Origin of the sequence: Natronorubrum halobium, assembly GCF_051351675.1 — an archaeon.
Lineage (GTDB): Archaea > Halobacteriota > Halobacteria > Halobacteriales > Natrialbaceae > Natronorubrum.
Window position 1 is genome coordinate 1 of the sequence record NZ_CP195595.1, and the last position, 56,473, is coordinate 56,473.

General features: G+C 64.8%; 51 protein-coding genes and 1 pseudogene (1 of these 52 cut by a window edge). 22 read left to right on the forward strand and 30 right to left on the reverse strand.

Going from position 1 to position 56,473, the window contains the following annotated elements; translation table 11 throughout:
• Positions 1–63: 63 nt before the first annotated feature.
• From pan2 to ACSFC7_RS00015, 3 genes are all read left to right on the forward strand, one after another.
• Positions 64–1,296 carry a proteasome-activating nucleotidase Pan2 gene (gene pan2, locus ACSFC7_RS00005; RefSeq protein ID WP_436345610.1) on the forward strand — a complete coding sequence of 411 codons (1,233 nt, stop codon included), beginning with the start codon at positions 64–66 and terminating at the stop codon, positions 1,294–1,296.
• A 352-nt stretch (positions 1,297–1,648) separates the two neighbouring features.
• Positions 1,649–2,128: a pyruvoyl-dependent arginine decarboxylase gene (locus ACSFC7_RS00010; RefSeq protein WP_436345611.1), complete on the forward strand. Its 480-nt coding sequence runs from the start codon at positions 1,649–1,651 to the stop codon at positions 2,126–2,128.
• 149 nt (positions 2,129–2,277) lie between these two features.
• Entirely contained in the window at positions 2,278–2,676 is a 399-nt protein-coding gene (locus ACSFC7_RS00015) for a DUF5811 family protein (RefSeq protein ID WP_436345612.1), read from the forward strand.
• Between the two features lie 462 nt (positions 2,677–3,138).
• On the opposite strand, the gene ACSFC7_RS00020 is transcribed toward ACSFC7_RS00015, so the two are convergent.
• From ACSFC7_RS00020 to ACSFC7_RS00030, 3 genes are all read right to left on the reverse strand, one after another.
• Positions 3,139–3,531 carry a DUF6276 family protein gene (locus ACSFC7_RS00020; protein WP_436345613.1) on the reverse strand — a complete coding sequence of 131 codons (393 nt, stop codon included), beginning with the start codon at positions 3,529–3,531 and terminating at the stop codon, positions 3,139–3,141.
• Between the two features lie 19 nt (positions 3,532–3,550).
• Positions 3,551–4,297 (reverse strand): V-type ATP synthase subunit D, encoded by a 747-nt coding sequence (locus ACSFC7_RS00025; protein ID WP_436345615.1) that lies wholly within the window; start codon positions 4,295–4,297, stop codon positions 3,551–3,553.
• Positions 4,298–4,383: 86 nt separating this feature from the next.
• Positions 4,384–4,587, reverse strand: a complete 204-nt coding sequence (locus tag ACSFC7_RS00030) for a zinc ribbon domain-containing protein (protein ID WP_436345616.1) — start codon at positions 4,585–4,587, stop codon at positions 4,384–4,386.
• A 62-nt stretch (positions 4,588–4,649) separates the two neighbouring features.
• Here ACSFC7_RS00030 and ACSFC7_RS00035 point away from each other — a divergent pair, with 62 nt between their 5' ends.
• On the forward strand, positions 4,650–4,910 hold the full coding sequence (locus ACSFC7_RS00035) for a hypothetical protein (RefSeq protein ID WP_436345618.1): 261 nt from the start codon (positions 4,650–4,652) through the stop codon (positions 4,908–4,910).
• Positions 4,911–5,013: 103 nt separating this feature from the next.
• Here ACSFC7_RS00035 and ACSFC7_RS00040 read toward each other — a convergent pair whose 3' ends face one another.
• From ACSFC7_RS00040 to ahaH, 10 genes are all read right to left on the reverse strand, one after another.
• A complete protein-coding gene (locus tag ACSFC7_RS00040; protein ID WP_436345620.1) occupies positions 5,014–6,627 on the reverse strand; it encodes a long-chain-fatty-acid--CoA ligase in 1,614 nt (537 codons plus the stop codon).
• Between the two features lie 124 nt (positions 6,628–6,751).
• Positions 6,752–7,681 carry a DUF7382 domain-containing protein gene (locus ACSFC7_RS00045; protein ID WP_436345622.1) on the reverse strand — a complete coding sequence of 310 codons (930 nt, stop codon included), beginning with the start codon at positions 7,679–7,681 and terminating at the stop codon, positions 6,752–6,754.
• 148 nt (positions 7,682–7,829) lie between these two features.
• Positions 7,830–9,251, reverse strand: coding sequence for an ATP synthase subunit B (locus tag ACSFC7_RS00050; RefSeq protein WP_436345623.1), 1,422 nt, complete (start codon positions 9,249–9,251; stop codon positions 7,830–7,832).
• 2 nt (positions 9,252–9,253) lie between these two features.
• On the reverse strand, positions 9,254–11,017 hold the full coding sequence (locus ACSFC7_RS00055; protein WP_436345625.1) for an ATP synthase subunit A: 1,764 nt from the start codon (positions 11,015–11,017) through the stop codon (positions 9,254–9,256).
• A gap of 6 nt (positions 11,018–11,023) precedes the next feature.
• A complete protein-coding gene (locus tag ACSFC7_RS00060; RefSeq protein WP_436345626.1) occupies positions 11,024–11,350 on the reverse strand; it encodes a V-type ATP synthase subunit F in 327 nt (108 codons plus the stop codon).
• Entirely contained in the window at positions 11,347–12,411 is a 1,065-nt protein-coding gene (locus ACSFC7_RS00065; protein WP_436345628.1) for a V-type ATP synthase subunit C, read from the reverse strand. Before ACSFC7_RS00065 ends, ACSFC7_RS00060 begins: the two co-directional genes overlap by 4 nt.
• Positions 12,408–12,989, reverse strand: coding sequence for a V-type ATP synthase subunit E (locus ACSFC7_RS00070; RefSeq protein WP_436345630.1), 582 nt, complete (start codon positions 12,987–12,989; stop codon positions 12,408–12,410). The genes ACSFC7_RS00065 and ACSFC7_RS00070 overlap by 4 nt, the downstream gene beginning before the upstream one ends.
• Before the next feature lie 24 nt (positions 12,990–13,013).
• Entirely contained in the window at positions 13,014–13,277 is a 264-nt protein-coding gene (locus ACSFC7_RS00075) for a hypothetical protein (RefSeq protein WP_436345632.1), read from the reverse strand.
• A 5-nt stretch (positions 13,278–13,282) separates the two neighbouring features.
• The gene (locus ACSFC7_RS00080; protein WP_436345634.1) at positions 13,283–15,487 is read right to left on the reverse strand and encodes a V-type ATP synthase subunit I; all 2,205 of its coding nucleotides are present in this window, start codon (positions 15,485–15,487) and stop codon (positions 13,283–13,285) included.
• A complete protein-coding gene (ahaH, locus tag ACSFC7_RS00085) occupies positions 15,474–15,806 on the reverse strand; it encodes an ATP synthase archaeal subunit H (protein WP_436345635.1) in 333 nt (110 codons plus the stop codon). Before ahaH ends, ACSFC7_RS00080 begins: the two co-directional genes overlap by 14 nt.
• Positions 15,807–15,964: 158 nt before the next feature.
• Between ahaH and ACSFC7_RS00090 the strand changes: the two genes are divergently transcribed.
• Complete coding sequence (locus ACSFC7_RS00090) at positions 15,965–16,588, forward strand: methyltransferase domain-containing protein (RefSeq protein ID WP_436345637.1); 624 nt, start codon at positions 15,965–15,967, stop codon at positions 16,586–16,588.
• Positions 16,589–16,674: 86 nt separating this feature from the next.
• Here ACSFC7_RS00090 and ACSFC7_RS00095 read toward each other — a convergent pair whose 3' ends face one another.
• Together ACSFC7_RS00095 and ACSFC7_RS00100 are read right to left on the reverse strand one after the other, a co-directional pair.
• On the reverse strand, positions 16,675–17,238 hold the full coding sequence (locus ACSFC7_RS00095; RefSeq protein WP_436345639.1) for a type IV pilin: 564 nt from the start codon (positions 17,236–17,238) through the stop codon (positions 16,675–16,677).
• A gap of 47 nt (positions 17,239–17,285) precedes the next feature.
• Positions 17,286–18,548, reverse strand: coding sequence for a DUF7096 domain-containing protein (locus ACSFC7_RS00100; RefSeq protein WP_436345641.1), 1,263 nt, complete (start codon positions 18,546–18,548; stop codon positions 17,286–17,288).
• A gap of 371 nt (positions 18,549–18,919) precedes the next feature.
• Here ACSFC7_RS00100 and ACSFC7_RS00105 point away from each other — a divergent pair, with 371 nt between their 5' ends.
• Complete coding sequence (locus tag ACSFC7_RS00105) at positions 18,920–20,092, forward strand: helix-turn-helix transcriptional regulator (RefSeq protein WP_436348032.1); 1,173 nt, start codon at positions 18,920–18,922, stop codon at positions 20,090–20,092.
• Positions 20,093–20,129: 37 nt separating this feature from the next.
• Here ACSFC7_RS00105 and ACSFC7_RS00110 read toward each other — a convergent pair whose 3' ends face one another.
• Both ACSFC7_RS00110 and ACSFC7_RS00115 read right to left on the reverse strand, forming a co-directional pair.
• Entirely contained in the window at positions 20,130–20,933 is an 804-nt protein-coding gene (locus tag ACSFC7_RS00110) for a hypothetical protein (RefSeq protein WP_436345643.1), read from the reverse strand.
• A gap of 266 nt (positions 20,934–21,199) precedes the next feature.
• Positions 21,200–22,195, reverse strand: coding sequence for a radical SAM protein (locus ACSFC7_RS00115; RefSeq protein WP_436345645.1), 996 nt, complete (start codon positions 22,193–22,195; stop codon positions 21,200–21,202).
• A gap of 176 nt (positions 22,196–22,371) precedes the next feature.
• Here ACSFC7_RS00115 and ACSFC7_RS00120 point away from each other — a divergent pair, with 176 nt between their 5' ends.
• From ACSFC7_RS00120 to ACSFC7_RS00130, 3 genes are all read left to right on the forward strand, one after another.
• Positions 22,372–23,700 (forward strand): PAS domain S-box protein, encoded by a 1,329-nt coding sequence (locus ACSFC7_RS00120; RefSeq protein WP_436345647.1) that lies wholly within the window; start codon positions 22,372–22,374, stop codon positions 23,698–23,700.
• A 21-nt stretch (positions 23,701–23,721) separates the two neighbouring features.
• The gene (locus ACSFC7_RS00125) at positions 23,722–24,366 is read left to right on the forward strand and encodes a sensor histidine kinase (RefSeq protein ID WP_436345649.1); all 645 of its coding nucleotides are present in this window, start codon (positions 23,722–23,724) and stop codon (positions 24,364–24,366) included.
• A 153-nt stretch (positions 24,367–24,519) separates the two neighbouring features.
• Complete coding sequence (locus tag ACSFC7_RS00130) at positions 24,520–25,650, forward strand: DUF373 family protein (protein ID WP_436348033.1); 1,131 nt, start codon at positions 24,520–24,522, stop codon at positions 25,648–25,650.
• 62 nt (positions 25,651–25,712) lie between these two features.
• Here ACSFC7_RS00130 and ACSFC7_RS00135 read toward each other — a convergent pair whose 3' ends face one another.
• From ACSFC7_RS00135 to ACSFC7_RS00155, 5 genes are all read right to left on the reverse strand, one after another.
• Positions 25,713–26,555 (reverse strand): polyprenyl synthetase family protein, encoded by an 843-nt coding sequence (locus ACSFC7_RS00135; RefSeq protein ID WP_436345651.1) that lies wholly within the window; start codon positions 26,553–26,555, stop codon positions 25,713–25,715.
• A 49-nt stretch (positions 26,556–26,604) separates the two neighbouring features.
• Entirely contained in the window at positions 26,605–29,091 is a 2,487-nt protein-coding gene (locus ACSFC7_RS00140) for a methyl-accepting chemotaxis protein (RefSeq protein ID WP_436345652.1), read from the reverse strand.
• Entirely contained in the window at positions 29,091–30,359 is a 1,269-nt protein-coding gene (locus ACSFC7_RS00145; RefSeq protein ID WP_436345654.1) for an ABC transporter substrate-binding protein, read from the reverse strand. The genes ACSFC7_RS00140 and ACSFC7_RS00145 overlap by 1 nt, the downstream gene beginning before the upstream one ends.
• Positions 30,360–30,740: 381 nt before the next feature.
• Positions 30,741–31,694, reverse strand: coding sequence for an electron transfer flavoprotein subunit alpha/FixB family protein (locus ACSFC7_RS00150; RefSeq protein WP_436345656.1), 954 nt, complete (start codon positions 31,692–31,694; stop codon positions 30,741–30,743).
• On the reverse strand, positions 31,691–32,482 hold the full coding sequence (locus tag ACSFC7_RS00155; RefSeq protein ID WP_436345657.1) for an electron transfer flavoprotein subunit beta/FixA family protein: 792 nt from the start codon (positions 32,480–32,482) through the stop codon (positions 31,691–31,693). The genes ACSFC7_RS00150 and ACSFC7_RS00155 overlap by 4 nt, the downstream gene beginning before the upstream one ends.
• Before the next feature lie 226 nt (positions 32,483–32,708).
• Here ACSFC7_RS00155 and ACSFC7_RS00160 point away from each other — a divergent pair, with 226 nt between their 5' ends.
• The 6 genes from ACSFC7_RS00160 (at position 32,709) to ACSFC7_RS00185 (ending at position 40,162) form a co-directional block, all read left to right on the forward strand.
• Positions 32,709–33,209 carry a TRAM domain-containing protein gene (locus ACSFC7_RS00160; protein ID WP_436345658.1) on the forward strand — a complete coding sequence of 167 codons (501 nt, stop codon included), beginning with the start codon at positions 32,709–32,711 and terminating at the stop codon, positions 33,207–33,209.
• 107 nt (positions 33,210–33,316) lie between these two features.
• Positions 33,317–35,062 (forward strand): hypothetical protein, encoded by a 1,746-nt coding sequence (locus ACSFC7_RS00165; RefSeq protein WP_436345660.1) that lies wholly within the window; start codon positions 33,317–33,319, stop codon positions 35,060–35,062.
• The gene (locus ACSFC7_RS00170; protein WP_436345661.1) at positions 35,055–35,792 is read left to right on the forward strand and encodes a DUF7269 family protein; all 738 of its coding nucleotides are present in this window, start codon (positions 35,055–35,057) and stop codon (positions 35,790–35,792) included. The genes ACSFC7_RS00165 and ACSFC7_RS00170 overlap by 8 nt, the downstream gene beginning before the upstream one ends.
• Entirely contained in the window at positions 35,789–37,321 is a 1,533-nt protein-coding gene (locus tag ACSFC7_RS00175) for a DUF58 domain-containing protein (RefSeq protein ID WP_436345663.1), read from the forward strand. Before ACSFC7_RS00170 ends, ACSFC7_RS00175 begins: the two co-directional genes overlap by 4 nt.
• A 128-nt stretch (positions 37,322–37,449) precedes the next feature.
• Positions 37,450–39,045 carry a DUF7519 family protein gene (locus tag ACSFC7_RS00180; RefSeq protein WP_436345664.1) on the forward strand — a complete coding sequence of 532 codons (1,596 nt, stop codon included), beginning with the start codon at positions 37,450–37,452 and terminating at the stop codon, positions 39,043–39,045.
• A 118-nt stretch (positions 39,046–39,163) separates the two neighbouring features.
• A complete protein-coding gene (locus ACSFC7_RS00185) occupies positions 39,164–40,162 on the forward strand; it encodes an MBL fold metallo-hydrolase (protein ID WP_436345666.1) in 999 nt (332 codons plus the stop codon).
• A gap of 364 nt (positions 40,163–40,526) precedes the next feature.
• On the opposite strand, the gene ACSFC7_RS00190 is transcribed toward ACSFC7_RS00185, so the two are convergent.
• Positions 40,527–41,480 (reverse strand): AAA family ATPase, encoded by a 954-nt coding sequence (locus ACSFC7_RS00190; protein ID WP_436345667.1) that lies wholly within the window; start codon positions 41,478–41,480, stop codon positions 40,527–40,529.
• A gap of 194 nt (positions 41,481–41,674) precedes the next feature.
• On the opposite strand from ACSFC7_RS00190, the gene ACSFC7_RS00195 reads away from it, so the two are divergent.
• The 3 genes from ACSFC7_RS00195 (at position 41,675) to ACSFC7_RS00205 (ending at position 45,091) form a co-directional block, all read left to right on the forward strand.
• Positions 41,675–42,133, forward strand: coding sequence for a Tfx family DNA-binding protein (locus ACSFC7_RS00195; RefSeq protein ID WP_436348034.1), 459 nt, complete (start codon positions 41,675–41,677; stop codon positions 42,131–42,133).
• 114 nt (positions 42,134–42,247) lie between these two features.
• Positions 42,248–42,907: a hypothetical protein gene (locus ACSFC7_RS00200; protein ID WP_436348035.1), complete on the forward strand. Its 660-nt coding sequence runs from the start codon at positions 42,248–42,250 to the stop codon at positions 42,905–42,907.
• 177 nt (positions 42,908–43,084) lie between these two features.
• Positions 43,085–45,091, forward strand: coding sequence for a bacterio-opsin activator domain-containing protein (locus ACSFC7_RS00205; protein ID WP_436345669.1), 2,007 nt, complete (start codon positions 43,085–43,087; stop codon positions 45,089–45,091).
• An 18-nt stretch (positions 45,092–45,109) separates the two neighbouring features.
• Here the strand turns inward: ACSFC7_RS00205 and ACSFC7_RS00210 are convergent, their stop codons facing one another.
• The 3 genes from ACSFC7_RS00210 to ACSFC7_RS00220 form a co-directional block, all read right to left on the reverse strand.
• On the reverse strand, positions 45,110–46,324 hold the full coding sequence (locus tag ACSFC7_RS00210; RefSeq protein ID WP_436345671.1) for a M20 family metallopeptidase: 1,215 nt from the start codon (positions 46,322–46,324) through the stop codon (positions 45,110–45,112).
• Positions 46,325–46,346: 22 nt separating this feature from the next.
• The gene (locus tag ACSFC7_RS00215; protein WP_436345672.1) at positions 46,347–47,774 is read right to left on the reverse strand and encodes an APC family permease; all 1,428 of its coding nucleotides are present in this window, start codon (positions 47,772–47,774) and stop codon (positions 46,347–46,349) included.
• 83 nt (positions 47,775–47,857) lie between these two features.
• Entirely contained in the window at positions 47,858–48,583 is a 726-nt protein-coding gene (locus tag ACSFC7_RS00220) for a helix-turn-helix domain-containing protein (protein WP_436345674.1), read from the reverse strand.
• Between the two features lie 51 nt (positions 48,584–48,634).
• Between ACSFC7_RS00220 and ACSFC7_RS00225 the strand changes: the two are divergent.
• Positions 48,635–48,946, forward strand: a pseudogene (locus tag ACSFC7_RS00225) (RNA-guided endonuclease InsQ/TnpB family protein); the annotation flags it as partial.
• A gap of 87 nt (positions 48,947–49,033) precedes the next feature.
• Entirely contained in the window at positions 49,034–49,975 is a 942-nt protein-coding gene (locus tag ACSFC7_RS00230; RefSeq protein WP_436345676.1) for an HFX_2341 family transcriptional regulator, read from the forward strand.
• A 28-nt stretch (positions 49,976–50,003) separates the two neighbouring features.
• Here ACSFC7_RS00230 and ACSFC7_RS00235 read toward each other — a convergent pair whose 3' ends face one another.
• The gene (locus ACSFC7_RS00235; RefSeq protein ID WP_436345678.1) at positions 50,004–51,740 is read right to left on the reverse strand and encodes an acyl-CoA synthetase; all 1,737 of its coding nucleotides are present in this window, start codon (positions 51,738–51,740) and stop codon (positions 50,004–50,006) included.
• A 351-nt stretch (positions 51,741–52,091) separates the two neighbouring features.
• On the opposite strand from ACSFC7_RS00235, the gene ACSFC7_RS00240 reads away from it, so the two are divergent.
• On the forward strand, positions 52,092–52,562 hold the full coding sequence (locus ACSFC7_RS00240; protein ID WP_436345679.1) for a hypothetical protein: 471 nt from the start codon (positions 52,092–52,094) through the stop codon (positions 52,560–52,562).
• A 238-nt stretch (positions 52,563–52,800) separates the two neighbouring features.
• Positions 52,801–53,562 (forward strand): LamB/YcsF family protein, encoded by a 762-nt coding sequence (locus ACSFC7_RS00245; protein ID WP_436348037.1) that lies wholly within the window; start codon positions 52,801–52,803, stop codon positions 53,560–53,562.
• Between the two features lie 30 nt (positions 53,563–53,592).
• On the opposite strand, the gene ACSFC7_RS00250 is transcribed toward ACSFC7_RS00245, so the two are convergent.
• The 3 genes in view from ACSFC7_RS00250 to ACSFC7_RS00260 are tightly spaced (at most 16 nt apart) and all read right to left on the reverse strand, a layout consistent with a single transcriptional unit that may run on beyond the window.
• Positions 53,593–54,945, reverse strand: a complete 1,353-nt coding sequence (locus ACSFC7_RS00250; protein ID WP_436345680.1) for an acetyl-CoA carboxylase biotin carboxylase subunit — start codon at positions 54,943–54,945, stop codon at positions 53,593–53,595.
• Positions 54,946–54,961: 16 nt separating this feature from the next.
• Entirely contained in the window at positions 54,962–55,927 is a 966-nt protein-coding gene (locus ACSFC7_RS00255) for a biotin-dependent carboxyltransferase family protein (protein WP_436345682.1), read from the reverse strand.
• Positions 55,927–56,473, reverse strand: partial view of a 5-oxoprolinase subunit B family protein gene (locus ACSFC7_RS00260; RefSeq protein WP_436345684.1) — the 3' portion only. Its footprint extends 356 nt past the window's final position; 547 of the gene's 903 nt are visible here — the last part of the coding sequence; its start codon lies beyond the right edge, outside the window; its stop codon occupies positions 55,927–55,929. Before ACSFC7_RS00260 ends, ACSFC7_RS00255 begins: the two co-directional genes overlap by 1 nt.

Sequence of the window (56,473 nt, forward strand, 5' to 3'; positions counted from 1 at the left end):
TTCGAAAACCGTCCGGGACCCAAAGGCACATTTATCGTCGGGGACTTACCAGCGTACGTCAGGATGTCTCGAAGCCCGTCTATCCCAGACCGACCTCACCGCGATATCGATCCCGATCTCCCCGACGACGAGCGGTTCGAGGCGCTCCGCGGGCACTTTACGGATCTCGCGGAGGTAAACGAACAGCTTTCCGAACAACTCGAGGAGGCCGAGGAGCGGCGCCAGGACCTCCACGACCGCGTCGACCGCGTCGAACGCGAAAACGAGACGCTCAAGAGCTCCTCGCTGTACATCGCCACCGTCGAGGACGTCCTCGAGAGCGACGAGGTCATCGTCAAACAGCACGGCAACAACCAGGAGGTGCTCACGGACGTCTCCCCGCGCATCGTCGAGGAAGTCGATCCCGGCGACCGCGTCGCGGTCAACGACTCCTTCGCGATTCAGACGGTGCTCAACGCCGAGACCGACGCGCGCGCGCAGTCGATGGAGATCACCGAGAAGCCGGAAGTCACCTACGACGACATCGGCGGGATCGACGAGCAGGTTCGCGAGGTCCGCGAGGCCGTCGAACAGCCGCTCGCCGAACCCGAACTGTTCCACGAGGTCGGCATCGAGCCGCCGAGCGGCGTCCTGCTCTACGGGCCGCCGGGGACCGGCAAGACGATGCTCGCCAAGGCCGTCGCCAACGAGACCGACGCCACCTTCATCAAGATGGCCGGCTCGGAACTCGTCCGCAAGTTCATCGGCGAGGGCTCCCGCCTCGTCCGGGACCTCTTCGAGATGGCCCGCGAACGCGAACCGGCAATAATCTTCATCGACGAGATCGACGCCATCGCCACGACGCGGACCGAATCGAAAACCTCCGGCGACGCCGAGGTCCAGCGGACGATGATGCAACTCCTCTCGGAGATGGACGGCTTCGAAGCCCGCGGTGAGATCCGCATCATCGCCGCGACCAACCGCTTCGATATGCTCGACCGCGCCATCCTCCGCCCCGGCCGGTTCGACCGCCTCATCGAAGTGCCCGAGGCCGACCGCGACGGCCGCGAGCAGATCCTCGAGATTCACACCCGGAACATGAACGTCTCCGACGAGGTCGACTTCGGCAACCTCGCCGACGACACCGACGGCTACTCCGGTGCCGAGATCGAGAGCCTCACCACCGAAGCCGGCATGTTCGCCATTCGTAACGACCGCGAGCAGGTCCACCACCAGGACTTCGTCGAGGCGCTGGAGAAGATCGAGAAAGACGACTCGAGCGACGTCATCTCCTCGGCCGGCTACTTCTATCAGTAGGGCTTCGGTTTCGTTCGTAGCGCCGTTACAGTGCCGTATTCTGAGGAGACCGTTCCGATCCGGATAGTGCCGACTCGTTACGTGAGACGATCGAGCCGCGTGCGGTGGCGCGCGCTGGCTGCGAGGCGCGACCGGCGGGAGCGCCTCGAAAGGCGAACGGCGCATGCCGTGAGCCAGTGAGCGAATCGGTTGGGGAGGACGTGGCACTCAGCGTTGCCAGCGCGAGCGGGACACGTGTCTTTGGTAGAGTCGAGTCTGTTCGAAAAACACTCCCGCTGTCTCGAACGAGTTCTCGATCACCTCGCTAGCACAGGATCGCAACGCCTTACGGCGTCCGTCCCCGAACGCGAGTATGAGCACGATTCGAGTCGTCTGGGGGGCCGCATCCGGCCCCACGGCGATGTCCTCCTACGACGCCGCGCTCGCGGACGCCGGCGTCGAGAACTACAACCTCGTCTCGGTCTCCTCCGTGATTCCGGCGGACGTGAACGTCGAAGCCGTCGGCACGGCCCCGGACCTCGGCCCGGCCGGCGAGCGACTGACCGTCGTCGAGGCTCGAGCCACCGTCGCCGGCCCGGGTCGCGCGAGCGCGGCGCTCGCGTGGTCCCAGTCGGTCGACGACGGACCGGGGCTGTTCTACGAGACGGCGGGCGAGACGGACCGCGCAGACGTCGAACGACGCGTTCGCGAGGGACTGAGCGCGGGTCAGGAGCTTCGGGACTGGGAGTTCACCGAGCCACGAGTCGCCGTCGAGAGCACGCAGGCCGAGTCAGGCACGCACACGACGGCGCTCGTCCTCGCCGTCTACGGCGAGAGCGAGCCGATCTGTTGAACGATGCCGATCGATCGCGGCCGAACGGGACCGAGCACTGCACCGTTCGCCGTGGACGGCCTCTCGATCGAGTGTACGCAACCCGCTCGGATTGTCCGAAGGCGAATCCTTTTGACCCGTCAGCGCATTGCTACCGGCACACACATCTTATGAACGGAAATACGCCGTACGCAGGGCTGCCGGGAGAAACGGGTGCTGGTCAGCGTGCCGCGGCGGACGTTCCGGACCTCTCGAGGGATCAGAAGCGACTACTCCACCGTGACGTCTCGCGAATCGCTGCCCGCACTCGCGAGTTCCTCCCCAGCGAGTACGTCGTCGACTCCGACATCTCGAGCGGGATGACCGGTCCCCAGGTCACCGTCGCCGTCCGTCCGCCGGTGGGCCACGCCGTCAGCGCCGGGTTTACGCCGGACCTCGAGGACGTCGCGGCCGGCGAGGAGGTTATCACCGCCGACGAGCGGAGCGAGGTCGCCCGCGGACTGGCCGCCAGCGCGGCGTTGCAGGTGAAACAGGCGGTCAACGACAACGTGACGCCGACCGGGAAGTAGTCGCGGTTCTGTTGGGTTTCGAGTACGTTCACGGCACGAGTGTACTTGCCGAATCTGCTTTCGCAGAGACTATCGTAGCCACTGAAAGTCAATGCACACCTGATCGCAGGACGGCGTTGCGATCAGTGTGTAAATCGTTTCAGTTGTTACGATAGTGGTGAGATTGAGCGAAGTGCTCATACTGGCGGCGATGATTTCCACGTCCTCCCCAGCCGATTCGCTCGCTCGCAGGCTCGCTCCCTCATCCACAGGAAGACGCTTCGCGTCTCCCACGCCTTCGTTCACGAGTTCACGAAGACCTCGCACGACTTCGAGCCGTGGTTCACTCGTCGCTCACCACGGCTCAGCGCACGCCACCGCACGTGGTTCGATCGGTCCGAAGTAGTTCGTCTCTCACCTGTACTGAACGGATACTCCGCGACCATCTTTCAGAGACGGATTCGACGACCGTGCTCAACGAGATTAGTACAACAACTGCTCGAGCTGATGCCGTCGCCGCTCGAGATCGATCGCCGGCTCGAGTTCGGGGTCGTCGACGAGCCGATCGAGCACCAGCAGCGGATCCGTTCCCGCGCGTTCGACCGCCTCGAGCAACTCCTCGATTGCGGCCCGGTTCGTCGCGAGCGAGGAACACAACTCCACCGTGAGCGCGAGCGGAATCGCCGCCTCGCCCGTCGGAAACGCGTTACTCACGCGTGTAAAGTCGGGCTCCTCGAGCACCTCGTCGTCCGCCGGCTCGACGGTGAGACAGCGCGTACAGCACGTCGCCGCCGGCGACTGCGCCGGTGCGTACTCGCGGTACTCTTCGGGGATAGAAAACGCGATCGCCGGTGCGCTACAGGCAAAACAGGCCATCTGAGAGAGTGAAAACCGATCAGTCGCCGCCCGGAACGCCACCCGCAGTCGACTGCTCCATGTCGGGTTCGGCCGTGCCCGTCTCTTCGTCGGCCGTTTCGGCCTCCGCCTCGGCCTCGGCCTCGCGCTCCGCTTTCTCCTCGGCTTCTTTCTTCTCCTTGATCTTCTTCAGGCGGAAGGTCTCCTCGCGTTCTTGCTCCTCGAGTTTCTGCTCGATGTACTCCTGGTTGTCGTAGAGGTCGGGGAGGAGTTTGAACTCGAGGGCATTGACGCGCCGTTTGGTGGTCTCGATCTCGCGGAGCATCTTCTTCATCGCCGTCTCGACCTCGGCGGCGAGGATGATGCTCTCCAGCAAGTCCTCGTAGGCCTCGGCGGCCTCGTCGATTCGGGCGGAGGTCCCCATGATCCCGTAGCCGCGCTGATCGAGGCTCTTCGAGACGCGAGAGGACTCGATCTGCGGGACGACGACGCCCATGATGTTCTTCGACTCGGTGGTGATCTCGGGGTGTTCCTGGAGTGCGGCGGCGGCCCCGCGGACCGCGACGTCGCCCTCCATGGCCCGAGCCATGTTGATCTTCTTCTGGGCGTCCTCGTAGTCCTGTGCGAGGTCACCGCGAACGTCCTGGGCCTTGTCCAGGATGTCCATGAACTCCATGATCAGCCCGTCCCGTTTCTTCTCGAGCGTCCCGTGCCCCCGCTCGGAGAGTTCGATCCGATCCTCGATCTCCATCAGGTTCTTGCGGGTGGGCTTGACGTCCTTGGCCATCTTGTGGGGGGATTACGCCCCCAGTCGGATAACTGTTTACAGTTTCCCTGACTGCTCTGGGCGACGGCTACCGCTCGAGCGCAAACTCACCCGAGGAAGAGATCGACCATGGTCCCCGACGACTGGCCCCGATACAGTTCGGAGTAGCCGCAGTTGGTGCAACTGATCACCATGAATTTCCGATTCTGGATGTCGAAAAACTTCGATAACCCGGTACCGGTCGTCGAAATCTCGTCGATTTCGGTTTCCGTGTGGTCACACTTGGGACAGCCGTGATTTTCGTCCTTCATACGTTCCGATTCCTGTCACCCAATAAATTCTTTGTGTCTGGGTCTCGAGCGACAACGTACCCATGTTCGGTCTCGTCTTTCTCCTCGTCCTCTTGTTCGCCCTCGTGATTCCACTCGTTCTATGGCTGGCAATCGACAATGAAACGTCGAACCCGACGGTCGTCGATCGTTCGGACGCGGAACAACTCGCGAAAGAACGTGGCGGACGGGGCGGATCGCGGTCGAGTTCGGGTGCGGACGCGGCGAGGACCGACCCTGACGAACAGGGAACAGAATCGGGATGGGGAACGCGTCCGGACGACGCCGACCGCTACGATCGGTAGCGGTACCTACCCTCGGCACCGAAGGCGCCCTGATCGTCGACGGCGCTGCGGGGCGTCTGCTCGAAGAGGGCGACCCGTGCTCCCGTTCACGACTTGACGGCTGTCATCCCTGCCCGACCATTCGCTCTTCGTCTTCCCACTCCTCTTGCCTGAGTTCGTACTTCTGGATCTTGCCGGTCGCGGTCGTCGGTAATTCGTCGACGAACTCGAACCGCCGGACTGCCTTGTAGCCCGCGAGGTTCTCGCGAGTGAACCCGAAGAGTTCCTCCTCGGTGACGCCCGGATCGTCGGGATCACCGTTCGCGGGGACGACGTACGCCTTCGGCGTCTCGCCCCACTCGTCGCTGGGGACCGGGATGACGGCGACGTCCGCGACCGCGTCGTGATCGAACAGCGTGTCCTCGAGTTCGATGCTCGAGATGTTCTCGCCGCCGGAGATGATGATGTCCTTCTTGCGGTCCTGGATCGCGATCATGCCGTTCTCGTCTATCGTCGCGAGATCGCCGGTGTGGTAGTAGCCCTCGACGCGGTCGGAGAAGGCCTCCGCGGTCGCCTCGGGCTTCTCCCAGTACTGTTCCATGATCTGGTTGCCCCGGACGACGATCTCGCCCAGCGTCTCGTCGTCGCGAGGGACGTCGGTTCCCTCTTCGTCGACGACGCGGATCTCGGTTCCAAGGAAGGCCAGACCCTGTCGTTTCTTGATTCGGAATCGATCGTCGCTGTCGTCGTCGAAGTGTCGGCGCGCGTCGGCGGTAGTGATCAGCGGCCCCGTCTCGGTCGCCCCGTAGACGTGTTTCATGTACCAGCCGAACTCCTCCTCGACGGTTCGGATCGTCGCCTCGGGCGGCGCGCTGCCGGCGGTCGCCAGCCGAACGTCCGCCTCACCGGTCGTCTCGGGTTCGTGATCCTCGTAGTGGCTAGTGAGCATGTTCAACACCGTCGGCGCGCCGCACATGTAGGAGACGTCCTCGCTCCGAACCGTCTCGAAGATCTCCCCGGCGTCGATACCGCGCGTGCAGACGTGTTTCGCGCCGATCCCGGTCACCGAGAAGATGTGTCCCCAGCCGTTCGCGTGGAACATCGGGAGCGTCCAGAGGTAGACGTCGTCGTCGGTTATCTGCTGGTGGGCCACCGTGAGGTAGGCGTGGATCGTCTCGCAGCGATGGGTGCGACAGACGCCCTTCGGATCGCCCGTCGTCCCCGAGGTGTAGTTGATCGTGATGATCTCGTCTTCGGCCATCTCGGGGCGGTCGTACTCCGTCCCGGCGTCCTCGAGCACGTCGTCGAACTCCTCCCATTGACCCTCCACCGCGTCCGAATCGTTCGTCACGAACGTCTCCGTCTGCACCTCGTCGCGGATCGCCTCGATGTTCTCGGCGTAGTCGTAGTCCGCGTAGATCGCGTCGACGCCGGCGTCCGACAGGATGTACTCGAAGTCGTCGGGTGTCAACCGATAGTTTAGCGGCGTGTGAACCGCGCCGAGTTGCATGATTCCGTAGGCGGCCTCGAGGTGGTAGTGCGTGTTCGGATCCAGGACGGCGACCCGATCGCCCTTCTCGATGCCGCGTTCCTGCAGCGCCGCCGAGAACCGATCGGCGCGCTCCCCGAGTTCGTCGTAGGTGAACCGCTCACCCGTGGTGGCGACCACCGCCTCGTCGTCGCCGTAGTGCGTCCGCGCCCGGTCGAGAAACTCCGTCGTGAGCAATGGTTTGTGCATACATACCACACCAACCGCTCCTTCATCGGGGATACGTACAGAAGTTTCGGTCGGAATAGGACGTCTTCTGGCTCGAACGGCAGTGACGGGCTCCGGATCGATAGAACCCCTGCAGAATCCGCCGTCAGTCTCTGACGACCCGAACTTCGGGGTTCGGCTGCTCGTCGAGATAGTTGCTGTCGGACGGCGGCAGGACGTCCAGTTCGATCGTGCCGATATCCTGGTCTTCACGAAGCGACTGGCGGCCGTCGAAGTTCAGCACCGCCTGATGATCCTCGAGGTCGTCGTAGGACCCCTCGAGGTCGTCGTCGACGACTCCCGCGTCTGCCCGCAGGGGACCGTCGAGTTCCGCAGACCCTTCGCTGGCGATCACCGTCGCATCTGGGACCGCATTTCCGTTCTCGTCGAGCACCGAGACGACGACCGCTGCAGCCTCGCCATCTGCGTCCGCGTCGATGATCTGACCGTCCTCCGCGATTTCGACCGTCACCTCCGCGTCCTGTACGGCGATATCGACGACCCCGGCGTACCACGTCCCGTCGATCTCGACGGCGAGTACGTCTATCATCTCCGATACCGTCTCCCCGTCGGTCTCGAGGTCGAGGTCGTAGGTGAGCCACTCGCCGTCCGTCACCTCGGCGTCCAGTTCGTCGTCGGCCTCCTCGATCACGTTGTGGTCGTCCGTCGACTCGGCACAGTCGGCAGCCGCGAGCTCGTAGCCGTCGACGGTCTCGGCGAACCGGTTCTCGAGGTAGTCGACGAAGTAGTCTCGGTCGTACGACTCGAGATACTCGTATGGGTAGTACTCACCGGCTTCCTCGAACTGCCCGTCGAACGTCGACTCGAGGAACGCGGTCCCGGCCTCGCAGGCGGATATCTCGCTCTCGTCGCCGTTCTCGTCGTCACCGCTTTCGGGTCCGCTTCCGGCGTCGGACGAGTCGTCACCGTCGTCCGATTCGCCGTCGAATTGGTCGAGACAGCCGGCAACGCCGATCGTCAGACCGCCAGCCGTCGCCGTGGAGAGCAGTCGTCGCCGTGAAATGCGATCGTCCATATCGAAACGTGTTGTTCAGTATGAAATAAATATTGTCATGTGCTTCGAACGGGCAATGCCCGGTTCACCGTGTGCCGTCCGAGACGGCCGATCGGCTATTCGGAGCGCGAATCGAGGGAAACGGAACAACAAAACGAAACCGCGGCGATCAGTCGGCCGAAACTTCGGCGGCTTCGGTCTCGTCTTCGCGGTAGTGCTCCTCGATGAGGTCCTCGCCGATCCGGTTGAGGGACTCCTTCGGGAGCTCCGACAGGAGGTCCCAGCCGAGTTCGATCGTGTCGTCGATCGAGCGGTTGGTGTCGTACCCCTGCTGGATGAACTCCTCCTCGAACCGATCGGCGAAGTCGAGGTACTTGTTGTCGAGTTCGGACAGTGCCTCGCGACCGACGATGTTCACGAGGTCGCGCAGGTCCTCACCCTCCGCGTACGCGGCGTACATCTGGTCGGAGACGTCGCCGTGATCGCCGCGGGTCAGCCCCTCACCGATCCCGTCGTCCATCAGCCGGGACAGGCTCGGCAGGACGTTGATCGGCGGCTCGATCCCCTGGCTGTTGAGGTCCCGATCCATCACGATCTGGCCTTCCGTAATGTAGCCGGTCAGGTCCGGAATCGGGTGGGTGTCGTCGTCGCCGGGCATCGTCAGGATCGGAATCTGCGTGACCGATCCGTCCTTGCCCTCGATTCGACCGGCGCGCTCGTAGAGCTGTGCCAGGTCGGTGTACATGTATCCGGGGTAGCCACGTCGGCCCGGAACCTCCTCACGTGCGGCACCGATCTCACGAAGCGCCTCACAGTAGTTCGTGATGTCGGTGAGGATGACGAGCACGTGGTAGTCCTTCTCGAAGGCGAGGTACTCCGCTGTCGTCAGCGCGAGTCGCGGCGTGACCGTCCGCTCGACTGCGGGGTCGTCCGCGAGGTTCATGAAGACGACCGAGCGCTCGAGCGCGCCGGTCCGCTCGAAGTCGTCCATGAACTCGTTCGCCTCTTCCTGGGTGATCCCCATCGCGCCGAAGATGACTGCGAACTCCGAGCCCTCGTCGTCGTCGCCCGCTTCCTCTTCTTCCGGCACGGTCGCCTGCCGGGCGATCTGGAGTGCGAGGTCGTTGTGTGGCAGTCCGGAGCCGGAGAAGATCGGCAGCTTCTGGCCGCGAACCAGCGTGTTCATGCCGTCGATACCGGAGACGCCGGTCTGAATGAACTCCTCGGGATACTCCCGGGAGTAGGGGTTGATCGCCTTGCCGACGATGTCGATGCGTTCGTCGGGGACGATCTCCGGGCCGCCGTCGATCGGGTTCCCGGACCCGTCGAGCACCCGTCCGAGGAGATCCTCGGTGACGGGCATCTTCATCGTCTCGCCCAGGAATCGAACGGACGCGTTGCGGTCGATACCGCCCGTCCCTTCGAACACCTGAATCGCGACGACGCCTTCGCTCGATTCCAGCACCTGTCCGCGAAGCGTTCGTCCGTCGTCGGTTTCGATCTCGACGATTTCGTCGTAACCGACGGGTTCGTCGACTTCGGCGAACACCAGCGGGCCGCTGATCTCCGTGATTGTTTGGTACTCTTTCATCGTTAGTACTGGCTTCTGATCTGCGATTCGATATCCGATTCGAGTTCGTCGATGAACTCGTTCCACTCCTCCGCCGTCGCCATCCGGTTCAGTCGCGGGAGGGCGTCGGCTTCCTGGATCTCCTCGACCGGGACGCCGGCCTCGAGCGCCTCGAAGGCCTCGTCGTTGAACGTCCGGATCGCCTGGAGCATCCGGTAGGTCTTCTTCGGGTCGCAGTAGGTGTCGACGTCGTGGAACGCGTTCTGCTGGAGCCAGGCTTCACGCAGGTAGCGTGCGACCTCGAGGGTCAGCTGCTGGTCCTCCGGCAGGGCGTCCTTGCCGACGAGCTGGACGATCTCCTGCAGTTCGGCCTCCTCGTCGAGGACGTCGATCGCCCACTGGCGAACCTCCGGCCAGTCCTCCGCGACGTTGTCGCGGAACCAGGGGTCGAGCTGCTGTCGATACAGCGAGTACGACTCGTTCCAGTTGATCGACGGGAAGTGCCGACGCTCCGCGAGGTCGGCGTCCAGCGCCCAGAACGTCTTGACGATACGCAGGGTGTTCTGCGTGACGGGTTCCGAGAAGTCACCGCCGGGCGGCGAGACGGCACCGATCGCCGTCACCGATCCCTCGTCACCGTTGAGCAGCTGGAACTTGCCGGCGCGCTCGTAGAACTCCGAGAGCGACGCCGCCAGATACGCGGGATACCCCTCTTCGCCGGGCATCTCCTCGAGTCGACTCGAGATTTCGCGCATGGCCTCCGCCCACCGGGAGGTGGAGTCGGCCATCAGCGCGACGTCGTAGCCCATGTCGCGGAAGTACTCCGCGATGGTGATCCCCGTGTAGATACAGGATTCGCGGGCTGCGACCGGCATGTTGGACGTGTTCGCGATGAGGCACGTCCGGGACATGAGCGGTTTGCCCGTCTGCGGGTCTTCCAGTTCCGGGAAGTCCTCGATGACCTCGGTCATCTCGTTGCCGCGCTCACCACAGCCGACGTAGACGACGATGTCCGCGTCGGCCCACTTGGCGAGCTGGTGCTGGGTGACCGTCTTCCCGGAGCCGAACGGACCGGGAATCGCGGCCGTCCCACCTTTCGCGATCGGGAAGAGACCGTCGAGAATTCGCTGTCCCGAGACGAGGGGGATCGTCGGCGTCTCCTTCGTGTCTGCGGGACGGGCCTCGCGAACCGGCCACTCCTGGTGCATCGTGATCGCTTCGTCGGAGTCGAGTTCGACGACGGTTTCGTCGACCGTGAACGAGCCGCTCTCGGTCGACGTCACCTCGCCGCCCTCGTAGTCCGGCGGGACCATCACGCGGTGCGTGATGCTCTCGGTCTCGGGTACTTCACCGACGACGTCGCCGGGTTCGACCGAGTCGCCGGCCTCGACGGTCGGGGTGAACTCCCACTCCGTCTCGAAGTCGATCCCGGGGGCGTCGACCCCCCGGTCGAGGAACGCCGTCCCCATCTTCTCCTCGAGCACGTCGAGCGGGCGCTGGACACCGTCGTAGATGGCATCCAGCACGCCCGGTCCGAGGTCGACGGAAAGCGGTTCGCCCGTGTTCTCGACGGGTTCGCCCGGGCCGACGCCGGAGGTTTCTTCGTAGACCTGAATCGTGGTCAGGTTCCCTTCGATCTCGATGACCTCGCCCATCAGCCCTTCGTCACCGACGTAGACGACGTCGTTCATCCGGGCGTCGAGGTCCGCGGCGGTCACGACTGGACCGCTCACGCTTTCGATTACACCGTCTTCGTCGACGGTCTGGGTGTCTTCTGCCTGGCTCATAGTTTGTTATTCGTCTTCGTCCATCAGGTCGATACCGATCGCACGCTTGATCTGGTCGCGCAGTCCGCCACCACCGGTTCCGCTGCCGATCGTGACGACGACCGGCTCAACGCTCGTTTCGACGTTCTGGCGGACGTTCCGCGAGAGGAACTCCATATCGTCGTCGTGCATGACGACGATCCCGACGCCGTCGTCGTCGAGGACGTCCGTGACGGCGTCGTCGAGTTCGGACGTCTTCTCGTCGTCCGGGACGTTCTCGAAGCGACGGACTCCCGCGAGGCGGAAACCGGTCGTGAACTCCGGACTGCCGATGACTGCGATTTCCTGACTCATAGGATCACCAGCTCCTCTTCGATCTCGCTTTCCTCGAGGCCGACCTCTCGACCGCGAGCGATCGCACGGATGTTCTCGACCTCGCGCTCCTTGGCGAGGATGTACGACAGCACGGCCGAGATCGAGGCCGGGTAGATGCTCGAGAGCGTATCCGCGTACTCGAGCAACGCAGCGTCTAGTGCGTGCTCGAACTGGATAAGGCTGTCAGCTTCGCGCAGCCGATCCAGGGCCCCGGACAGCCGGTCCCCGTACCGTTTGTTCTCTGCGATATGCTCGACGAGTTCGTCCTCGTTGCCGATGAGACGGCTCAGTTCCGCCTGGTCGAACAGGACGCCGCCCTCGATGTAGTAGGCCGCCGGGTCGAGGTTGGCGCCGCTCCGTGCGAGGCGCAACGCATTCCGGAGGTTTCGGAAATCGATTTCCGCCTGCAGGAACTCGATGTAGAGCGCTTCTGCCCCTTCCTCAGGCTCGCCGTACTGCTGGCTGACGTCCTCGAGCAGGTGCTCGTAGAACTCCCGGTCCAGGGCGTTTTCGATAGGGACGAGTGCGCCCGTCTCTTCAAACTCCTCGTGGGCCGCGGAGAGGGGCTCGTAGTAGATCGTCCGGTTGAGGACTTCGATCGCGTCCTCGATCGCATCGACCTCGAGCAGACGGTCGATCGTCGACTCGTCGAGTTCCCCGGCCATAATCAGGTCCGTCCGGATCTCCTCGGGATCGGATTCGGTGTAGATCCCGCGGATAATCGTCTTCAGGTTCCAGACGTCGAACTTCCGGAGGTACCGGGAGATGAGGTCGTAGAGTCGCCCCTCCGACCAGTCGAGTAAGTCCTGGAAGTGCTTTGCGAGATTCCGGTTCAGGGCGTACTCGATCAGGTCGACGCCCGAGAATCGGGCGCCGAGCGCGTTGATCTCGCGTTCGTACTCTGTCTCCTCCATGAACCGTGCGATCTCGCTCGGCCCCATCCGGATAAGCTTCCGATAGTCATCGTCCGCGAACAGCGAGGCTCGGCGTGACCGAACGCGAGCGTTCACGTATTCCGGATTCGAGGCGCCTACACTCATTGTTCGAAGAGTCTGTTGCTGATATCCCGGAGGTTGTCTTCCCAGACGTCCTCGAGTAGCGAGTCGAACGTGTTGTTGACCCGGACTCGAGACTGGCCGCTCTCGACGACGACGCCACCGAGACACTCGTACTCGCCGGTGTACTCGTAGCCGTTGTAATCGTCGAGGATCGACGTAATCAGTTCCTCGTCGCTGGCGCGGCCGTAGACGTTGACGTCGTCGCCCTCGTCGAACTCGTCGCTCGCTGCGTCGAGGAGGGTTCGCGTCAGTTCCTCGCGGGTCTCTCCCTCGAGGGCGGCGAGCTCGTCCTCGACCTGTTCGCGAACGTCGCCGAGGACGTCACGGCGGGCCTCCAGGCGCTTCTGTTTCGCCTCCAGTTTCGCACTGGAGAGTCGCTGTTCATGCAACTGTTCTATTTCACGCTCAACCTCTTGCTCTGCGCTCGCAACAATCTCCTCGGCCTCCTCCTCGGCGGCCGATTCAATCTCTTCGGCGCGCGCTTCGCCCTCAGCGCGGATGTCCTCCGCACGCGCGTGGGCCTCTTCTCGAATGTCTTCTACGACTGTGTCTAAACTCATTGGTGAGAGAAGGGGACGCGGTTGTTAGACGATGAAGACGACGACCAGTGCCAGAATCACGAGCGTCTCTGGTAGGACGGTCATGATCAGGCCTGGGACGAACATGTCGTCGTCCTCAGCGATCGCACCGACTGCGGCCGCTCCGATTCCGCGTTCGGCGTAACCGGCACCGAGCGCGGCGAGTCCGACGGCCAGGGCTGCGGCACCAGGGCCGGTGAGAGATGGCGATTCAGTTGCTTCTCCGTTCTGCAGTACGACATTTGCCAGTTCTGCGATTTCAAGTTCCATTGTATTCAATCCTCGCTGTGATTTCGATCGTGTCCGAACGGTTCGTAGTTCTTTCCACCGCCCTCATAAAACTTCCCAAAGAACTCGACGTACTCGAGTCTCACACCCTGTAATCCGGCACTTGTGATACCAAGCAGCAAGACTACGATGTGTCCGACTACTAACATGATGAGGCCGAAGACGAGCGCGATCGGACCCATGTGGATCAGGCCTTCGAACATCACTTCGCCGGATTCGTGGGTGTAGTCAGTCCATGGGGCGAGGAAGGGTCGCGTTCCCTCTTCGGTCTCGACGCCGCCGAACACCAGCAGGTTGACGACGAACGCCATCCCGCCCTTCGCGAGCAGGACTGCCGCCATTCGGGCGTAGGAGACGCCGTGTGCGAACGGAATCGCGAACTCCGCGAGTTCGACGGGATCACCAATTGCGAGTAGCACGATCCCGACGAGGATCATCACTACTGGAAGGGTGAGTTCGAATCCGCCGGCGATCGGCAGGTCGACCAGCGTCATCATCGGGAAGCTGCTGAACCCGAAGTTGAACGCCGCGCCGTCGAAGATTTCGAACAGGAAGTCGGGCTTCGCGCTCGCTCCCTGCGGCGTGAACACCCAGATCCAGAGCCCGTTGAGCATCAAGATCCACGAGCCGCTGTGGGTGATCGCCCCCCAGAGACCGTGGCCGTGCTGGATATTCTCGATGAAATCCAGGATGTACGCGATGTTCAGGTGGATCACGCCGAGCAGGACGCTCACGACGACCCACGTGAGAGCGAAGTTCTCAGTCGCGGGTGAGAGGCCCTTGTCTTCCATCGGCGGATGACCATCGAACAGGATGTAGCCCAGTTCGTGGAGGCCGAAGATCTCTCCGAACATGATGCCGAAGAAGATCGTGAACGCGCCCGCCCACATCGCGACGCCGCCGAGACTCGTGATCCCGGGGCTGTCGAAGCTCTGGTACATGTAGAAGCCGATCAACACGTACAGGAGCCCGTACCCGACGTCGGCGATCATGAAGCCGAAGAACAGCGGGAACGTCAGGAACAGGAAGATCGTGGGGTCGAGTTCATTGTATTTCGGTCGGTTAACCGCTTTCACCAGCGCTTCGAACGGCTTCGCTGCCGACGGATTGTCTTGAATCGTCGGCGGCTGATCGTTCATCGTCACCGCCGTGCCGCCGTCGGTGACGGCCTTTTGCTGGCCGTCCTCCGACGCCGCCTCTTCGTCGTCTTCTGCGGCCGGCGCACCCTGCTGGATATCCTCCGTGTGGGTCTTGCCGTGGCGGTCGTAGCTCGCACGCTCGAGCTCTTCGACCTCGACGCTGTCACCGACGGCGTCGTTCAGATCGGCGACGAATTCGTCGTACCTGTCGCTCGGGATCCATCCCTCCGCGATGAACGCGCGATCCGTCGTCGCGAACTGCAGCGGCGCCTCCGCCTGCTGGACCTCGATGGTCAGCTCTTCCTCCACGCGCAGGAGGAAGCCGGCTTCGTTCGTCTTGATCTGCTCGAGTTCCGCGTCGATATCTTCGACCTCGTACTCGAGTTCGCGTTTCCGTTCCTCGAGGTCGTCGACGTACGCACTCGGCGCCTGGTCGGTCTCCGGCACCGGGTGCCGGGTAAACTCGACGCCGACGAGCGCGTCGTCGGTCGGATTCGAACCGGCGTCTTCGGTGGGCGCAGCCACGATGGCCACGATGTCGCCACCGGTGAACGTCTCGTAGGCTCGAATCTCCTCGGACGCGGCGACGGCGTCTTCGACCTGGCCGAGCGGCCCTTCGCCGACGACGACGTCGACCGTCTCGTACCCCGACAGGAGGTCGAGGTCGATTCCGAGCTCCGCGAAGGGAGCGACGCGACCGATCTTTTCCTCGACCTGTCGGAGCTCCTCACGGATCTCGCTGCGCTGGTCGTCGAGTTCGTTGACCCGCGTTCGGATCTCCTCGACACGCTCCTCCCAGTTCTCCTCGAGGGTCCCCGGCTCGGCCTCGTCGGCCGACAGCTCCAGGGTACTCTCGAGGGCGCGGACGGTCACCAGTTTCTCGGAGGCGTCGTCGGCTCCTTCGATGGGGTTCCCGTTGTCGAACCCCTCCCAGGTGCCGTCGTAATCCGAGAGGTGAACCAGGTTCAGTCCGTGTACCGTCTCGATGACCGCGGGCATGACGCCCTTGGAACCGGCCACCGAGACCTTGCTCATCCGTTCAGGTCTGAGCATGGACGTCCTCCTGGAACAGTTCGACGACGTGGTCCGTCACTTCGTCGACCCGATCCTGGGCACGTTCGGCTAGCGCCGCACGCTCCTGTTCTCCTTCCTCGAGGACGCGTTCGCACTCCTCGTCGATCTCGTCGCGCGCCGTTTCGAGCCGGCGCTCCTTGAGATCCCGCGCTTCTTGTTCCGCTTCCGTGCGAATCTCCTCGGCACGTTTCCGGGCCTCGGCTATTCGCTCGTCGCGGTCGTTCTGTGCCAATGCGACGATCTCGTCGGCTTCCTCCTCCGCCGACTGTATTCGTTCGAGAACCTCTGGCCTCGGCATACTCTAAGCGGGTGGACGTTTACAAGGGCGCGTATATGGTAGTTGCGAAAGTCATCCGGAAATACCCTCCCCAACCGCGTCGGTCCGTATCGAGTAATCACGTTTCGTGACCGACGGGAACAGCAGACATATCCCGATCCGGATAAAATCCACCCCTAATGGGAATCCTCGAGAACAAGGCCCGAGCCCGACTGTTCTACAAGTACCTCTCGCAGGTCTACGATCAGGTCAATCCCTTCATCTGGAACGAGGAGATGCGAGCCGACGCCCTCGAACTGCTCGACTTCGAGGACGATACGACCGTTCTCGACGTCGGCTGTGGCACCGGCTTCGCGACCGAAGGACTGCTCGAGCACGTCGACGAGGTGTACGCCCTCGACCAGAGCGAACACCAGCTCGAGCAGGCCTACGCGAAGTTCGGCAAGCGAGCGCCGCCGGTCCACTTCCACCGCGGCGACGCCGAACGACTGCCGTTCGCGACCGACACCTTCGACGTCGTCTGGTCGTCGGGATCGATCGAGTACTGGCCGAACCCGATCCTCGCGCTCCGGGAGTTCCGCCGCGTCCTGAAACCCGGCGGCCAGGTGCTCGTCGTCGGTCCGAACTATCCCGACAACCTTCTCGCACAGAAGCTCGCCGACTCGATCATGCTCTTCTACGACGAGTACGAGGCCGATCGGATGTTCAAACGGGCCGGCTTCGAGGACGTCAAACACGCGTTCATGGGCCCCACCTACGAACCGGACGTCGCGATCACGACGATCGGTCGCGCACCGGAGTAATCACTGGTTACCGACTCGCCCTGTCGGTCTACCGGCGGAGCAGGCCGAGTGCCTCGGGGCTTGACCCCGAGGCGGTTCACACGTCGTTACGTCGCCGTCGTCTCGAGCGTCGCTACCCGAGATCCGTCGACGACGAGCGTGACGGCAACCGCATCGCCGGACTCGATCGTCGGATCGTTCGTGTCGGCGACGGTGACGCCCGCGCGTTCCCCAGTCCGCCACTCGGAATCGGACTTCGAATTGAACGGCCCCGTCGGTGAGCCGTCGAACCCCTCCGCGCCGACGAACGGCACCGGCGGTTGGTTCGCCAGTTCGCCGCCGTTTACCGTGATCCGCATCGACAGCTCCGTCACGTCGATCGCATCGCCCTCGAGGTGGTCGAGTACCACCCTCGCCTCCTCGCCGTCGACCGCGAGGTCGAACGCCGCAGTCGGCCCGCCGGACTCGAGTGACCACGTACTGGCACCGACTGCGACGATAGTTGCCAGCAAAACGGTCACCGCGAGTAGCGCGAGAACGCCGACGAGTCGGCTGACCGCCCGACCGCTGAAGCCGGATCTCGTCCAGTTACTACAATCCGTGCCGCGGCAGCCGCTTCTGTGATGGCAGTTTCGGTCGGAAATCGACGGCCCACTCGGGCGACGTGACACGCCCCATCGTGGCCGCTCGTTCCAATATAAAGGTGCGGCTCGGCCAACTACGGTCGGGTATTCGATGTCTCCGTGTCGACGCTTCCGGAGTCCGTTTCGACCGTCACGTGGTACTCGCCGAGTGGCGGCAAGAGCCACAGCGTGCCGTCGTCGTCGGTCTCGCCGAGTACTTCACCGTTCATCGAAACCGTCGCACTCTCGGGTTCGCCTGACACCATGTCGGTCACCCTCACTTCGACCGGCCCGTTGACGGGCGTCTCCGTGAGCGTGAGTTCGAGGCCGTCGTTGATCCACGATTCGCTGTCGTCTTCGGGCAGTGAGTCGAGTGCGAGTTCCTGGGATTCGCGGTAAACCTCGCCGGTCCCGCCGTCGAGGTAGACCTCGAGATGGTTCCGATCGTCTTCCATTTCGACGAAATAGAGGTGCTGCTCGCCGTAATCGTTGAAGCTCGACCAGCTCTGTTCACCGCCCGCCCACGGATAGTGCTCCGTTGCGGCCTCCATCGTCTCGGAGTTCGAGTACTCCTCGAACTGGTTCTCCGCGGATGTGTTTCGGTTGTCGAACCGAACCGTCTCGAGGACGTACATATCTCCCTCGATCATCGAGAGGCTGTAGCCGTTTTCTGACGTCTGGATTCGGGCGTCCGGCTGCTCGTCCCAGCCGGAGGATTGGCTCGCCTGATCGAGGGACGCTCGGAGTGAGGTCTGATGCAGGTCGAGCGCCGCTTTGTCGGCTCGGACCTGCTTGTTCGACAGCCCGTAGCCCGGAATCGCATCCGTTCTGTCGTTATCGAGTTCGTCCAGTGCGTCCCACAGCACCGCTGCCTCGTGGTAGTTGCGCAACAGCGTCTGTATGAGCTCGGTATCGGTGCTGTCACCGGCTGCGTGATCTTGAACGGCCTCACGCTCGCGCTCTGCGAGCGCCTCGGTTCGCTCGCTGATCCGGTTGTCGGCCTCTCTGACCATGTTCTTCCGTTCGTCCGCCGTTGCGTCGTCGAACTCGCTGTCGACGATGGTGTACTGTTCGTGATCCACCCTGAGGTGATCGTCTACACTGGCGAGTGCCAGCCCGAGATCGGTTCCGTAGGTGGTGCGTTCGTCCCTGATCTCACCGGAAAGCTGGAGACGGTTCGTCGTGTCCTCTGCTTCGACCGGCGACGAGGAGGCTTGCTGGAGGGTTAGCTGCTGGAACTGCGAGTCGGGGGCGTCGCGTGTCGCGTCGTCGGCTTCCGGCCCCACCGCGATGACGGGCATCGCGAGAAGCGAAGTGACGAGCAACATCGCGAGAACGACGGGTGTCGCACTGTTCATCGCCCCACCGTATGGTCTCCTGATACAAAAACTGGTCGCACCTGTGGAGGGAGCGCCTAACGGGCGTTTTCGGTGCTGATACCGGAGTTTCCACCCGATAGTAACGCGTTATTTTCCGATGGAAAGTGTTTTTTCCCCGGGGAAACCACCGGTTGGTACGCATGCGGTTATCCACCGCGATTACATTTGCCCTCACAGCCCTCCTCGTGATGTCCTCCGTGGGGGTGGTGGCCGCCGCGCCGTCGGCGTCCCCGCACGACCCCACACCGACGGGTACCGACGCTCCCGCGTCGACCCCGGACGCTTTCACTCCCTCGGTTTCGGCGTCGGACACCCCGCAGTCAGCCTCATCCGCGGATCTGTCTCCATCGCTGACTTTCGAGGATCCACCCGCGGCAGCCGGTGCGAAACAGGTGCTACGGATCGAGATTGACGACAACGGCGATGCCCACTGGTCGATCGAGAGCCGCTTCATCCTGCCTGACGACGAGTCCGTCGACGAGTTTCGCGACTACGCCGAGGCCCTTTCGGCGGGCGAACGCGACCCTAACGTCGATCCCCGGCAGTTCGAACACCGCGCGAGCGAGGCCGCGGATCGAACCGACCGTGAGATGACGATTCGAGACGCCGGCTGGGACGACTCCCGCGTCGAGTCCGTCGACGACGTCGACGATGTCGACGGGGAAGCGATCGATACCGAGGAGGGCGAAGAGGTTCGCGTCGGTACCATTACGTACTCGCTTACCTGGACCAACTTCGCGACGGTCGAGAACGACCGACTCTACGTCGGTGACGCCTTCCAGACCGACAGTGGCGTCTGGCTCTCGTTGAACGAGATGCAGCGCCTCGTCATCGAGTATCCGAACGACTACGCCCTCGAGACCCCCACACAGCTCGACTGGGACGGTTCTTACCAGTTCAGCGACCACGAACTAGAGATCGTCTTCGTCCGCAGCAGCGGCGGCAGCGGCGCCGGGCCCGCCGGCGGCATCTCGAACTGGCTGATCGGTGGCGTCGTCGGAATCGTGTTCGTCGTCGCCATCGGGAGTTATCTCCTCGCTCGTCGAAACCAGGGGATCGACGTCCCCTCCCCTCTCGAGCGCCTTCCGAATCGAATCACCGAACTCGGCCCCTTCGGATTCCTCACTCGCACACGTTCGCGGACCGTCGCTCGAGACGGGCCAGACGAACAGGGCGGTGCAGCAGACACTACCGGCGGTACCGTAGTTCAGTCGGGAGCCGATGGTCCGGGTGCGGTCGACGAGCCGATGGACGCCGCCGGAACGCGACTCGAGTACGAAGAGACGCCCGACGACGAGATCGATCCCGAACTGTTGAGCGACGAGGAACGCGTCCTTCGGATGCTCACGCAGAACGGCGGCCGGATGAAACAGGCCTCGATCGTCAAAGAGACCGGCTGGTCGAACGCCAAGGTCTCCCAACTCCTCTCGCAGATGGACGAGGACGGCGACATCGAGAAACTCCGGATCGGTCGGGAAAACCTCATCACGCTCCCCGAAGTCGATCCGACCGAACTCGATTGATCGGTTCGAACCGCCGGTTTCGATCGGCCGGGACCACTCAGCGCTCGTCCGTCTCGGAATCGGTATCGTCCTCGGTGTCGGGTTCCGTTTCTGAATCGTCAGCGTCGTCGGTATCGCTTTCCGTTTCCGAATCGTCAACGTCGTCAGCGTCGTCAGCGTCGCTTTCCGTTTCCGAATCGTTAGCGTCGTCGACATCGCTCTCCGTCTCCGGATTGAAGTGGATGTCCGTGCCCACGGAGGCATAGATGTCGTCCCAGTCTTTGTCCTCATCCATCAGGAAGACCTCGACGGTCAGCGACCCCTCGCCGAACTCTTCGATTCCGGCCGGCCGAACCTCGATATGGTACGTGCCGTTTTCGTCCATCTGGACCTCTCCCGTGCGTTCGACGAGCTTCTGCTCGTCTTCGTTGATCTTGACGAAGAAGTACGGCTCGCCGATCACGTCACCGTGTTCCGGCGGATCGACGTTCTCCATACTGGTGTTGGCGACCACCTCGAGGTTGAAGTTCGAGTAGCCCTCGCCGTCCTCGGCGGGCTCTTTGTCGACGAACTCGACGGACTTGATCCGATCCTCGCGCTCGTCTTCCAGCGGTCGGTTCGGTTCCTTCGGCGGATGCCACTCCGCGTCCGCGGTCTCGTCTTCGTCGTCCGTCGCCGGTTCATCCTCCGCGTCGGAGTCGCTCGTTTCGTTGTTGTCGCCGCGTTCGTCGGGGTCCGCGTCTTCGAGTTCGACGTCCGACTCGTTCGACGGCTCGTCGGGCTGTGTCCCCCCGATGGAACCACACCCCGAGAGGACCACGAGGAGGGCAACCGCAACGACTGCGAGTGTTCGGAATTGCATCGTAACCGATTCGTCCGGGGCAGTCCCCATTACTACACCCTCGATAAGTAGCTGGTCCCCCGTTTTCCGCTAGACCGCACTGTAGAGCCTCGATAATGGCGATCTTCCACTATTGAACGCAGCGAAACGGTCGTTATCGTCTGCCCAATCGATTCGAATCGCCGGCCGCAACCGGTTTGCTCATCGAGTTCCTGACTTCGCTCATCCTCCTCGAAAAATCTGACCTAAAAGCCGCTCGTTCACTCCGTTCGCTCGCGGTACGTTACTTACGCCAGCGGCGTCCGCTCGACGACCTGCCCGTCGTACGTCGGATACTGCTCGACGATCTCGCCGTCCTCGAGATCGCCCTCGTCGATCATCTCCTCCAAGAGCCACCAGGCGATCTCGACGTGGTCCGTCTTGACGGTGTAGAACTCCTCGGGGACGCCCAGCGCTTCGAAGCGCTCCGGATCGGCGCGGGTCTTCCCGTAGACGAGCGTGCCGTCGTCGGTGATGTCGTCGAACTCCCGACGAATGTTCCGCGCCATGCGCTTCAGGCGACGGCGGTGCTGGGCGGCGTCCTTGAACACGGAGGTACAGAAGTAGACCCGTTCGTGGTCGCCCATCACCTCGAGGATGTCCTCGCGGGAGCCTTCGACGGCGCTCATGTGATCTTCCTTGAGTTCGAAGCCTTCCTCCTGCATCCGGCGGTAGTTCCCGTCGCTCATCTCGAACTCGTTGACGTTACAGAAGTCGGCCGCGCCTTCGTCGAGGAACTCGAGGAACTCCGCTTCGGCGCGAATGCCGGGGATTTCGAACGCCGGGGTGAGCCCTTCTTCGCGGGCAATGTAGAGAATCTCCTCCCACTCGGTGCCGTGGAGATCGCCCCACTGCTCGAGCGGCGGGTGGAACCGAATCTCGTCGAGGCCGGCTTCGGAGAGGCGGCGCATGTTCTCGCGACCACCCGGAATACCCGTATAGAGGTGGGTGTGATGGTCTTCGCCGAACTCGTCTTTCAGCAGTTCGAGGTAGTGACAGGTCCGGTCGAGGGCCTCCTGCGGTTCGCCGCCGGTGATCGACGTGCCGAGCGCGTCCATCCGGTGGGCCTCCGTGAGAACGTCCTCGTCGCTCTCGACGAGTCGCTCGTTGGCGTAGACGTCGGTGACGTTCTTGCGGTTCTCGCCGAGCGGGCAGTAAAAGCAGTCACGCTGGTCGCAGTAACCGTAAACGAACAGCACCATCTTGCCGCCTTTCGCGCACTGCTCACAGCCCTTCGAGATCATTCGAGGAAACGTAGCGGGCGCGTCCACAAAAGCCGTGCGAAACGAGTGCGACGTGAGGTGGGCGGTCGTACCGGCGTCGAGCGGGGTTCGTCCGTCTCGAGGCCGTGACCCTCGTGTCTCGAGTACGTTCTCGGCCGTATACTATTATACGCTGGCGCCCAAACGGGGGCTAACTAATGTCTGCCGGGATCCGCGTCCTCTGTGTTGACGACGACCCGGACGTCCGGTCACTGACGGCGACCGCGCTCGAGCGAACGAGCGACGAACTGGACGTCGTGACCGCCGGCTGTAGCCGCGAGGCCCTCTCTCGAATGACGGAAGGCGACGATCTCGACTGTCTCGTCAGCGACTACGATATGCCCGGGATGGACGGTCTCGAGTTGCTCGAGGCGGTTCGTGCGGACCGTCCCGAGTTACCGTTCATCCTGTTTACCGGAACGGGGTCCGAGGAGATCGCCAGCGAGGCGATTTCGGCCGGCGTGACCGACTACCTGCAGAAGGGGCCCGGACTGGATCGGTACACCGTCCTCGCGAACCGCATCGAGAACGCCGTCGATCGGCGACGCACGGCCCGCGCACGCCGAGAGAGTGAACGTGAACTCGAGCGCTACCGGACCCTCGTGGAGTCGATCACCGACCCGATGTACGTCCTCGACGAGATGGGGCGGTGCACCGTCGCGAACGAGGCGTTTTGCGAGCTACACGACGTCGACCGAGAGCAGGTTCTCGGGGAACACATCACGGAGTTCATCAGCAGAGCGTCGCTCGAACGCGGCGTCAAGACGGTTCGACGACTGCACGAGAGCGGCCGCGAGTCCGCTCGGTTCGAAGTCCTCGTCGGGGCTGGCGACGAGCAGCGGATCGGCGAAGCGAACGTGACCGTTCTGACCGACGAGCGGGGCGAATTCGCCGGTTCTACCGCCGTGATCCGTGATATCTCCGACCGAAAGCGACGGGAGCGCGAACTCTCCCAGTACGAACGGATCGTCGAACTCGCGCCGATCGCCCTCTTCGTCCTCGATGCGGACGCGACGATCGTCTGGTGCAACGACGAGTTCGCCAACGCGTTCGCGGAGGATATCGACGAACTGCTCGGGACCCGGTTTCCGGACCTCGTCGAACGCGGCTACTACGACGAACGGGTGATCGACAAGTACACCGACGAGGTCCGGGCGCTTCTCTCCTCGTCGGTCGACCGCGAACGGGCGAAGTACCACGTGCAATTTCGGAATGCGGACGGTGAGGAACGTATCCACGACGTCCACACCAAACTCCTTCCGCTCGAGGACGGGGCGTTCACCGGAACGATCCACGCGATCCGCGACATCACCAGGCGACGTCGGTATCAGCGCGAACTCGAGCGCCAGAACGATCGACTGGAGGAGTTCGCGGGGGTCGTCAGCCACGATCTCAGGAACCCGCTGAACGTCGCCCAGGGCAGTCTCGAACTCCACGCGGAGGAGTGTCCGATCGAGAACGGCGCTGAAACGGGCTCGACCGAATAGATCCGCTGGTCGCTCGAACGGATGGACGAACTGATCGAGGATCTCCTCTCGCTCGCCCGTCACGGTCGGACCGTCGGCGATCCCGAACCCGTCGACCTCTCGCGACTCGTCCGAGAAGCCTGGGAGGCCGTCGATACCGCGGGTGCGACGCTCGAGTGTTCGGTCGACGTCACGATCACCGCAGACGAGGGCCGGGTACGGGCGCTGTTCGAGAACCTGTTTCGGAACAGCGTGGAACACGGTTCCACGAGCAGTCGGCCACAGGCCGACGACAGCGTGGAGCACGGCTCCACGAGCCCTGCGTCGCGCGCTCAACAGGATGCCGTCGAGCACGGCTCGACGAACCATTCAAAACCTGATGGTTCTGGAGATGCAGTGGAACACGGTGAAAGCAACGTGACCGTTACCGTGGGTTCTCTCGAGGACGACTCGACGGCCGGGTTCTACGTCGCGGACGACGGCTCCGGTCTCGAGACGGATACCGACGAGATATTCGAGTTCGGACACACGACGGCCGACGGCGGGACCGGTCTCGGGCTGGCGATCGTCGACGGCATCGCCGAGGCCCACGGCTGGACGGTTTCCGCGTGCGAGAGCGACCGCGGCGGTGCGCGCTTCGAAATTCGGGGGGTCTCCGTGCTCGAGAACGCGTCCGTCGGGGAGTAATCGCGACACCGCGCCCGCGGCGACTAGTTCGATGCCGTACTGATCGGCGTGCGACTCCGAGCAGCCCCGTCGAGCGGGTCGTCCTCGAGCCGTCGTGTAGAATTCTGTCGTCCCCAGAAGATGGAAATACCCCGCGCTCGAACGTTCGGACAGATGCTGCTGGTCCTCTGTGTCGACCTCGACGACGACCTCGGCCGGAAGACGGGCTTTTCGACGCCGGTCATCGGTCGCGACCCGGTCGAGGAGGCGGCCGTCGCCCTCGCGACTGCGGACCCGGAGGACTCCGACGTCAACGTCATCTTCCAGGGATTACACATCTACGACGATCTCGACGAGCGCGACGAGAGCGTCGAAGTCGCCGTCGTCACCGGGAACGACGAGGGCGACGTCAAGGCCAACCGGGAGGTCGGCGACGAGGTCGATACGGTCCTCGCGAGCCTCTCGACCGCGGAAGACGTGACCGCGCTCGTGGTCACCGACGGCGCACAGGACGAATCCGTCATCCCGATCATCCGGTCGCGCGTTCCGATCGACGGCGTCCGCCGCGTCGTCGTCCGGCAGGCCCAGAACCTGGAGTCGATGTACTACACGATCAAACAGGTGCTGAACGACCCCGAGACGCGAGGGACGGTGTTGATTCCGCTGGGAATCCTCTTGCTCATCTACCCGCTCGCGTTGATCGGGAGCGTGCTGGATATGCCGGGCATCGTGCTCGGGACGACCTCCGCGCTCCTCGGCCTCTACCTCATCTCTCGCGGCCTCGGCCTCGGCGATCGGCTCGACGACGCCGTCGAACGCGGCCGCCGGTCGCTGTACGCCGGTCGCACGACCCTGCTCGCCTACGTCGTCGCTGCGGCCCTGTTCGTGCTCGGGGGCGTCAGCGGAATGAATACCCTAGAGGAGGTCCAGCAGACCACCGCAAACGAGATCGGTGCCCCGGTCATGCTCGCCGCGTTCGTCTACGGCTCGATCCAGTGGGTCGCCGCCGCCGGCCTCACCACCAGTCTCGGGCAGATCACCGACGAGTACATCGCGGGGCGTCTCGAGTGGCGCTATCTCAACGCGCCCTTTTACGTCCTCTCGATCGCGATCGTCCTCCACGCGGTGAGCGCGTACTTCCTGAACGAAGTCGAGATCAACTATCTCGCGACTGCCCTGACCGTCGGGACGTTACTGGGTATCGTGAGCACGCTCACCTTCGCCGTTCTCGAGTCACGGTTTTCGGAGACGGCGGAGGGCGACCACGAGGCCGACGACGGGACGAGACAGACCGAGCGCGTGTAGTGACACCGCTCGCGGGAAAGGAGTGCGCGTAGATGCAAGGGGAAGGCGAGCCTCGCGTCGGGTTACCGCTCGCGTTCGACGACGAACTCCGCTAACTCGAGCAGGTAGTCTCTGGCCGCCGGGTCGGCGACCTCGACGCGGTCCAAGGCCTCGATCGCGCGGTCGGATTCGGCTCGAGCGCGGGCGTTGGCCTCCTCGGGGGTGAGGTCGGTCACCTGAACGACCGACGGGCGCTCCAGGGCGGCGTCGTGGCCGGTCGGTTTACCCAGTTCCTCGGGGTCGGCGACCGCGTCCAGCACGTCGTCTCTGATCTGGAAGGCGACCCCGACGCGTTCGGCGTACTCGCCCAGCGCTTCGACGGTCACGGGATCCGAGACGGCGGCGATGGCCCCGAGTTCGGCGGCGGCTCGAAAGAGCGCGCCCGTCTTTCGCCGCGCCAGCGTCATGTACTCCTCCTCCGTCTCCGGTCTGGCCGACAGCTCCGTGGCCTCGCCGATGCCGAGTTCGACCATCGCCTCGGCGACGACCTGCGTCGCCCTCGGATCCGCAGAGAAGAGGGCGAACGCCTCCCCGAGCAGGCCGTCGCTCGAGACGATCGCGGGCCCGTAGCCGAACTCGGCCCACGCGCTGGTCGTCCCGCGGCGCAGTTCGGAGCGGTCGATGATGTCGTCGATGACGAGCGACGCGCTGTGGACGAGTTCGATACCGACGCCGAAGTCCACCGCTTCCTCGGCCGACCCGCCGACGGTTTCACAGGCTAGCAGTGCGACCATCGGCCGGACGCGTTTGCCGCCCGAGAGCGCCGTGTGGCGGACTTCCTCCCTGAGCGAGTCCGGCTCGAGGCCGTCGATCACCTCGACGAGGCGCTCCTCGATCAGCGCCCGACGACGCTCCAGACGTTCCATTGCCAGCGCTTAGGACGGGGGTACAAAGTAGGTGACGGATCGGCCGAACCTAGGGCTCGTCGACCCGATCGAACGAGAACGGCTGGTCCGTCTGCGCTGACTCCGACGCGTCAGCGTCTGACCCGGTCGTGACGGGATCCGCGTCGTCCGTCTCGGTCCGGTCGTCTTCGCGAGACGGTTCGTCGCCCGTCTCGACCGATGCATTGCCGACTGTCTCAACTGGCCTATCGTCGCCTCCCTCGACCGCTGGCGTGCCCTCTTCGTAGCTTAGTTCGGTGTCGCCGTTCGCCGACCAGGCTCGCGCCCCTCGGTCGGTCTCGAAGCGGTCGAGCGCCTCGCTCAGTTGCGCCGCCTGTCCGGCCAGGGAGTTCGCGTTCTCCGACACCTCGGCGAGCGCCGACGTCTGTTCCTCCGCGGCGGCCGCGACGTGCTGGGCCTCCTGTACCGTCGTCTCGGAGATGTCGGTCGCCGCCGACGCCATCGCGACGACTTCCTGCGTCGAGGCGGCCTGCTCCTCGGACGCCGCGGAGATCTCCTGCACGCCGTCGTTCGTCTGACTCGCGTAGTTCGCGATCTCGTCGAGCGCCGACGCCGCGTTCTCGACGGAGTCGACGTGCGTCGAGATGCGATCGGCGGTCTTCTGGACTTCCGTCGCCGTGTGGTCGGTCCGCTCGTTGATCTGCTCCAGTCGCTGCTCGATGTCTTCGGCGGTCTCTCGCGTATCTTCGGCGAGTTCCTTGACCTGGGATGCGACGACGGCGAACCCGCTGCCGTCGTCGCCACCGGCGGTGCCGCGCGACGCCTCGATGTTGGCGTTCAGCGCGAGCATGTTCGTCTGGCGAGCCACCTCGGAGATGAACTCGACGAGTTCGTCGATCTGTTCCATCTCTTCCTCGAGCGCCTGAATCGCCTCGACGGCCTCGGCCGATTCCGACTCGATCTCGTGCATCCCGTCGATCGCCTCCTGTGCCGCTTTGCGGCCGTGCCGACCCGTTTCGGCCGTCCGCTCGGCGAGGTCGGCGACCTCGTTCGACGACGCCGCGATCTCTTCGGTCGTCGTCGAAAGACCGCTCATCTCGGTCGAGACCGCCTGCAAGTGCTGGTTCTGCTCGTCCGCGCCGTCGGAAATCTCCTGGACGGACACCGTCACCTGCTCGGACGCCGATCGAACCTCCTCGGCGCTCGTCGTCACCTCCTCGCTCGCCGTCGCGACCTCGGTGGCGAACGTCTTGACGTGGGCGGTCGTCTCCTCGAGTTCCTCGACCATCGAGTTGAACGAGCGGGCGATGTCGGCCATCGCTTCGCTCTCGCTTTCGGGATCGAGTCGCTTGGTCAGATCGCCGGCCGCACACTGGGCCATCACGTCGCGGTACTCGTCCGCTTTCGTCTCGAGATGGCGGTTGATCGTCTCGGTTTCGGTACGTGCCTGCTCCGCATCCTGCCGCGCTTCCTCGGCCTCCCGAATCTGATTTCGCAGCGAGGTTCGCATGCTGTCGAAGCCGTCGTACAGCCGGCCGATCTCGTCGGCCCGGGACGTCTCGAGATCGACGTCCAGGTTCCCCTCCTCCATCTCCTTCGTCCGATCGCGCAACTCGGCCAGCGGGACGACCGTCTGGCGACCCAGAACGACCCCGACGAGTCCGAGCGTGACCAGACTCACGAGCACCATCGCGATGACGTTGGTGCCGACGTCGGTCGCGACGCCGTAGGCCTGTTCGGTCGGGACGCTCGTGACGGCGACCCACTGCGTGTCGCCGACCGGCGTGTACGCCCGAACGAACTCGCCGTCGTCGACGCGCGTCAGTCGGCCACCGAGTGCGGCCTCGAGGGCCTCGTCGTCGACCGACGTTTGGTCGATCGACGCGTTCGCGGACTGCAGGACCGGCGTTCCCTCGGCGTCGACGATCGCCGTCGACGACGACGCACCCTCCTGCTGGAGTTGCTGAACGCGGTACTCGAGCGTGCCGATGACGACGACGACGCGGTCGTCTCGCTCTGAAACCGGACTGGCGAAGGCCATCACCTGATCGTCGAGCGACGGCGACGTGTAGGCCTGTTCGGAGTTCCAGACCGCGTCGTCGAACGCGAGTTCGCCCTGGAAGTCGGTCGTCGCCCACGGATCGTCGACGTCGGCGAGCGACTGGCCGCGGAGTTCCGAGTCCGTGCTCGTGACGACCTCGCCGGTCTCGGTGTCGACGTAGTGAATCGCCCGCACGTCGACCGACATCCGGGCCTGTGCCTCGACGATCTCACCCTGTACCTCCTGTGGATCGCCGTCCTGTAACTCCTGTGAGGCCGACGCCGTCCGCGTCTGCACGCGCATCGACTCGACCCACTCGCCGATCCCGTCCGCCTGCAACTCGGCGGTCGACTCGAGTTGCTCGTTCGAATCGGCCCTGACGGTGTCGTCGATGGCGGTGTAACTGACGGCGCCGACCGAGCCGATAACCAGGACGACCACCAGAATCGAGATCACGAACTTCGCGAGGTATCGCCGCCTGATGAACGACGGCACCAGCTTTGCGAGTCGAGACATTAGGTCGTCACCCTGTCGATTTCGGAGATACCGCCGTCCGCACTCTGATCGAACTCCCAGTACTCGAAGGTCGCGTCGATCGCGTCACCGTTCTCGTCGAACGACAGCGCGCTCGAGGCGCCCTGATACTCGACAGGCTCTCCCTGGGCTGCGAGTTCGAGGCCCTCGGCGAGCGTCTCCGGTTCGATCACCTCCCCGGGTTCGTTCGTCACCGTCTGCATCGCGTTTCTGATCGCCGTCCCGTCGTTCTGTCCGGCGTAGGCGTTGGCGAGCAAGAGTACGGCCGTCGAATCGTAGGCGTGGGCCGTGAAGATCCCCGGTTCGGCGTCGTACGCGGCTTGATACTGTTCGGCGAAGAACTCCTGGCCGGGACCGCCGACCAGCGGCGCCGTTCCGCGGATGCCGTCGAGCGAACGGTCGACCTCGTCCTGCAGGTCCCCGTCTCGGAGTCCGTCGGTGACGAGCACGTCGATCTCGTCGAGGTCGTCGCCCAGATCGGTGAACAGCTGCGTCCCCGTCTCGGGGTAGCCGATCACGACCAGTAGATCCGGATCGTCCGCCCTGGCCCGATCGATCGCGGCGGCGTAGGAGTCGCTCTCCTCGTTCAGCGGAACCTGGGCCGAGACCGTTCCGTCGTGCGTCGATCGAAACGCCTGCGTAAACGACTGACTCAGCTGCCAGCCGTAGTCGTTGTTCACGTACATCGTGGCCGCCGTCTCGTGACCGAGATCCGTCATCGCCTGCTCCGCGAGGACGACCGCCTGTAACGAGTCCGACAGCGCCGTCCGGAAGACGAGTCCGGCGTCGTTCAGGGCCGTGATCGTCGGCGTGGTCGCCGAGGGCGAACAGCTGACGACTCGGTGCGGAATGAGTACCTGCTGGGTCGCCTGCAGCGTCACGTCCGAGGCTGCCGGTCCGTTGACCATCGGGTAGCCCTCGCTGACGAGGCGAGCGGCTCCCTGAACGCCCGTCGGCGGAGACGTCTCCGTGTCCACGACCTCGTACTCGATCTCGAGATCGATCTCGTCTTCGACCTGACTGACCGGGAGTAACGAGGCGTCTCTGATCGGTTCTCCCACGGAGCCGAGATCACCGCTGAGCGGTTGCATTATCCCGAGTTTGAGTGTTCGGTCGGTCCCGCCACCGTCTCCGTCGTCGGCGTCACGAACGTCGAGCCCGGAAAAACTACTGAGACAACCGGCGAGGCCGCTGAGTCCAGCGACGCCCGCGGCCGACAGGAGCTTCCGGCGCTTCAGTCGGACTGACATAGGATTCGTATCTAATCACTAGTATATAGGTGTACTGGACAGTCACTAAACAATATATTAAATACGCGATGTATGCTGCGCGATTTTTGCGCGCTACAGGTAACTCACAAGACAAATGTGAGTATCGGTGGAGTGAACGCCACATGTGAATACTGGTGAACGGCTCGAAATCAGCTCCGAACGGCACTCTTCTCGTCTTCACTTCGCGAACGGATACGAAATCGCTGGTCGCAGACCGCTTTTCCAAATACGCTCGATCACAAATGGCCGCTCACACACTTCCTCACGGGCGCGTCGAGCCCGTTCGCCAATTCGTGGTTCTCACTCCGTTCGAACGACGCTGCTCGCGGTCCCGAGATCCGCGTGACACGCGGATCTCGCCTACTGGAACTCTTCGGTCAGCGCCGGCACCACGTCGAAGAGGTCGTCGTGGATCGCGTAGTCGGCGATGTCCATGATCGGCGCGTTGGGGTCCGTGTTGATCGCGACGATCGTATCCGAGCCCTTCATCCCGGCGACGTGCTGGACTGCACCCGAGATCCCGATCGCGATGTAGACGTCAGGCGTGACGACCTTTCCGGACTGGCCGACCTGACGGTTCTTTGGCAGCCAGCCGTTGTCGACGATCGGTCGCGACGACGACACCGTCGCGTCGAGCGCGTCGGCGAGTTCTTCGATGATCGGAATGTTCTCTTCCTCTTCGATGCCGCGACCGACGCTCACGAGCACGTCGGCTTCGCTGATGTCGACGTCGCCGCCGGCGACTTCCTCGAAGCCGGTGACGGTCGAACCGACGGCGTCCTCGTCGATTTCGGCGTCGAAGGCCTCGATCGAGGCGTCGCCGGTGCCCTCCGCGGCGGGCCACTCGGCACCCCGGATCGTCGCGACGGCTGGACCCTCGAGTTCGTTGGTGGTCTCGACTTTGCCACCGTACATTTCGCGGGTGGCGATCAGGGTCTCGCCGTCGGTCTCGAGGCCGATGGTGTCGGTGACGACGGGGAGATCGAGCGCGTTGGCGATGGCGGGCGCGTAGTCGAGGCCGTTGACGCTGTTGGGCGTCAGGACGTACTGCGGGGCGAGTTCGTCGTAGAGTTGGGTGATCGCCTGCGTGTAGACGTCGTGGTTGAACTCCTCACCGTGGTCGATGGTGTGGATAGCGTCGACGCCCTCGCGGTTGACCTTCTCCACGAACTCGTCGACGGTGCCGCTGATGACCGCCAGGTGCAGGTCGCCGCCGGTCTCGTTGGCCAGCGCGCGGCCCGCGGTGATCGCCTCGAGACTGACGTCGCGCAGGTCGCCGCGGCGGTGTTCCGTGATTGCGAGGACGTCCGTCATGGCGCCACCCCCTTGTCGCGGAGCATGTCACCTAACTCGGAAGCGGTTTCTTCGGGGCTGCCCTCCCAGATCGTCGCGTCGCTCTCGCTTTCGGGCTCGTACATGTCCGTCAGCGTGAGGTCGGCGTCGATCGCGCTCTCGTCGACGCCGATGTCGGCGAGGCGCTGGACGTCGAGTTCCTTGCGCTGGGCCTGCCGGATGCCGCGCAGGCTCGCGTAGCGCGGCTCGTTGATACCCGTCTGGATCGTCAACACCGCCGGGAGCTCGATCTCGGTGAGCTCCTCGACGCCGCCCTCGAGTTCGCGGCGGACGGAGGCGACGTCGTCCTCGAAGTCGTGCTCGAGGTGGTTGACGACGGCGCCCCACTCGTAGCCGAGGTTCTCGGCGACGGAGACGCCGGTCGCGGCGAAGCTGTCGTCGCCGGCCTGGACGCCCGTCAGCACGAGGTCGGGATCCTCCGCCTCGACGACGGCGCTGAGGATCTCCGTCTTCGCGCCGACGTCCAGCAGGTCGACGCCCTCGAGGGAGTCGTCCCAGACGCGGACGGCGCGGTCGGCACCCTTGGCGAGCGCCTGGCGGATGGTCTGTTCACACTCTTCGGACCCGATGGTGACCGTGACGACTTCGTCGGCGACGCCCTCCTCTTGGAGTTGGACGGCCTCTTCGATGGCGTAGTCGTCCCACTCGTTGAGGTCGGCGCCGAGGTACTGATCGGCGATCTCAGTCCCCTCGATCTCGAACTCGTCTTCGACGGTCGCGACTTCTTTGACCGTAACGAGGATTTTCATCATCAATCACTGCAACGTCCGTACCGTAAATCTTTTCGAAACGCGCTTTCAGATGGGTTTCGTTCATTTACCATCTTTCGCTAATACGTCCGGTGTGTATTACGATATCTGCCGGACGTTCGAAAAATCACTACCAGCGTTTTCTCTATGGCCGCTTCAGATCGGCGAAACGAACGCCCGTCTACGAGACGGAAACGGTTTAACGACGCCACTGGTAGGACACAGTATGGCAGACTGTCCACTTGCCGACGACTGTCCGAGCTTCTCCGAGCGGATCTCGGGAATGGGGTGTCAACACTACGGTGATCGGGGTGGCAAGGAGTGGTGCAACCACTACAGCCAGCCGATCCAGGACCTCAAGACCCAGCCGGTCAAGCCGGGCGAAGAGGTCGTCGTCGACGTCGTCGATATGCACGAAAGCGGGGCCGGCGTCGGTCGGACCGAGGACGGCTTCATCGTGATGGTCGATGGGGTCCTCCCCGAGGCTCGCGCTCGCGTCGAAATCACGCGCGTCCACAGCAATCACGCCCGTGCGGAGGAACTCGAACTCCTCCCGATGGACCCGGACGAGGAGGGCGAGGAAGCCGACGAGGGCGACGACTCCGACACTGATGCCGGCGGTGACGCTGACGGGGACGATTCCGAAGGTACGGACGACGGGAAGCGGGAATCTGCAGCCGACAAGCGTGAACGGCTCGGAAGTCGCGAGAACTTCTGGGGCTCGTAAGGGAGTTCGAGTCCCCGATGAGTGGACAGTCATCGAGCACTCGCCGTTTTCGCCGCGGTCGTGGCAACAAGACGTAAGTACCAGTTCGATCAACTGTAGCCCGATTAATGGGGAGCGGATCGGACAACGGACGACGACTACTCGCGATCAGTGCCGTTTGCTGTGCGATTTTCGGGTTACTGCTCGCCGCCAGTGCGATGCCGATGGTGGCGTCGGACTCGCCGGCGAGTGACTTCTTCGATGGCGACGACCGGGAACCGGGTCAGCCGTCGACACAAGCGGCACAACAGCTTCCGGGTGGTATCGACGCTGATGGCGAGAGTGACGACACCGATCGGACAGGTGGCGAAACGAGCGGTGGTTCCGCCGTCATGGACGCCGGCGGTACGCCCGCGGCGTCGCTTGCGAATCGTGCCGCCGACTTCGATAACCCGATCGCCGAGGGCGTACTCTACGGGCTCGCGTCACTGTTCGCGGCGTTCGACGGCGGCTCGAGTGTCGATCCGGCGGGAGTCGGCGGCTCCGAAGATGCGGACCCAACTGCCGGAACGGACGAGAGCGGTGACGGTGACTTCGCGGAGTCCGGCGTCGGCGGGGAGTTCGGTGACGCACTCACCGCGGACGATCTGGAGGACGAGTACGACGGTGACGATGGCATGGAAGCTGCCGACGAAGACGGTGCCGAACCCGAGAGAGAGGAAGTCGGTTCGAACGGCGGCGACCGGACGGTCGACGGTGACGCCGATGGGGACGGCGATCCCGAGGACGGTGGCGAACGGTGGGAGGGAGACGACACCGACTCCGGGGAGACGGACGAGACCGAGAGCGACGAGTGGGGGAGCGGTACTGCAGACGGCGACGGCAGTACCGGCGGTACGGATGGTACCGACGGAGAGAGCAACGAGCCGGTGGATGGAGAGGACGAGACAGGCGACGAAGACTCCGGAAGTGGCGACGGCAACGCTGAGACGGATTCGGGTGACGAAACGGGCGACGCTGAGACGGAGTCTGCCGACGACGACGCCGACTGGGGTGACGACGAGACGGCAGCCGAGACGGAGATGGACGACTCGAGCGGAGAACGCGCAGAGACGGCCGACTCGAGCGACGATACGGACGGCACGGACGACTCGAGCGACGACGCGGACGACGAAACTGCGGCCGGTGAAGACAGCGGTGGCGACGATTCGGGGCTCACGGATTCGGTTCCGGGCCTCTCCGATGGGGTCGTGACGACTGCGCTCGTCGCGGTCGCCGTACTGGTCGTCGCCTACGTATTTTACACGCGCGAGAACCCGATCGGCACGCTGCTCTCGATTCCCGGCCGGATCGTCTCGCTCGCACTGGCGGGCGTCGTCGCCTGTTCGCAGGCGCTCGAGCGAGCGGTTTCGGCGCTTCGCGGACTGCGTTCGATCGCGGAGCTACCGAGACTCGTCCTGACGACGCTCGAGGATGCGTTCCGGTCGGCGGGAACGCGCGTTCGAACCGTACGGAGGTCCCTGTTCGGTGGCGGCGACGGGGCGACCGGCGGGACGGACGCGGAGATTCGCGTCACCGCACGCGAGCGTATCCGACGAGCGTTCGAGAGCGTGATCGACGCCTCGCCGATGTACCGCGGACGCGTCGCGACGGTGACGCCGACGGAGGTCGCACGGAGCGCCAGGGACGCCGGCGCGCCGGCGGAACCGGTCGAGACGATCACCGACTCGTTCCGCGACGTCGAGTACGGCGAGCGCGACCCCGAATCCTACTTCGAGCGAACGACGACCGCACACGAGCGCCTCCGTGCCGAACTCGAGGCGGACGCGGAGACCGCGGACGAACCGGGCGGGAGCGGGGCGACCGATGAGTAGAACGCCGTCGACGACCGGGCTCGCACTCGTTACCCTCCTCGGCGCGATACTGGTCGCCGTCGGCGGGGTGCTCGCCTTTCGGCCGGCGCTCCTCCTCGAGCGGGTACCCGAACTCCGGCCCCTGCTCGAGCGGGTCGATCCCGGACTGCTCGTCCTCGCGCTCGTCGTGCTGTTCGTGCTGTTCGCACCGGCGATCGGTATCGGCGGCCGATTTCGCCCGTCGTCCACGACGCCGCTCGTCGGAGACGAATCTCCGGACCGAACGGAGTCGAGAGACGACGACCGGCCCGGGGGACGGCCCTCCCGTCAGTCGGTCGTCGGCGCGGCAGCGGACGAGCGGATCGGCCTCGCGACGGCCTACGACGACGAACCGCGCGACAGCCGCGAGGGGGCGCGCGAGGCGCTGCTCGAGTCGCTGCGACCGATCGCGGCGACCGCCTACGCGAACCGCGCGGGGATCGCCGACCACGACGCGATGGCCGCGATCGAAGCCGGGACGTGGACCGACGATCCGCGCGCCGCCGCGTTTCTCGCCGGCGCGGACGGGCCCTCGACCCCGCTGTGGCTCTGGTTGATCGACCTCGTGAGTGCCGCGGATCCGTTCGAGCGGAGCCTCGAGCGAACGCTCGACGAGATCGAGACGCTGCAGTCGGCGGCGACGGTTGCGGGGCCACCGGTACGGGAGACGGACTCGACGGAAGACGAACTGCCCGACGGGGTGACGGCGTGATCGAAACGAGCCGGCAGGCGCGCTGGCAGGCCGCCCTCGTGGTCGCACTCACGACGTGCCTGCTCGCGGTCACAGTCGGCATCCCGTCGCTGTTCTTCCTCGCGGTCGTCGCGCTGGGATTCGTCCTCGTCGGGCAGGCGAGTGCGACGCCCGATATCGGGAGTCTCGACGCCGACGCCGGTGGGGACGAAGACGGGAGTGACGGCGAGTCCGATGATGAGGGCAACGAGGACGCCGATACGTTCGACGATTCTGGCAGTTCCGAGGATTCCACCGTCGACGCCGACCTCGAGGCTGCCCTGGGGACAGATCCGAACTCCGGCTTGCGACTCGAGCGTTCGCTCGAGAAGAGCCGCGTTCGGCCGGGACAGTCGCTGACGGTGAGTATCTCGGTGACGAACGACGGATCGCGAGTCGTGCCGGACGTCCGTATCGTGGACGCTCCGCCGGGGGACGTCCCAGTGACGGCCGGATCGCCCGCGTTCGCGACGGCCGTGTCGCCGGGCGAGACCGCGAGCCACGAGTACGAACTGACGCCGCCGCGGGGGGAGTACGAGTTCGGCCCGACGACGGTTCGGGTGCGCTCGCTTCCGGCGACGGCCGTCGCGACCGCCGAGTGCGAACCGGACGGGGACAGCCGCTTCGCCTGCGAGACGCTGCTCGACGCGTTTCCGTTTCGGGACCGGACGATCCAGTTCGTCGGACAGGCGCCGACCGACGACGGCGGCAGCGGCATCGAGTTCTTCTCGACGCGGGAGTACCGCCGCGGCGATCCGATCAACCGGATCGACTGGTACCGCTTCGCCCGGACGGGCGACCTCGCGACCGTGGAGTACCGTCGGGAGCGGGCGGTCACCATCGTCTTCGTGATCGACGACCGTCGCGAGCACCACTGCGACGTTCCCGACGGCGGCCCGGGCTCGTTCGATCTCACGCTGTACGCCGCCTCGCGCGGCGTCGTCGCCTCGCTTGAGGACGGCAACCGGACCGGCCTGGCGACGCTTTCGGGCGACGGCTGGGTCGAGCCGGGTTCCGGGAGCGACGTTCGACGGCAGGTCGACGACGCGCTCGAGGACGCGCGGCCGTCCGGCTCCGAAACGGACACACCTTTCCGCGAGTCCCGTTCTCGTCGCCCCGTCGCCGACGGCGGTGAGCCGAGTGGACCGGAGCGAGCCCCCTCGAGCGGTCCGTCCGACAACGGGTCGCTCGTCGCCGACCTCGAGCGTCGACTCCCGACTCGCGCACAGGTCGCGTTCTGTACGCCGCTGCTCGACGACGAGGCGGTCGATATCGTCGAGTCGCTCCGAACCCGCGGCCGTGCGGTCACGGTCGTCTCGCCCGACGTGACGACCGGTGCCGGGACAGCGCCCTCTCCGGGTGCGCGGATCGCCGGCCTCGAGCGGGCCAATCGGACCGACGCGCTCCGCGGTCTCGGAGCGGCCGTCGTCGACTGGGACCGCGAGGAGCCGATTTCGGTCGCGCTGGCTCGAGGGTTTCGCGCTGCCGGCTCCGGAGGTGGATCGCGGTGAGCGACGCAGGGTCACCCGGTGGTTACGAGGGGACGGCGCAACGGGGTACGACGCGGCACGGGACGGCGAGTCGAAACGCGCCGGGAACGAGACGATCGGATCGCTCCCGCTCGAGGTCGACGCGAGAGGTGGCTCTCGAGACGGGAAAACACACACTCGAGGCGGTCAAGCGCGGACTCTGGCGTGCGCTCGCCCGTCCGACGGCGAGCGACGTGGTGACGATCGCGTGGACGCTCTCGATCGGCCTCCTCGTCGGCTCGCGGCTGCTCGGACTCGAACTGGCCGCCCTCGCGATGGGGGCGGGGCTCGCGGCGACGCTGGTTGCGGTGCTGCTCGCGAGCGAGCGCCCGCTCCTCCGCGGACTCGGGGGTGCCCTGGCGGTCCCCGTCGCGATACTCGTTTCCTCGCCGGCGCTGCTGGCCGGCGCGCTGGCGCTCACGTCCTCCGGCGTCGGCGCGTTCGCCGGTCTCTCCGTCTGGGCGCTCGTCGTCGCGTCGCTCGGGGCGGGGCTCGTCTCCTGGGAGCGACTCGGTTCGAGCGGCGTACGCCGCGGTGCGACGGGAACGATGCTCGCGACCGCCGGCGTCGTCGCCGTCGTCGTCCTCCGGGTGCTCCCCGAATCCGACGTTCGCGAGCGCGCCGGCACGGCCGCGATAGACGTGCTGGGTGTCGTCGGCGAGTTCGTCGTCGCCGGAACCGACCCGTGGGCCGTCGTCTCCGCCGCCGGCCTGCTGCTCGTCGCGGCGGTCGTCTCGAGCCGGACGCTCCGATACCTGCCCCTCGAGCGCCTCCTGCCGCCGGATCGTCGCGGATCGCTCGCGGACGGCGTCGGCCGGGCTCGCCGGGCGTGTCGACTCCTGTTCCGCGGCGCGCTCGCGGCGCTCGTCGCGGCGTTCGCCGCGGCCGCGGTGAGCGAGCGGTTCGAGACGAGGCCGGTCGAAGCCGGCGAACTTCGGACGGAGCTCCCTGCGCCCGGCGGGGAGTTCCTCGCGGCACTCGTCACGTCCTCGGGGCTGCGGCTCGTGCTCCTCTCGATTCTCGCGGTCGCGCTCTCGCTCGCGCTGCTCGAGTGGAGTCGTCGGCTGCTCGGCGGCGCCGTTGCTCGCGTCCTCGCGGGGCTGCTCGCGCCGGCCGTCGGCGGGGCGCTCGTCGCGCTCGTGGTGGCCCGATCGCTCTCGGAGACGGCACTGGAGGCGGACCTCGCGGGGCTGCTCGAGGGGAGCGCGCCGCCGTCGGTGGTCGAGTTGATCGGCGCGTTCCCGGCGTTCGCGCTGGCGGCGGTGATCCTCGTGCTCGCGTTGGTCACCCTCTCGTCGGTGTTCTGGTCGGTGACGCTGCTGCGTTCGGTCCGGGTGCTTCCGACGCGAGCGATCGGGGCCGCGCTCGCGGCGGGGTCGGTATTCCTGCTCGCGGTCGGTCTCACGATCGTCGGGCAGGTCGAGCCCGCGATTCTGACCGCGACGGGGGCGTTCGTGCTGTGGGATATCGGCGAGTACGCCGACGGCGTCCGGACGGAACTGGGCCGCGGGGCGGCGACGCTGCGGGCGGAACTCGTCCACGTCGGCGGCTCGCTGCTGACGGGGGCGGTCGTCGCCGGCGGGACGATCACGGTCTACCGGTGGGTCGCGACGGACGTCTCGATCACCGACCCGGGCCACGCCGCGGTTGCCGTCGGTACCGGGCTGGTCGCCGTCCTCCTCGTGACGTGGACGCTTCGCGGGTGACCCGGGTCGGTTGAAGGGTCGGTGTCGACCTGGGGATGGTGTTGACTCGAGGGCCGGTGTCGGTTCGAGGGTGACCGCGGTCACAACAGTTTTCTCATCACTCGTGCGATACTATTCCATGGATCGGATTCCGCTGTCGAATTCGGCGTTCGAGGGCGACAACAACGCCTACCTCTTCGCGGACGGGCAGGAGACGGTGCTGATCGATACCGGTGACTGGATGGAGACGACTCGCGAGCAACTCGAGGCCGCCTTCGACGAGCGCGGGCTCGCGTTCGCCGACGTCGATCGGATCTTCCTCACCCACTGGCACGGCGACCACACCGGGCTGGCGGGCGTGATTCAGGCCGAGAGCGGAGCCGAGGTGTACGCCCACGAAGCCGACGCGCCGCTGATCGAGGGCGACGAGGACGCCTGGGCGGCGATGCACGACCTGCAGAAGCGGTACTTCGACCAGTGGGGCATGCCCGAGGAGAAACAGGCGGTCCTCATCGAGCGGATGGCGTCGGCCGGCGGCACGAACGAGTCGCCGACCGTGACGACGTTCGAAGACGGCGAGCGATTCTCGCTCGACGGCTACGACCACGACCTCGAGGCCGTCCACACCTCCGGGCACGCGGCGGGACTCTCGATGTTCGAGACGACGCTCGACGGCCGCCGAGAGGTCGTCTCCGGCGACGCGCTGTTGCCCGTTTACACGCCGAACGTCGGCGGCGCGGACGTGCGCGTCGATAATCCGCTCGAGAAGTACCTTCGGGCGCTGCAGGGCATCGTCGAGGCCGACTACGACCGCGCGTGGCCGGGCCACCGCGACCCGATCGACGAGCCGGCCGCTCGCGCCCAGTACATCATCGACCACCACGAGGAACGCGCGTTTCGGGTACTCGACGCGCTGGATCGGAAGGGACCCTGCGATACGTGGACCGTCAGCGCGGACCTGTTCGGGGAACTCGAGAGCATCCACATTTTGCACGGACCGGGGGAGTCGTACGCCCACCTCGAGCACCTGGAACGGGCCGGGACCGTGGCTCGCGAGAGAGACGAGTATCGGCTGTCGGACGGCGTTAGCGAGGTGCTCGCCGCGAAGGACGACGAGCGGTGGACGCTCGAGTACTGATACCGAGGCTGTCTGACCCCATCTTTCGGCGATCCGTTGCCGCGGAAGAGTCACCCCTGTCCGATGGACCTGACCGATCGATCACTGTAAAAACACTCAGTCGGAGCGTCCCCCACCAAGGAACGCTCGCTACCGAGTGAGACACGGAAGGGACCGCGTGTCAGAGGCGCGTTTCCCACCGTGGCGCAGTCTCCGCGCACCGAACACTCGGAGGCACCGATTGATATAGCTATTGGCTGTCGGCGGTTCGACGGCCGTTCGGAACGCGGTGCGGTCAGTGATCCAGTTTCTGCTCTCGGCCGCACTCCGTACCGGATCGAGTTTCCGCTCTCGACCGCACTCCGCACCGATGTCGTCGCCCTTCTCAGCTGTCCATCGAGGGCACCGGGACGCTGTTGACCGCGCCCTCGACGATCGAGCGCGGATCGACGCCGCGGACGTCCGCCTCCGTCGTCAGGACGAGTCGGTGGTCCAGCACGGCGTTGACGACCGCGTGAACGTCCTCGGGAGCGACGTAGTCCCGGCCGGCGATCACGGCTCGAGCGCGACTCGCCTCGAACAGTCGCTGGAGACCGCGCGGAGAGATGCCCACGTCGACGCGCTCGTCGTCTCGCGTCGCCCGGCAGACGTCGACGAGATACGCTCGAATCGCGGGATCGACGGTGACCGTCTCGGGAACCCCCTGCAGGTCGAGCACCGACTCCCGGTCGACGACGCTCCCCACGGTGGGGGTCCGCGACTGTCGGTCGGCCCGCCGGTCGAGCAGTTCGAGGTCGCCCGCGCGGTCGGGATACCCCATCTCGGTCTTGACCATGAAGCGGTCGACCTGCGCCTCCGGCAGCGGGAACGTCCCCTCCTGCTCGACGGGGTTCTGGGTCGCGATGACGAAGAAGGGCTCCGGCAGATCGCGAGTCTCGCCGCCGATCGACACCTGGCGTTCGCCCATCGCCTCGAGCAGCGCGGCCTGCGTCTTCGGCGGCGCGCGGTTGATCTCGTCGGCTAACACGACGTTCGCGAAGATCGGTCCGGGCTCGAAGGAGAACTCCCCGGCGTGTTCGTCGTAGACGTGCGTCCCCGTGATATCGGCCGGCAACAGGTCCGGCGTGAACTGGATGCGGGTGAACTCGAGATCGAGTGCGGTCGCGAGCGTGTGGGCGGTCAGCGTCTTCCCCGTCCCGGGAACGTCCTCGACGAGGACGTGACCCTGGCCGACGACGGCGGTCAGGATCGTTTCGAACAGCGTTCGCTCGCCGATGACGGCGGTTCCGATCTCGGCGAGCACGTCTTCGCAGGTGTCGGCGGCCTCGGCAACGTTCATGACTGCTGTCAGTCACGCGACCGGCATATAGCGTTCGGCCGGTTCGGGCCCCGCGGGTGCGGTCACTCGCGGACGACTCGAGGGAGCGATCGGACCGTGGAAGCTTTGATCCCGCCACCGTCTTGTACGACTATGTGCGCACGCGAAACCGAACGGGAGGGGCCACGGTTGCTCGAGCGGAGGCGGTGGTCGCCGTGATCGACGAGGTCGAATCACTGCTCGAGGAGATCGGGTTCGACGCCGAGACGAGCGTCCTGACGCGCCGACAGGCGCAGGTGCTCGCCCTTCGCGAACGCGGCACCTCGCAGGCGGACATCGCCGACGCGCTCGGGACGTCGCGGGCGAACGTCTCTTCGATCGAGTCGAGCGGACGCGAAAACCTCGAGAAGGCTCGCGAGACGGTCGCCTTCGCGGAGGCGCTCCGTGCACCGGTTCGCGTCCGCGTCCCGGAGGGAACCGACCTCTACGACGTCCCGCAACTCGTCTACGAGGCCTGCGACGAGAAAGGGGTCAAGGTCGGTCACACCGCGCCGGATCTGATGAAGGTCGTCAGCGACGCCGCGGGCACTGCGGTGTCGGGCCGCGAGATATCGACGCCGCTGATCGTCGGCGTGACCGCCGACGGATCGGTTCGCGTTCGCCACCAGCAGTGACCGGACGGTGGTCGGAGGGTGAGTCGGGACTGCTCGAGTCCGTCTCGGCACGACGTCTCCCGCGACTCGTGACGACCGCCAGAGCGAAAGGCGATGGCCGCATACGTGGGAGCGATGACGATCGACCTGCCGGCGTCGCTGGCCGAGTCGTGGCGAGCACTGGGAACCAGGACTGGCGAATCGAGCGTGCTCCTCGCGTCGATTACCGCCGAGACGACGGTGTACGAACCGATCGACGCCGCCGACCGGCCGGCGGCGGTGGGCGCGAGCGAGATTCCGGTCCGCTCGCTGTTCACCGTCGACGTGAGCGTTTCCCCGTCGCTTTCGGATCTCGGGATGGCACCGGAATCGGCCTTCGAGAAGGCGGCGCCGAAAGCGAAGTCGCAGTTCGTTACCACCCTCGAGGACGAGGGCCTGACCGTCGACGGGACCCGAAACACCCTCGAGTTCGAGGCGACGAACGGGGCCGAGGGTGCCTGGTTCGTCCTCGACGTGGACTACCCCGTCGATCCCGACCTGACGACGGCCGACGGCGAACGGATCGACGCGGAGGCGCACATCGCCGTCTGGCCGACCGAGACGAGTTTCGGAATGGCGGGCGGGATTCTGCCGCTCGAGAACGGGATCGACGTCCTCGACGAAGACGGAACGACGGACGGGGATGGGGACGACCTGACGGCTGCGCTCGACGTGGATCCGGAGCGCGATCGGGAGACGGTTGCAGACCTGATCCGGACGATCGAGACCGACACCGACCGTACAACCGCGGAGTAACGAGCGGTTCCGGGACTGCTGGCTGACCGGCGACGACGACTGTAACCGCTCGTTTCCCCGTTCCCACGGGAGCGGTTCGGAGATCACGTCCAACCTATTAGAACTTCGAGGACTACCCTCCTTTCGAAAAGTAATATTACCCGCTACGCTTATTGAGCGGGGATCACAGGGGCGAATATGGGAGACGAGTGGCGAGCGATCGAGACCGAATCCGAGGCGATATCGGAAGAGCGTACCGAACTCGAGGACGCATTCGCCCGCGTCTCCGACGCCGTCTACACGTTGAATGCCGACCTGCAGTACGCGGTCGTCAACGAGCGAGCGAGGGCGCTCTTCGATCGCTCTGTGAACGATGCGGGCGACGAACCCGACGGACTGACTGGACCCGGCGAGACCGGAACGGAACCGCCGGAGGAGTCGGTAATCGACCGTCTCGAGTCGCTCTTCGCCGAGGTACACGACCGCGCGTTCGAACGCCAACGCCCGATCACCGTCGAAAAACGCGACGAGCCGACCGGCCGCTGGTTCGAGGCGCGGTGCTATCCGGACGAGACCGGGGTGACCGTTATCGTCGCCGACGTCACCGAGCGAAAGCAGCACGAACGTCGGCTGGAGGAGGGGAACAGACGGCTCCGGTCGATCTTCGAGGACGCACACGATGCGATTCTCGTCGGCAACGAGAACGAAATCATCGCCGCCAACCCGGCTGCGAGCGACCTGTTCGGACTCGACCGAGCGGAACTCGCCGGCCGCTCGCTCAAGGAGTTCGTCCACGACGACCACGACATCTGTTCGGCCTGGGACACGTTTCTCGAACAGGGGCGACTTCGCGGCTCGTTCTCGCTGGTTCGGCCCGACGGCTCGGAACGGGTCGTCGAGTACAACTCCGTCGCGAACGTGTTGCCCGGAACGCACCTCTCTATTCTCCGAGACGTAACCGACACCCGACGCCGCGAACAGCAACTCGAGAGCCAGCGCGAGCGGTTGGCGGCGCTCGACCACGTCAACGGCGTCGTTCGCGAGATCAACGACGCCATCGTCACCGGATCGACGCGGGCCCACCTCGAGCGCGTCACCTGCGAGTCGCTGGCCGACTCGCCGTCCTACGAGTTCGCGTTCATCGCGGACGTCGACGTCAGAACGAAATCGATCACCCACCGCGTCGAGGCGGGGGTCGACAACTACGTCGAGTCGATCCCGCTCTCGACGGATTCCGACGAGGCGGTCGGCCGTGGCCCCGCCGGGAAAGCGATTCGAACCGGGACGATTCAGGTGTCGAACGACGTCTTCGCGGACCCCGACTTCGAACCCTGGCGCGAGGACGCCCGAGAACACGGCTACGAATCGGCCGCCGCGATCCCGATCACGTACGACAGCGTGCTGTACGGCATCCTCGGTATCACGAGCGCGCGTCGAAACGCGTTCACCGACGAGGAACGGGACGTCGTCGCCCAGCTCGGCGAGATTCTGGGCCACGCCATCGCCGCCCTCGAGCGAAAACGGGTCTTGCTCGGCGACGAACTGATCGAACTCGAACTCGTCATCGACGACGCCGTCGCGATGTTCGACGGACCGGACATGACGGGCCACACGGTCTGGTTCGACCGGGTCGTCCGGATCGGCGACGAACGGTACCTCGAGTACGGAACGACGGATTCCGAGACGTTTCCGCTGTTCGAGGACCTCGTCGAGTGCGTTCCCCACTGGGACGAGGTGTCGGTGCTCCAGCGGTCGGCCGGCGACGTGAAATTCGAGTTGTCGATCACGTCGCCGCCGATGTTCGGCGTTATCGACGCCTACGGCGGCTACGTCGAGGCGGCTGCCATCCACGACGGCGACTACACCACGACGGCCCACTTTCCGACGGGGACGAACGTTCGAGCCATTATGGACGAACTGACGGACGTCTATTCCAGCATTCGGTCCGTCGCTCGACGGCAGGTCGCTCCCTCGAGCGAGTCGCTGGAGCAACTCCAGGAGCAACTGGCCGAGGCGTTGACCGACCGCCAGCGGACCGCACTCGAGATGGCCTACTACGGCGGCTACTTCGAGTGGCCCCGCAACAGTTCCGGCGAGGAAATCGCCGACTCGATGGACGTGACGGCTGCGACGTTCCACGAACACCTCCGGGCGGCCCAGCGAAAGCTCGTCGAGGCGGTCATCGACGAATCGCAACCGGCCTGACAGGTGTCGGCCAGCCGCCTATTCTGCGAACTCGGTCGCCGCGTCGACGAGCGTACGGGCCACGTCGACGACCTCGTCGGTGTAGACGAACTCGCCTGCGCCGTGGATGTTCTCGCCGTCGGGGCCGATGATCACCGTCGGGAGGCCGGCGCGGTGGCCGAAGTAGTTGAAGTCGCCGACGCTCGAAAAGTAGCCGATCGCGGGGGGCTGGCCCGTGACCGATTCGGCGGCCGCCCGCAGGGACCGGACCAGCGGGTGGTCCTCGTCGGTCACGTACGGGCCGTAGCGAACGTCCGTCGCGGGAGCCTCGCGGAATCCGACCTCGACCGTCGAGCCGAGATCGAGATCGGCGACGACGCGCTCGGCGTCGGTCAGTACGGAATCGGCGTCCTCGCCGATCACGACGTGGCGATCGACCAGCAGGCGACAGCGTTCGGGGACCGAGAGCGTCTCGCCCCCGCCCTCGATCGACAGCGGGCAGACCGATCCCTCGCCGAGTTGCGGATGTGAGCCGACGTCCATCTCCGCGAGCGCGCCGGCCAGGGCGCCGGCGTCGACCACCGCGTTCTGGCCGCTCTCGGGCTGTGAACCGTGGGCCGCGTGGCCCCGAACCGTAATGTCGTAGAGGAATCGGCCGCGAGCGCCGAGCAACAGCGCCGGATTCTCGATCGCCGACTGGGCGAGGATCGGACCCGGCTCCGTGACGATGGCCGCGTCGCACTCGTCCGCGATGCCGTCCCTGAGTAGCTGGTTCGCGCCCAGCCCGTAGGGACCCTCCTCGTCGACGACCGCCGCGAGAACGACGTCGCCCCGCAACTCGGCGTCCGCGAGCGCCCGGAACGCGACGAGTACCGCCGCGAGCCCGCCTTTCATGTCGCAGGCGCCCTGCCCGTAGCACTTCCCGTCCTCGAGTCGCCCGGAGAGCGGGTCCTCGTCCCACTCCTCGACCAGTTGGACCGTGTCGACGTGGGCGTTCAACAGCAGCGTCGGCGCGTCGGGGTCCGCGCCCTCGAGCCGTGCGAGGACGTTGTTGCCCTCGTAGCCGGTGATTTCGGGCTCGCTCACCGGCTGGTACTCCGGCTCGAGCCCCTCGTCGTCGAGCCAGTCGTAAACGAACTCGACGATCTCCGCCTCTTCGAAGTACGGGCTCCGTATCCGGACGAGATCCTGCAGCAGCGCGATCGTCTCGTCGTGGTCGATGCTCTCCGCCAGGGTGTGGGAATGGTCGCTCATGGGATGCGTGTTCGGTCGCTCCTCAATCGTCCGCGGGCGTTCCGTCGTCGGCCACCGTCGGTTCGTCGGCGATCGCGGGGCTGTACTCGTCGGTCGGGACGCCCGGCAGCGTATCGAGGATCGCGTCGACGTCCGTATCGGACCGTTGGCCTCTGTACCAGTAGGCGCCGAATACGACGAGCCCGATCGCGAGCCACGGGACGTAGACCGTCATCGATCCCTGGTAGGCCTGGGACAACAGGAGCACGCAGCCGCCGAGCCCGAGCAGCCCCGGGACGAGGATCCACCTACCGGGATCGAAGGCCGCTTCTTCGCGCATCGCCGGCCGCTCGAGGTAGAGATACATCGCGGTGAACGACGTCGCTCCGTAGGCGATCAGGTAGCTGAACGTCGCGATCGCGATAACCTGGTCCAGCCCGCCCGTCCAGAAGGTCAGGCCGACCGAGACCGCAAACAGGGTGAACAGCGACCAGTGGGGCGTCCGCCAGCGCTCGTTGACCTCCGAGAACCGCGTCGAGAACACCTCGTCCCAGGCCCAGCAGTACGGCAGTTTGATCCCCGCGGCCATCACGGCGTGGACGCTCGAGGCGGTCGCCAACAACCCCCCGATGCCGACGATGGCGGTCGCGTTCACCGGGAGGAACGTCTCCGCGGCGGTCGAGAGCGGACGGTCCGACTGGGCGAGCACGGTGTAATCCCCGACGACGCCGTAGATGACCGCGGCGGTCCACATGTAGAGGGCGATGAGGATGAGCGTCCCGCCGGCCATCGCGAGCGGCAGGTTTCTCGAGGGGTTCTTGACCTCGGCGCCGATTTCACCCGCGACGGCGATTCCGATGTAGGCGTAGAACAGCGGGACGGCGGCCGCGAGCGCGCCGTCGAACCCGCCGGTGAAGAACGGCGTGTAGTTGCCGGCCTCGACGGTGAACGTCCCGGGAACGACCAGCACCAGGATCGAGACGACCAGCAGGACGAAGATGACGTTCTGCGAGATGCTGTATCTGCGGGCGCCGAGCATGTTCACGGCGAACAGGACGGTGATCAGGGCGACGCCGGCCCACTGCGGATCGACGCCGGGATAGAACACCTGCAGGTAGCTGCCGAATCCGAGCGCGAGTACGGAGACGGCCGCCATGTACCCCAGCCAGAGCGACCACGTCGCGACGAACCCGGCGAGACGGTTGCGAAACACCCGAGTGACGTACGAGTACGTCGATCCGGCCGCGGGAAAGATCGTCGCGAGCCAGCTGTAATTGATCGCGATCGCCATCGCGATGATTCCCGACAGCGCGATGACCAGAATGACGCTGGGACCGGTCGTCGAACTGGCCGTCCCGAGGGTGACGAACAGCCCTGCCCCGAGGGTCCCGGCGACGACGGTGGCGATCGCACCGAGGGGACCGATGTCGCGGGCGAGGCTCCGATCCGACTTTGTAGCATCTGGAACCATGATAAGTGTCACCATGTGACGTTATCGATTCAACCCCCACCCTAGATAGACAGGGTCGACCATCGCAGTTTGCGCTGGGCCGTTCACCCCGCGCCGGGATCGAGGAGTTTCGATTCGGCTTTTCGGAGGTGCTCGAGCAGCGTCGCCTCCGAGAGATCGAGTTCCGCGGCGAGATCGGCCGCCGTCACTTCGCGCGGCCAGCGGTAGTACCCGCTGGTCCGGGCGAGTTCGAACACCTCGCGCTGTCGCTCCGACAGACGGTCGGTCCGGAACACGCCGTTCGTCAGCCCGTCGTGGAGCGATCGCAGCGTCTCGATCTCGACGGTCGCCGATTTCTCCTCCCGGATCTCGTCGAGCCGATCGGCGACCGTCGTCCGATCCTCGTGGATGACGACCGTCCAGTACTCGCGGCCATCGGTCATCCGAACGGGTTCGTCGGGAATGAACCCCCGCGAGACGAGCGCGTCGTTGATGCTGTTGGTGAGTTCGTACTGCACGACGAGCCCGGTGGTAGCGTTCTCGGGATCGGGCGTGCCGACGTCAGTGGCGTAGTGCTGATCGGCCTCCCAGACGGCGTCGGTCAACGGCGACGCCTCGACGGCCTCGACGAGCGCCTCCAGGTCGTCGACTGATCGCCCGTACGCGGTGAACCGCCCAGTGGCTTTGCCGTCGATCGCGTACACGCCGTGTCCGAGCAACCCGCCCGGCGCATCGTCGGTGACCTCCAGCGTCCAGCAGTCGGGGTGCCAGATCTCGAGTTGCAGTCGCGATCCCTCGATCTGCACGTCGGCGCTCGGAGAGCGGGTCACGATAGCTAGTAGCACGGAGGGCCGGGATAAAAAAGCACCAGCCCGTCGTTCGACGGAGCGGCTCGTCTCCACCGCGAACAACGCAAACTCTCGCGGAAAGAACACTGGTCGAACAATTACGAGAAACAGCGCGTCAAAGTCACCACGGTGAAACGGAAGATTCGGCGGAAGGTACTGGATTACCAGCACAAACTCACCACGTGGCTCGTTCGAGAGTACGACGCCGTGTTCGTGGAAGACCTCAACGTTGCTGGGATGCTTCAGGGAGACGAGAATGCTCGGAACAAGCAGGATGCGGCGTGGCGACAGTTCATCACGCTGCTCGAATATAAGGGCGACCTGTACGGCACCCACGTCGTCGAAACAGGAAGTCCCGCCCCTTGAGGGCGGGGTGATTCACTGCCCCTGTAGATCAACACCATTACGGCGTCTACCTCTCAAGGAAGACGTATGCAGACCCACATCGTCCCGGTCGGCTTCGACTACGACCGGCTGATCGCGCCGCTGGTGCGCGATCAGATCGACGTCGACAGCGTCATTCTCCTCGAGGGTGCCGTCGGCAGCGAGGCCAACGTCGAGTACTCCCGGCACCTCTCGGAGAAACTCGAGACCGACTTTCGGAACCTGCTGGGGGCGAGTACGGATCGGTTCGTGCTCGAGGACGTCTACGACTACGACGCGGCCTTCGAGCAGGCCTACGATCTGATCACCGCCGAACTCGACCGGGGGAACGAGGTCTGGGTGAACGTCGCCGCGATGCCCCGCACCGTGAGCTTCGCGTTCGCCAACGCCGCCCACTCGCTGATGGTCGAACGGCAGGAGGACCGCGAGGGCATCCACACTTACTACACGGCCCCCGAGAAGTACCTCGAGACGGAACTCGCCGAGGAGCTCCGCGAGCAGATCGCGCTGCTCGAAGACGTCGGCGCGGACGGCGCCGCGAACGAGCCTGAAGCGATCGACGACGACCGCCTCGAGGCGAGACTCGAGAGCGCTCGCGACCTCCTCTCGGAGTTCGACGAGCGCGGGACGACCATCGGGGCGAAAGAGATCGACGGCCGCCACATCGTCGAGCTACCGGTCGCCTCCTTCTCGAACGTCAAACCCTTCGAGGAACTCATTCTCTATAAACTCGGCGAGGACGGCGAGTTCGACTCGGTCTCGGAACTCGCAGAGGCGCTGGCCCGCGAACTCAACGAGGAGTACACCGACAGCTTCCGCTCGAAAGTCATCTACAACGTCGATCGGCTGGGTCCCGGCGGGAAGGGCTACATCGAGCGCGAGGAACACGGGAAGTCCTACCGAACGAGGCTCTCTCGAATCGGCGAGCTGTGGGTGCGGGCACACTCCGACTCCGAGGCAGCCGTCGAAACGGACGAGCAGCGAGACTGATTCCGGACTATAGAAATTGGCGTTCGAACTACTCGGTCTCGCCGCCAAGCGACGACTCGCGGAGTTCCGACCGTCGAATCGCCCCCGTCGTCGCTCGCGGTAACGAGTCGCGGAATTCGATCTCTTCAGGGACCTCTCTGTCGGAAAGCGATGCCTCCACATCGGTTCGGAGTTCGTCGACGAGGTCCTCGTCACCTTCGACCCCGTCAGCCGGTACGACGTACCCCTTGACGGCCTGCTCGAGTTCCGGATGGGATGTCGGAACGGCGGCCGATTCGCGAACGCGGTCGTCGTCGGCGAGCACGTCTTCGACGACACGCGGACCGATCCGCGTTCCGCCGCTGATGATCACGTCGTCCGCTCGACCTTGATACCAGAAATAGCCCTCCTCGTCGCGCTGGCCTAGATCCCCAGTCAGATACCACTTACCGCTGGACGTCTCGTCCGGCGAGGATCGCATCGCTTCGCTCTGCTCACCCCCGTCCGGGCCGTCGACGAACGCCTCTGCCGTCCCGGCAGGGTCCTCCCAATAGCCGAGGAAGAAACAGGGATACTCGCCCTTGACGGCAATCTCACCGGTTTCGTCGGGTCCGAGCCGCTCCCCGGTATCCGGATCGACGATAGCGGCCTCGACGCCCGGAAGGGGTTTGCCGATACTTCCGGACCGGGTCTCGATCGATGGATACACGTTGACGATCATGTTCCCTGTCTCGGCCTGGCCGTAGGTCTCGTGGATCGGGACACCCAGCACTTCCTCGCCCCACTCGACGAGTTCGGGATCGAGCGGTTCGCCGGTGCTGAGCGCCCGGTGAAGGGAAAGATCCGCGTCCGCGAGATACTCCGATTCATCTCGCAACTGTCGGTAAATCGTCGGGATACTCGAGAGTACCGTCACAGGGAACTCGTCGAGGATCGATGCCCACGTTTCCGCGTCGAAGTTGCCGTCGTACGCCAGCAGACTGTGGCCCCAGAACCACACCCCGAGCGCGTTGACCGGCGCGGTCAGCCAGCCGCGGTCACCCGTTCCCCAGTAGATATCGCTCCCGTGTTGCAGGAGATCGGCCGCGTACAGTTTAGCGGCGGCGACGCCGACGATCCATCGGTGACCGTGGACGATCCCCTTCGGGGAGCCGGTCGTTCCGCTCGTGTAGTACAGCAGTGCGGGATCCGACCCCGCGGTTTCGACGGTCTCGTACTCGAGCGAGGCGTTGTCCATCGCTTCGTAGTAGCTCACGTCGTTTCGTCGAATGCCCGTCCCGTCGTCGCTGACGACGATTACGTGGTCGACCGACGGGACGTTCTCGAGCGCTGTAGCCACGGTCGGCCGGTTCTCGGGTGTCGTGACGACCACCCGTGCACCGGCGTTCTCGAGCCGATAGGCGACGCGGTCCGCACCATACTGCGGGTCGATGCCGCCGAACACGCAGCCCGCTTTCAGCGTCCCGAGCATCGCCGCGTACTGTTCGGGAACTCGTGGCATGTAGGCGAACGCTCGGTCGCCGCGCTCGAGGCCCAGTTCCTCGAGGACGTTCGCGAACCGGTTCGATCGCTGTGAAAGTTCCCAGAAGGTAATCCGCTCACGATCGCCGTCCGATCCGACAAAAAAGAGCGCCACGGTGCCACGGTCTGCCGTGTGGCGATCGCAGACCTCGTGGGCCATGTTCACCTCGTCCGGAGCGTCCCAATCGGCGTCCGTGTAAATGTGCTCCCACTCGAACACCTCCGAGAGGGCCTCGTAGTCGGCAAGGTTCGGTGACGTGTCCATAGCAGTTCCGGCCACGAGGAGGCGTATAATTCATTGGTCGGAGCGGATACTCCTCGAGATTGGGTCGTTGACTGTCCGGATAATCGTCGGTCGTGGTATCGTAGCCACTGGAAGTCAGTGCACACTCGATCGCACGATGGCTGTTCGGTCGATGTGTGAACAGTTCCAGTTGGTAGGCTCTGTTGAAACCCTCAGTAATGGTAAGAGTAGCCTGCTGAATACAGAGAATGCGTTCAGCACGACCGCTTGGTTTGTTTCACGCGAAATCTATTGAACCAGGCGAATAGGAGAGGTTTGAGGTGACCACCGTCTGCAAAAAGGCCATTAGTGACAACCATAACTATTATTATGATGAACAATTTCGACCGCTTCTGGCCGCATGTTATCGGGGAGAGTCGGAGAGGAGGTCTTCTCCTGCTGGCAGTGATCGCTCTCTTGCTGCTCTTCTCTGGTGGATTTGTCGTAGAAGTGCTGGATGTTGGCTTTTCTCTTGGCTGGATCGGAGTGGCGGTCGGAATCGCTATTGCAGCAGGAGTAGTGAGGGCGGGTCTCGTACCGGCTATTGGTGCGCTGTGGCTTTTCGCCCTCTGGTGGTACGCTTTTCCCCCGCTCGTAGGCTATCTCACCGGTGACTGGGGAACAGCCTCTCGGTATTCGTACCCTCGGGTGTTGGGGTACGCGTATAGTTCTGCATATGCGGAATTAATCGGTGGGATCGAACGCGGCGTTAAATCTGGCTTCCTGTTTGCAATCTTCGTTGGAACGGTTGGGTACATCATTGGAACCATCGTTTGGTATTCAAGACGATCAAAAGCCAATTGACAATTCACTCGCCTGTACTGAACGATCACTACCTTCGCAAATAGAGCCAGATATCGTGCAACAGTCGCGCTGTGTATTCACCACGCCTGGTAAAAGATATTAAACGGGATTCAACAGAGCCAGTTGTTACTATATGTCCGTATTTGGCTCGAGCTTTTGGTGCAATATATTCTTGACAACCCACGGCCACGATACCTCAAGTATGAGGACGACGAACGAACAGTATCGCTTCCAAACGATGACCGCAATCGATATCAACTGCGACATGGGCGAGAGTTTCGGTAACTGGACGATGGGGCGCGACGCCGAGGTGATGCCCTACATCACCTCCGCGAACATCGCCGGCGGCTACCACGCGGGCGACCCGCACGTCATGCGCGAGACCGTCGAACTCGCCGCGGAACACGACGTCGGGATCGGCATCCATCCCGGCCTCCCGGACAAGATGGGGTTCGGCCGGCGGACGATGGACGCGACGCCCGAGGAGGTGCGCGACTACGTCGTCTACCAGCTAGGCGCGCTGATGGCCTTCGCAAACCGCCACGGGGCGACGGTCCAGCACGTCAAACCCCACGGCGCGATGTACTCGATGCTCTCCGAGAGCGAGACGCACTGTCGGGCCGTCATGGAGGGCATCCTCGAGGTCGATCCCGAACTCGTCTACCTGGCGACCGACATGAACATCTACGAGGTCGCCGAGGAGTACGACGAGCTAGACGCCGTTTTCGAGGGCTACGTCGACCTCGACTACAACCCCGACCGCACGCTGATCGTCGAGAAATCGGTCGGGCCGAAAGATCCGGATCTGGTCGCGGATCGCGTCGTCTCCATCGCGACGCGCGGCGAAGTCGAGGCCGTCGACGGCACGACGATCGATGTCCCCGCGTCGTCGATCTGTATCCACGGCGACGGGCCGAACTCGGTCGAGTTGCTCGAGACGATCCACGACCGCCTCGGTGCCGAAGGAATCGATCTGGCTCGCCTCGACGAACTGGTGTGAGCGACGGAGATCGGGCGACGTCCCGGTGGATCAGGCCACGTCCAGCCCCTCGAACTGCTCGTCGAGATACTTCGTCGTGTGCTCGCTCTCGACGAACACCTCGTCCTCGAGGACCGCGAGGTGGAACGGGATCGTCATCGAGATCCCCTCGATCTCCGTCTCCTCGAGGACCCGTTTACTTCGCTCGAGGACTTCCGTTCGATCCTGTGCGGTGACGATGACCTTCCCGACGAGCGAGTCGTAGAACGGACTGATCCGGTCGCCCTCGTTGACGCCGTCGTCGACGCGGACGCCCATCCCAGTGGGTGGTCGATATGTCTCGAGCGTTCCGGGCGTCGGGTCGAACTCCTCGTACGGGTTCTCCGCGTTGATTCGGAACTCCATCGCGACGCCTCGGGGCTCGACCGCGGACTGCTCGAACGACAGTTCCTCCCCCGCGGCGACGCGGAACTGTTCTTTGACGATATCGATCCCCGTCACCGCCTCGGTGATCGTGTGTTCGACCTGGATTCGGGCGTTCACCTCGAGGAAGTAGAACTCGCCGTCCTCGTAGAGGAACTCGACGGTGCCGGCGCTGCTGTAGCCGGCCTCGGCGACGCCCGAACGGGCGGCTTCACAGAGCTCTTCCCGCGTCTCCTCGTCGAGCACGGGGGAGGGCGTCTCCTCGATGAGTTTCTGCTGGCGGCGCTGCACCGAACAGTCGCGCTCGTAGAGATGGCGGACGTTCCCGTGACTGTCGCCGATAACCTGGACTTCGATGTGTCGCGGGTTCTCGAGGAAGCGTTCGACGTAGACGGCGTCGTTGTCGAAGTAGGCTTCACCCTCGCGTTTGGCATTTTTGAAGGCTTCGTTGGCCTCCTCGGGACCGCTGACGACTTTCAGCCCGCGACCGCCGCCGCCGCCGTCCGCCTTGATCGCGACCGGGTAGCCGTGTTCGTCGCCGAAGGCTTTCACCTCCTCCGGGTCGTCGACCGGTTCGTCGGTCCCGGGAACGATCGGGACGCCGGCCTCGTCCATGATGGCTCGCGCCTTCGTCTTCTCGCCGAAGTCGGCCATCGCATCGGACGGCGGCCCGACCCAGACGAACTCGGAGTCTTCGACGCGGCGGGCGAACGACTCGTTCTCCGCGAGGAAGCCGTAGCCCGGATGGATCGCGTCGGCGCCGGTCTCGGTCGCCGCGTCCAGGAGCGACTCCTGATCGAGATAGCTCTTGCCGGCGACGGAGGAGCCGACGTGATACGCCTCGTCGGCGCGGCGGACGTGTTTGGCCGTCTCGTCGGCGTCGCTGTAGACGGCCACGGTGTCGATCCCGAGTTCGGTCGCTGCCTGTACCACGCGGACCGCGATTTCGCCTCGATTCGCAACGAGTACTTTGTCGATCATGTATGGTGAATTCGCGCTACAGCGACTCCTGAACGGTCTCGAGGTGTTCGTCTCGCTCGCGACGGATCTCGAGCGCCTCCTCGACGTCGACGGCGTTGAAATCGACGGTGCTGTGCGTTCGACACTGGGCGAGCGCGTCGCGCTCGGGGCTCACGACGGTCCCGACGGTCACGTAGCCGCCGCCGGTCACGGCGTCTCGCATCAGAATGATCGGCTGCCCGGCCATCTGGATGGAGCCGACGGGGTAGCCGAGGTCCACGACGTTGGTGACGTCCGTTCCGGCACCGAAGGGCTGCTCGCGCTCCTCGAACATGTCGGTGATGTCGGGTCCTTCGAACCGGTAGCCGACCCGATCGGCCTCGTCGGAAACCTTCCAGTCGGCGTCGAGGAACCGCTGTCGCCCCTCGTCGGTGAGGCGATAGTCGCAGAGTCCCATCACCACGTTGATCTCGGTCGTCGAGTAATCCGGTCGGTCCGCCTCGTCGATCGAACTGCCGAGCATATCGTCGGCGTCGTCCGACGGCTCGCCGATCGGCAGTTCGTCGCCCGCCTCGAGCGACCGGCCCTCGTGGCCGCCGATACCGATCAGGGTGTACGTCGATCGACTGCCCATCACCGGTTCGATATCGATGCCGCCGGCGACGGCGAGGTACGACCGTGCGCCTTCCGTCGCGAACTCGAAACTGAGCGTGTCGCCGGCCTCGGCCCGGACGGCCGTCCACGTCGGGATCGGTTCGTCCTCGAGCGACGGCTCCATGTCCGCACCCGTGACGGCGAAGACGGCGTCCTCCTCGAACTCGACGTTCGCACCCATGTAGGTCATCTCGAGGGTCGCGTCGGATTCGTCGTTGCCGACGAGCCAGTTGCCGACCTTGTGGGCGAACTGGTCCATGGCGCCGGAGGGCGGCATGCCGATGTGATAGTGCCCGTGACGGCCGGTGTCCTGGACGGTCGTGACGAGTCCGCCGTCGAGAATACGCATTAGTCGAGCACCTCCAGGAGCTGGTCGTTGTAGCCGTGTGGATCCTCGAAGAACGCCTGGGGCTCGAACTGGACCCGGTCGTAGTTGTACTCGTAGCTGCCGTCTTCGACCTCCTCGCGGATCGCGTCGTACTCCTCGCGGTCGATCTGGCGGAAGTTGAGGATGTCCCCCGGGTTCGGGAGCACCATCGACTCCTCGAACGCCGACAGCTCCTGGTCGACGTCGAGTACCTCGACGGGCGTTCGACCGTACAGCTGGTAGCCGCCGGCACCGGGGACGGGATAGATGGCGGTGAACGCGCCGCCGAAGCCGATCGCCCGACTCGGCGTCGCCGTCCGCGGCTGTTCGTACTTCGGCACCTCGATCTGTTCGTCCCGGGGAACCATCTGGAAACAGAAGGGCAGTCCGGGGACGAAGCCGATCATGGTCACCATGTGCGGGGCGCCGGAGTGGTGGTCGACGAACGCCTCGACGGAGTCGAAGTCGTTGAGCTCAGCGGAGTACTCGAGGTCCGTCGAATCCGGATCCTGGTGGCGGTCCCGAAAG

What these genes read in the sequence shown, in the direction of transcription:
- pan2 (WP_436345610.1), top strand. Translation starts at nt 64, where the DNA reads ATGTCTCGAAGCCCGTCTATCCCAGACCGACCTCACCGCGATATCGAT.
- ACSFC7_RS00010 (WP_436345611.1), top strand. Translation starts at nt 1,649, where the DNA reads ATGAGCACGATTCGAGTCGTCTGGGGGGCCGCATCCGGCCCCACGGCG.
- ACSFC7_RS00015 (WP_436345612.1), top strand. Translation starts at nt 2,278, where the DNA reads ATGAACGGAAATACGCCGTACGCAGGGCTGCCGGGAGAAACGGGTGCT.
- ACSFC7_RS00020 (WP_436345613.1), bottom strand. Translation starts at nt 3,531, where the DNA reads ATGGCCTGTTTTGCCTGTAGCGCACCGGCGATCGCGTTTTCTATCCCC.
- ACSFC7_RS00025 (WP_436345615.1), bottom strand. Translation starts at nt 4,297, where the DNA reads ATGGCCAAGGACGTCAAGCCCACCCGCAAGAACCTGATGGAGATCGAG.
- ACSFC7_RS00030 (WP_436345616.1), bottom strand. Translation starts at nt 4,587, where the DNA reads ATGAAGGACGAAAATCACGGCTGTCCCAAGTGTGACCACACGGAAACC.
- ACSFC7_RS00035 (WP_436345618.1), top strand. Translation starts at nt 4,650, where the DNA reads ATGTTCGGTCTCGTCTTTCTCCTCGTCCTCTTGTTCGCCCTCGTGATT.
- ACSFC7_RS00040 (WP_436345620.1), bottom strand. Translation starts at nt 6,627, where the DNA reads ATGCACAAACCATTGCTCACGACGGAGTTTCTCGACCGGGCGCGGACG.
- ACSFC7_RS00045 (WP_436345622.1), bottom strand. Translation starts at nt 7,681, where the DNA reads ATGGACGATCGCATTTCACGGCGACGACTGCTCTCCACGGCGACGGCT.
- ACSFC7_RS00050 (WP_436345623.1), bottom strand. Translation starts at nt 9,251, where the DNA reads ATGAAAGAGTACCAAACAATCACGGAGATCAGCGGCCCGCTGGTGTTC.
- ACSFC7_RS00055 (WP_436345625.1), bottom strand. Translation starts at nt 11,017, where the DNA reads ATGAGCCAGGCAGAAGACACCCAGACCGTCGACGAAGACGGTGTAATC.
- ACSFC7_RS00060 (WP_436345626.1), bottom strand. Translation starts at nt 11,350, where the DNA reads ATGAGTCAGGAAATCGCAGTCATCGGCAGTCCGGAGTTCACGACCGGT.
- ACSFC7_RS00065 (WP_436345628.1), bottom strand. Translation starts at nt 12,411, where the DNA reads ATGAGTGTAGGCGCCTCGAATCCGGAATACGTGAACGCTCGCGTTCGG.
- ACSFC7_RS00070 (WP_436345630.1), bottom strand. Translation starts at nt 12,989, where the DNA reads ATGAGTTTAGACACAGTCGTAGAAGACATTCGAGAAGAGGCCCACGCG.
- ACSFC7_RS00075 (WP_436345632.1), bottom strand. Translation starts at nt 13,277, where the DNA reads ATGGAACTTGAAATCGCAGAACTGGCAAATGTCGTACTGCAGAACGGA.
- ACSFC7_RS00080 (WP_436345634.1), bottom strand. Translation starts at nt 15,487, where the DNA reads ATGCTCAGACCTGAACGGATGAGCAAGGTCTCGGTGGCCGGTTCCAAG.
- ahaH (WP_436345635.1), bottom strand. Translation starts at nt 15,806, where the DNA reads ATGCCGAGGCCAGAGGTTCTCGAACGAATACAGTCGGCGGAGGAGGAA.
- ACSFC7_RS00090 (WP_436345637.1), top strand. Translation starts at nt 15,965, where the DNA reads ATGGGAATCCTCGAGAACAAGGCCCGAGCCCGACTGTTCTACAAGTAC.
- ACSFC7_RS00100 (WP_436345641.1), bottom strand. Translation starts at nt 18,548, where the DNA reads ATGAACAGTGCGACACCCGTCGTTCTCGCGATGTTGCTCGTCACTTCG.
- ACSFC7_RS00110 (WP_436345643.1), bottom strand. Translation starts at nt 20,933, where the DNA reads ATGCAATTCCGAACACTCGCAGTCGTTGCGGTTGCCCTCCTCGTGGTC.
- ACSFC7_RS00115 (WP_436345645.1), bottom strand. Translation starts at nt 22,195, where the DNA reads ATGATCTCGAAGGGCTGTGAGCAGTGCGCGAAAGGCGGCAAGATGGTG.
- ACSFC7_RS00120 (WP_436345647.1), top strand. Translation starts at nt 22,372, where the DNA reads ATGTCTGCCGGGATCCGCGTCCTCTGTGTTGACGACGACCCGGACGTC.
- ACSFC7_RS00125 (WP_436345649.1), top strand. Translation starts at nt 23,722, where the DNA reads ATGGACGAACTGATCGAGGATCTCCTCTCGCTCGCCCGTCACGGTCGG.
- ACSFC7_RS00130 (WP_436348033.1), top strand. Translation starts at nt 24,520, where the DNA reads ATGCTGCTGGTCCTCTGTGTCGACCTCGACGACGACCTCGGCCGGAAG.
- ACSFC7_RS00135 (WP_436345651.1), bottom strand. Translation starts at nt 26,555, where the DNA reads ATGGAACGTCTGGAGCGTCGTCGGGCGCTGATCGAGGAGCGCCTCGTC.
- ACSFC7_RS00140 (WP_436345652.1), bottom strand. Translation starts at nt 29,091, where the DNA reads ATGTCTCGACTCGCAAAGCTGGTGCCGTCGTTCATCAGGCGGCGATAC.
- ACSFC7_RS00145 (WP_436345654.1), bottom strand. Translation starts at nt 30,359, where the DNA reads ATGTCAGTCCGACTGAAGCGCCGGAAGCTCCTGTCGGCCGCGGGCGTC.
- ACSFC7_RS00150 (WP_436345656.1), bottom strand. Translation starts at nt 31,694, where the DNA reads ATGACGGACGTCCTCGCAATCACGGAACACCGCCGCGGCGACCTGCGC.
- ACSFC7_RS00155 (WP_436345657.1), bottom strand. Translation starts at nt 32,482, where the DNA reads ATGAAAATCCTCGTTACGGTCAAAGAAGTCGCGACCGTCGAAGACGAG.
- ACSFC7_RS00160 (WP_436345658.1), top strand. Translation starts at nt 32,709, where the DNA reads ATGGCAGACTGTCCACTTGCCGACGACTGTCCGAGCTTCTCCGAGCGG.
- ACSFC7_RS00165 (WP_436345660.1), top strand. Translation starts at nt 33,317, where the DNA reads ATGGGGAGCGGATCGGACAACGGACGACGACTACTCGCGATCAGTGCC.
- ACSFC7_RS00170 (WP_436345661.1), top strand. Translation starts at nt 35,055, where the DNA reads ATGAGTAGAACGCCGTCGACGACCGGGCTCGCACTCGTTACCCTCCTC.
- ACSFC7_RS00185 (WP_436345666.1), top strand. Translation starts at nt 39,164, where the DNA reads ATGGATCGGATTCCGCTGTCGAATTCGGCGTTCGAGGGCGACAACAAC.
- ACSFC7_RS00190 (WP_436345667.1), bottom strand. Translation starts at nt 41,480, where the DNA reads ATGAACGTTGCCGAGGCCGCCGACACCTGCGAAGACGTGCTCGCCGAG.
- ACSFC7_RS00200 (WP_436348035.1), top strand. Translation starts at nt 42,248, where the DNA reads ATGACGATCGACCTGCCGGCGTCGCTGGCCGAGTCGTGGCGAGCACTG.
- ACSFC7_RS00205 (WP_436345669.1), top strand. Translation starts at nt 43,085, where the DNA reads ATGGGAGACGAGTGGCGAGCGATCGAGACCGAATCCGAGGCGATATCG.
- ACSFC7_RS00210 (WP_436345671.1), bottom strand. Translation starts at nt 46,324, where the DNA reads ATGAGCGACCATTCCCACACCCTGGCGGAGAGCATCGACCACGACGAG.
- ACSFC7_RS00215 (WP_436345672.1), bottom strand. Translation starts at nt 47,774, where the DNA reads ATGGTTCCAGATGCTACAAAGTCGGATCGGAGCCTCGCCCGCGACATC.
- ACSFC7_RS00230 (WP_436345676.1), top strand. Translation starts at nt 49,034, where the DNA reads ATGCAGACCCACATCGTCCCGGTCGGCTTCGACTACGACCGGCTGATC.
- ACSFC7_RS00235 (WP_436345678.1), bottom strand. Translation starts at nt 51,740, where the DNA reads ATGGACACGTCACCGAACCTTGCCGACTACGAGGCCCTCTCGGAGGTG.
- ACSFC7_RS00240 (WP_436345679.1), top strand. Translation starts at nt 52,092, where the DNA reads ATGAACAATTTCGACCGCTTCTGGCCGCATGTTATCGGGGAGAGTCGG.
- ACSFC7_RS00245 (WP_436348037.1), top strand. Translation starts at nt 52,801, where the DNA reads ATGACCGCAATCGATATCAACTGCGACATGGGCGAGAGTTTCGGTAAC.
- ACSFC7_RS00250 (WP_436345680.1), bottom strand. Translation starts at nt 54,945, where the DNA reads ATGATCGACAAAGTACTCGTTGCGAATCGAGGCGAAATCGCGGTCCGC.
- ACSFC7_RS00255 (WP_436345682.1), bottom strand. Translation starts at nt 55,927, where the DNA reads ATGCGTATTCTCGACGGCGGACTCGTCACGACCGTCCAGGACACCGGC.